We start from the raw sequence: 57,671 nt of genomic DNA, 5'->3' as shown, positions 1-57,671 counted from the left end.
CATGTACATCTACTCAGTACAAAATCCGGAAAATCCGGTTCAGTTGTCATCAGTGCAACATTTTACAGCATGTGATCCCGTTGTGGCGAATGATACTCACTCTTTCGTAACGCTACATTCAAACACGCAATGTGGAAATAATATAAATGTTTTAGAAATTTATAACACCGCTGATCCATCAAATCCGGTATTGGTACACCAAAGAAATCTTACCCATCCAAAAGGTTTGGGCTTGTACCATAACTATCTGGTAGTTTGCGATGATGACATAAAAATATTTGATATTCAAAACCCAAATGAACCGACTTTAGTCAAATCAATCGACAAAAATTGTTTCGATGTAATTATTAAAGGAGATGATTTATATGCAATTGGTGAGAATGGATTGTATAGATATCTTATAAATCAAAATGATATCACAAACGTAATTTTAAAAAGTGAAATTATTTTTTAGCTTCTATATCTTCAAAATACCGTGCTTCAATCCGTTTAATATCTTTTATAGAATTCTTGGCCCAAGCCAATCGTTTTTCCAAAATTACTTCTTCAGATAAATGCCAGTTAATATCAGAATGTCGCAAACGTGTAGATAAATTTTGAAGAATAATCGCTGCCGAAACCGAAATATTCAAACTTTCGGTAAAACCAACCATCGGAATTTTCAAAAAACCATCGGCTTGCTGCAGAATTTCTTCCGATAACCCGTCTCTTTCAGTTCCAAAAAACAAGGCACTGGGTTTTGATATATCGAAATCTTCCAACAAACAATCGTTGTCATGTGGTGTGGTAGCAATAATTTGATAGCCTTTACTCTTTAAACTGGCAATGCATCCGGAAACACTATCAAAAGCATTGATATCTACCCATTTTTGGGCACCCATCGCGATTTCTTTATCGATACTTTTACCATAACGTTCTTCAATCACATTCAATTCCTGAATTCCAAAAATCTCACAACTACGCATTACTGCGCTTGCATTGTGCATCTGAAAAACATCTTCTATGGCTACCGTAAAATGATTGGTTCTATTCTCTAAAACTTTCAGAAATTTCTCTTTTCGATTATCCGTCAGAATATTTTCTAAAAAAGCTAAGTACGCTAAGTCGACCATTATTGATTAATTTTCGGTAAATTTAAAAACAATTTTGAGTATAATATATTTTTAAAAATGAAAAGAAAATTAGTAGTCTTAACCGGTGCAGGAATTAGTGCCGAAAGCGGTATCAAAACCTTTCGGGATTCCGATGGACTTTGGGAAGGACATAACGTGATGGATGTTGCTTCGCCCGAAGGCTGGCATAGAAATCCGGAATTAGTACTTGATTTCTACAACAAAAGAAGACAACAACTCAAAGAAGTACTTCCCAACTTAGGGCATCAGATTCTGGCTGAATTAGAAAATGATTTTGATGTTTTTATTATCACTCAAAACGTAGATAATCTGCATGAAAAAGCGGGAAGTTCCAATGTGTTGCATTTGCATGGCGAACTTTTGAAAGTGAGAAGCACTAAAAATGAAAACTACATTCTGGATTGGAATGACGATTTAAATTCAACTGATCTGGATGATAAAGGAAATCCATTGCGCCCGCATATCGTTTGGTTTGGAGAAGAAGTTCCGGCTTTGGAAGAAGCTTTAAAACTTACCCAACAAGCTGATTTATTTGCAGTCATCGGCACTTCATTGCAAGTTTATCCAGCCGCAGGATTGATAGCATTTACCAATCCTGAAATTCCTGTTTTTTATATTGATCCAAAACCAATCAAGATTCCGAATCTTCGTAATCCACTCGAGGTGATTCCGGAAGTGGCTTCCAAAGGAATGAAAATACTAAAAAAGAAGCTTTTGGATTTTATTTAAAAAGTAATCCTTTTCAGAATTGTTTCTAAAGGTTTATATTTGTGCCTTTCGAACAAACAACACAACAATGACTACTTTAAACGAATTAAACGCCATATCACCAATTGATGGACGATATAGAAGCAAGACTATTTCATTAGCTCCTTATTTCTCTGAAGAAGCTTTAATCAAATACCGCGTTCTCGTGGAAATTGAATATTTTATCGCCCTCTGCCAAGTTCCTTTACCACAATTAAAAGGGATAGATTCCGATTTGTTTGAGGACTTGAGAAATATTTATGCTGAATTTTCTACCGAAGATGCACAGGCCATAAAAGAAATCGAAAAAACGACCAATCACGACGTGAAAGCGGTTGAATATTTCATAAAAACAGCTTTTGACAAATTAGGGTTATCAGAATATAAAGAGTTTATCCATTTCGGACTGACTTCTCAGGATATCAACAATACGGCGATTCCACTTTCTACCAAAGAAGCTTTTCAGGAAGTTTATTTAAAATCTCTAATCCAATTGGTTTCAAAACTGAAAGATTTGAGCATCGAATGGAAAGATATTCCTATGTTGGCCCGTACACATGGTCAACCGGCTTCTCCTACGCGTTTGGGCAAAGAAATCGGTGTTTTTGTAGAACGCCTCGAAGAGCAAATGCGATTCTTATTCAATATCCCATTTGCAGCTAAATTTGGCGGAGCAACCGGAAATTACAATGCGCATCACGTGGCTTATCCACAAATTGACTGGCGTAAATTTGGAAAAGATTTTGTAGAAGGAACTTTAGGATTACACCACTCCTTCCCGACTACACAAATAGAACATTACGACCATTTTGCTGCATTTTTTGATGCGTTAAAAAGAATCAATACCATCATTATAGATTTAGACAGAGACATTTGGACTTATGTTTCAATGGAATATTTCAAACAAAAAATCAAAGAAGGCGAAATTGGTTCCTCGGCAATGCCGCACAAAGTTAACCCGATTGATTTTGAAAATTCGGAAGGAAATTTAGGGATTGCGAATGCTATTTTCGAACATCTTTCGGCTAAATTGCCATTATCAAGATTGCAAAGAGATTTAACCGACAGTACGGTGTTGAGAAATATTGGTGTTCCAATGGGACATACTTTAATCGCTTTTGAAGCTACTTTAAAAGGATTGAACAAATTGCTTTTGAACGAGCCAAAATTTGCTGAGGATTTAGAAAAAAACTGGGCGGTTGTTGCGGAAGCAATTCAAACTATTTTACGACGTGAAGCGTATCCAAATCCATACGAAGCATTAAAAGGCTTGACTAGAACCAATACAACTATTGATAAAAAAGCCATTCATGGTTTTATCGCCACATTAGAAGTTTCTGATGAAATTAAAGCTGAGTTGATGCAAATTACTCCTAGTAACTATTTGGGGATTAGCTAAATAATTAAATTTATATCTTTTTAAAAGTCCCGTTAAAACAAAATCATAACCATATTGTTTTAACGGGATTTTCCACTTATTTTATAATATTATCATAAAATTGAATTTTGAGTGGTGTCTCATTTTTAAAATTGAGCATTATTTCATATCTTGACGGAAGTATTTATATGTTATAAATTTGTTTAGAATTAGAGTACTATGCCCTCAAATTCAATTCTAAATATTTTCGCGTTTTTTATACCTAAAAAGGGTAAAATTCCATTAGCAAGTAGAGATTGAATATTCAGTATAGCTAAATAATTACAAAAAATAATCAATGTCAAAAAACAAAATCTTAATCCTGTTCGCCCATCCGTTATTTGAAAAATCGCATGCGAATAAGGCTATGGTGAAAAATATTCCCGATTCGGAAAACATTACTTTTCATGATTTATATGAGGAATACCCTGATTTTGATATTGATGTGAAACATGAGCAATGGTTGTTAAGCCAACATGATATTATTATTTGGCATCATCCGATGTATTGGTACAGTTGTCCGCCATTGATGAAGCAATGGATTGACATGGTACTCGAACACGGCTGGGCCTATGGTAAAAGAGGAAAAGCGTTGCAGGATAAAATTATTTTTCAGGTGATTACAACTGGCGGTGATAAGGAAAATTATTGTGAAACTGGCTGCGATCGATATAGTATTCCTGAATTATTAGAACCTTTTAATCAAACTGCAAAAGTGTGTAATATGGAATATTTACCGCCGTTTGTCGTACATGGAACACATAATATGACTCCGGAGGATTACAAGAAAAACGGTTTGATCTATGGTTATTTTCTTGAGTATTTAGAAAATAATGATTTAAATACAACCGAAATTTTGCAATACCATTATTTGAATGAATGGTTTGCAACAATACAAATATAAATGGATACTAACTTTTTACTTCAGGCAATTATTTATTTAGCAGCGGCAGTTGTTTGTGTACCTATTGCCAAAAAACTAGGTTTAAGTTCTATCTTGGGCTACTTGTTTGCGGGAATTGTAATCGGCCCATTTGTTTTAGGTTTTATAGGTCAGGAAGGCCAGGATATTATGCATTTTGCCGAATTTGGTGTAGTCATGATGTTGTTCCTAATTGGTTTAGAACTGGAGCCCAGTAAGTTTTGGAAGATGCGAAAATTCATTCTCGGAATGGGTTCGATGCAATTGGTCGGTACTACATTGGTTTTATTTATAGGCTGTCTGTTTTTTATGGATTGGAAGTGGGAAACTGCATTAGCCATTTCTTTGGCATTAGCCTTATCTTCAACTGCCATTGTATTACAAACCTTAAAAGAAAAAGGATTATTAAACACTTCTGTCGGGCGATCATCGTTTGCAGTTTTGCTTTTTCAGGATATTGCAGTAATCCCAATTTTAGCTTTTTTACCACTTTTGTCAACGGTTAATCTTGAGACAACAAATGAAATTCAACAATCATTGATTTCTGGTTATTCGAGTTGGCTTCAAACGCTGATTGTAATAGGAATCATCGCGATAATTTACTTTGCCGGCCGCTTTTTATTTGTTCCGTTATTGCATATTATTGCAAAAACACGTTTGCAGGAATTGTTCACCGCTTCGGCATTATTATTAGTGGTCGGCGTTTCTTATGTGATGCAATTGATTGGATTAAGCCCTGCCCTTGGAGCTTTTATGGCAGGAGTCGTACTGGCGAATTCTGAATTTCGCCATGAACTGGAAGGCGATATCGCTCCGTTTAAAGGATTGCTTTTGGGGTTGTTTTTTATTGGCGTTGGCGCCTCGATAAACTTCCAATTGATTATAGACAATCCGTTATTTATTTTTGCTTTTGGAGCGATTTTAACTTTAGTGAAATTCTTAGTTTTATTTGCGACCAGCCGATTTTATAAAAAAAATACCGACCAGAATTTATTGCTCGCTTTTAGTTTAAGCCAAGCTGGAGAATTTGGTTTTGTGATTATGAGTTTCTGTATGCAATTGAACATTATTCCGAATATGTTAGCCAATCAGATTATGGCGGTCATAGCGATGAGTATGGTGGCCACTCCTTTTTTACTGCTGATAAATGAAAGATTCATTTATCCAAATTCAAAACTAAAAGGAAAGGAAAGTAAAAAAGAAAGCGATTTTATCGATGAACATAATCCGGTAATCATTGCTGGTTTTGGACACTTCGGAAGCACTGTTGGTCGCCTTTTGAAAGCCAATAACGTAAAATCGACTATTTTGGATTATGATTCAGACAGAGTAGATGTCCTGCGAAAAATGGGATTCAAAGTGTATTATGGTGATGCCACTCGTTTGGAATTATTAAAAGCGGCAGGTTGCGAAAATGCCAAACTCTTTATTGCCGCGATAGACAATCCTACGGTGAATTTACAGGTAATTGAAACCTTAAAAAAACATTTTCCACATTTGAAAATCCTCACTCGTGCCAGAAACCGGAATGATGCCTACGAATTAATCGATCATAATGTAAAACATATTTATCGTGAAACCTTATATAGTGCGGTAACTATGGGTGTTGATGCTTTGGTGGAATTAGGGCACCGAAAATATACAGCAACACGACAAGGACAGCAATTTATAAAATATGATGAAATCACCACGCGAAAATTAGCCGAAAAGCGACATGATAAAATGGCCTATCTTGTTACTATAAAAGAAGAAATAGAGATGCAGGAACAATTGCTAAAAAATGATATTCTATCGCAGGTTGCCGCAACCAATCACAGTTGGGATAGTGAGCATTTGAAGAAAGATTTATTGGAATAATTAATAAATTCAATAGAAAAAAGGCATAATAGACACCGAAAAAGTGATTATTATGCCTTTTAAATTTACCTTTTAGCTAAATTATCTTGAATAATTCGGAGCTTCTTTTGTAATAGTCACATTATGAGGATGACTTTCATTGATTCCACTGGCGGTAATGCGAACAAAACGCCCCGTTTCCTGCAAAGTCTGAATGTCTTTTGAACCACAATAACCCATTCCGGCACGAAGTCCGCCAATGAATTGTTGCATACTTTCATTTAATTCCCCTTTATATGGAACACGTCCAACAATTCCTTCCGGAACCAGTTTTTTCACATCGTCTTCTACATCTTGGAAATAACGGTCTTTCGAACCTTCCTGCATTGCTTCTACGGAACCCATTCCGCGGTAGGATTTGAATTTTCTTCCTTCAAAAATAATGGTTTCTCCAGGAGATTCTTTGGTTCCAGCTAGAAGTGAACCTAACATCACACAGTCGGCACCCGCAGCAATTGCTTTTGGAATATCCCCAGTGTAACGAATTCCACCATCTGCAATAACGGGAACTCCAGTTCCTTTTATGGCCGCAGCCACTTCGAGAACAGCTGAGAATTGAGGAAACCCAACACCTGCAACAATACGGGTAGTACAAATAGAACCTGGTCCGATTCCTACTTTTACACCATCAGCACCATTTTCTACAAGAAATTTAGCTGCTTCAGGAGTAGCTATATTTCCAACAATTACATCGATTTGAGGGAATTTGGCTTTTACTTCTTTCAATACATTGACAACACCTTGGGTATGTCCGTGAGCTGTATCGATAATAATAGCATCAACACCTGCATTAACCAATGCTTCTGCTCTTTGAACCGCATCACCCGTAACGCCGATAGCCGCTGCAACGCGCAAGCGTCCGAAAACATCTTTGTTGGCAATTGGTTTTTGGGTTAATTTGGTAATATCTCTAAAAGTGATTAGTCCGACTAATTTATAATCGGCATTCACAACCGGTAATTTTTCGATTTTATGTCCTTGCAACACCACTTCAGCTTGTTCCAGTGAAGTTCCTTCTGCAACGGTAACCAGGTTTTCGCTGGTCATCACCTCTATAATTGGTCTTGCATTATTTTTCTCAAAACGCAAATCACGATTGGTAACGATTCCTTTCAATGTTTTATTTTCATCGACAATTGGAATACCACCAATTCCGTATTCTTTCATTGCATTTTTAGCATCGGCAACGGTTGAAGTCAATGGCAAAGTTACCGGATCGATAATCATTCCGGATTCGGCACGTTTAACTTTTCGGACTTTCGCTGCTTGTTGCTCGATGGTCATGTTTTTATGCAAAACACCTATTCCACCTTCCTGTGCCATCGCAATAGCCATAGCACTTTCGGTAACGGTATCCATAGCGGCGGATACAATTGGAACGTTAAGGGTTATATTTCTTGAAAATTTGGATTGAATACTCACTTCGCGAGGAAGCACATTCGAGTAGTTTGGAACTAATAATACGTCATCGTAAGTTAGACCTTCGCCGATAATCTTGGAGTTGTGTGCGATCATTGCAATTTGTAGTTAAATTGCGTGCAAATATAGTGAAATTTTGATTAAAAGATTGAAAAATTCAATGATTTAAAAATTAGTTCAAGTATAACTTTGATTTTGGGGTCAATGGGGAACTTATATGAAAATGTAATTTTATATGTTGAATTTATAAACCAATGCCCTAGCCCAGATGGGAGCAAGTATCCTTTTTATTCTTTCTTTAAGAATAAAAAGATACTTCGGACAGCGGGAAACAGCTCCTAATGAAACTCCCCAAATAATTTAGTGGCTTCGTTATAACTGCTTTCAAAACTCATCGGACTGGTGTTCGTATTTTCTTTTTGTGTAGTGAAATAAGACAATAATTTTTCGGTAGGCATATTTCCGGTCAAATCATCTTTGGCCATCGGACAACCGCCAAAACCTTGAATCGCTCCGTCAAATCTTCGGCAACCTGCTTTGTAAGCGGCATCTACTTTTTCGAACCATTTTTCGGGTATCGTATGTAAATGAGCTCCGAATTCTATTTCGGGATATTTTGGAATTAAATTCGAAAATAAATAACTGATTACATCAGGGGTTGAACTTCCAACGGTATCGGAAAGGGATAAAATTTTCACGCCCATATTCGATAATTTCTCTGTCCACTCGCCTACTATTTCCACATTCCAGGGATCTCCATACGGATTTCCGAATCCCATCGAAAGATAAGCCACTACTTCTTTATTGGTTTTATCGGCAATTTCTAAAATCTCCTGTAATGTGATTAAAGATTCCGCAATGGTTTTATGGGTATTTCGCATCTGAAAATTTTCAGAAATCGAAAATGGATAGCCTAAATATTGGATTTTAGGATGTTGTGAAGCGGAAACCGCACCTTGTGTATTGGCAATAATCGCTAACAATTTGCTTCGGGTTTGCGACAAATCGAGTCGTGCCAAAACCTCAGCAGTATCCTGCATTTGCGGAATGGCTTTTGGCGAAACAAAACTGCCAAAATCGATGCTGTCGAAACCCACACGCAATAAGGATTGGATGTAAGCGACTTTTTTTTCGGTAGGAATAAAGGTCTTGATGCCTTGCATTGCATCACGCGGGCATTCGATAATTTTTATTGGCTCCATAGAAATTCAAAGATAGAAAAACAATTGTGAATTTTTAATTATGAATTATGAATTTCGAAAAAATGATATTATTAACCATTTTTGGAATTATTAAAAATCTATAAATCACTTAAAATCTTTTAATTAATTGTTTTGGTACAGCGGAATCTTTATAAATAAAACTGAGATAAAGCTTAATTAGACTCTCTTCGAACTCGAGTTTTTCTATAATATCTTAATATAATAATTTGTATTATGGTTCTATAAAAAAGGGTTTAACTTTAGAAATAGTCAAACCCCGATTTTTAAACTTAAGTCCTTTTTAAGATAGTTCCTTATTGATTTCAGATGATTATAAATACTGTTAATTGGGGACAGTTATTGTTCCACTTAAATACATATTTACTTCACCCGTAACAAAATCAACACCATATCCTGACAAGCCGCTATTAATAACTTCCAATGTACCTGTAGCACCTAAAAATTTACCAACGCCTGAATTAATGGTTGCCGTCCCTATAAAATCTCCTGTAGTATCCCAAGGATAAAGGTTTGTATTTATAGTGAAATATAAACGATCCGAAGTACTTATTACAATTTGCCCCTCAGATTTGAGTACATACATATTAGTTTCGCCTTGATTAGGTGGATTAATGCGCTTAACTGAACAAGCCGTAAATTCATAAGGACTCAGGTTCGTTTTTATTGTCCCAAAGCCTTTTATGTATCCGCTAAATTGTCCGTTTTTTAATAATTTTCTTTCACTAGGTAAACAATCAGTAACAAAAATGGCATCATTAATAGAAGTCCCTTTGAAAGCTATTTTAACGGCTCTAACTCTAGAAGGCTTCGCTAATTCTTGTTGATTATTTTTATCTTTAGGAAGTTGTTGTTCAGTTTTCGACATATCATCCGTTGAACAGCCAAACAAAAACACCAACACCATTACAAACATAAAATCTAATTTTTTCATGATTTTTAATTTTATTGTTAATAATACTATTCGCAATACAAAATATTCATGTTAGAATACAATGGGAAGTTCACAAAAACTTTTTTATAAAATTTTTATTCTTTTGAGTAACGAAAAGATCTTTTACATTTTTTAGTATAAATTTCTAAAAAAGTAATTTTGGAATTGTTTTTCACTGTAAAATCTCAAGTAGTCTATCTTTATTTGATAAATATCGTTAGACTTAACCAATGACTTTACTTAGTTTTTTTTTCAATTATACACATCCTAAGATGTTATAAACCAGATTAATGTAACTCCTATAATCAAACAGAATAATACACAAATTTACAAATTAATCTTCGTTTAAATATCTGAAAATCAGTATTTTAAAATCATATTAATGGTTAAATTTAAAAATATGGGAAACATAAAATATATGAGTAAATACTAAAAAAAACTTAGGCACAAAACACCATCCGAGTTTAGGTCTTTTCTTCCAAAACAAGATCAGATCTAAAAAAGATTTAAAAAAAACAAGAATAAACCAGTAATTTATACTCGAATCATATTATTTTATTGTGTGAGTTTGTAGAATCTTCTTATTGATTGCTTTTACTAATGCCGGACCTTCATAAATAAATCCTGTGTACAATTGGATTAAACTCGCTCCGGCATCAAGTTTTTCTATTGCGTCTTCGGCGGAATGAATGCCTCCTACTCCAATGATTGGGAAGGCTTTATTGCTTTTTTCGGAAAGAAAACGAATTACTTCGGTGGAACGTTTTGTTAATGGTTTTCCGGATAACCCACCCATTTCAGTTTTGTTTTCGGATTGCAAGCCTTCACGGGAAATCGTCGTATTGGTGGCAATTACTCCAGCAATTTTGGTTTCCTTAATGATATCGATAATGTCTAATAATTGCTCATCGGTTAAATCTGGGGCGATTTTCAGCAAAATTAGTTTTTGCTTTGGCTTTGCCAAATTCTTATTTTGTAGTGTTTGCAACAATTGAGTTAACGGTTCTTTGTCCTGCAGCGCACGAAGATTGGGCGTGTTAGGCGAACTCACATTGACTACAAAATAATCGACATAATCGTATAAAGCATCGAAGCAGATTTCGTAATCGGAAGTTGCTTCTTCGTTTGGCGTTAATTTATTTTTACCGATGTTACCACCAATTAAAACACCTTTATTTTTCTTTAATCTTTCAACAGCTTCTTGCACTCCGCCATTATTGAAACCCATTCTGTTGATGATAGCGCTGTCTTCTTTGAGACGAAACAAACGTTTTTTAGGGTTACCTTCCTGTCCTTTTGGTGTAAGCGTTCCGATTTCGATAAAACCAAATCCAAAATTAGATAATTCCTTATACAACCTGGCATCCTTATCAAAACCCGCTGCTAATCCCACTGGGTTTTTGAATTTCAGACCAAAAACTTCCCGTTCCAAACGCTTGTCATTGACTTCGTAAAGGGATTTGAAAAGGGATGGGATTCCAGGGATTTTAGATAAAAATCGAATAAGCGAAAAGGTAAAATAATGAACTTTTTCCGGATCAAACCAAAAAAGTATCGGACGAATAATTTGTTTGTACATTATTGTTGTTGTGTTGTGTTTTGCAAAAATAGAATTATCCATTCAATTATTAAATGCTTAAAGTGATTTTTTAATTCAAACAGTTGCATACAAAGACTAATTTTTATTTCATCGTTGATTTAGGCCTAAAAGCTGAAAGCTATATTTTGCGTAATTTGATTATTTGCATTAGATCTATAAATTTAACAAATTGTATAAAAAATATGCATATTAAAAATATTTTTGTAAATTCGAGTGTTTGTGGCAAGCATTTTGCCAATAGTGACAACTATCATTGCAAATTTTATTTTTTGAAATAGACGCAAAACGACAAAAAAATATTCACTATATCCAAAGTTAAAATGAAACTTTACATCAAATACATGGTCAGTTCGCGGTGCAAAATGATGGTAAAAGAAGAACTGAAGCGTTTGAAACTACATTATATAGTTGTTGATCTCGGTATTGTTGAAATTTTGGAAGACCTAATGCCAGAACAGCGGGAACAGTTGAAAATTGCTTTATTGAAATCCGGACTTGAACTTATGGACGACAAAAAGGCCATATTGATTGAAAAAATAAAAGACGTGATTATTAAAATGGTTCGTTACTCTGATGAAATGCCTAAAATAAATTTTTCTGATTTTATCAGTGAAAAATTAGGCTATGATTACACCTACTTGGCCAATACTTTTTCAGATGTGAAAGGCGTCACTATTGAACATTTCATCATTGCTCAAAAAATTGAACGGGTAAAGGAATTACTTCTGTACGATGAACTTAATCTTACACAAATATCATATATGCTGAATTATAGCAGCGTAGCACATTTATCACAACAGTTTAAAAAAGTAACTGGATTAACGCCAACTTTCTTCAAGGAACTAAAGAACAAAAAAAACATTCTGGATGATAATTGTGAATGATTTATCTTTTTCGGATTGTGCATGGCTTTTTAAGCCAAAATTATATAAATTTGCCGAGCTTGATTTTAAAATGTCACTACCCAGGAAATATCCTGATTTAGCAAGTGGCAAAAGAAATGTATTGATTAATAAAAATATAAAGATTAAAATTAAATAAAGATTTTAAATAATTATTCAATTTAAATGAAAAACGAACAAGACAATTCTAAAGTTCTTAAAAATCAATACGTACCTACCGCTGAATTTTATAGTCAGGTAATAGACAGCTTGCAGGATTATTCCATTTTTACTTTGGATAACGATTTACTAATCAACAGTTGGAATTCAGGCGCAACAAAAATATTTCAATACGAAACAGACGAAATTATTGGACAACCCTTTGATACCATTTTCACAAAGGAAGATAAAAAGAACGGTATTCCCAATAAAGAAATAAAAACAGCATTAAAAGAGGGTAGAGCTACAGATAACAGGTGGCATACTTGCAAAGACGACAGCTTATTTTATGCTAATGGTTTGGTTTTCCCCCTTAAAGGTAAAGATGGTGAAATGCTAGGATATGTTAAAATTCTAAAGGACATTACCGATAAAAAGAAAGCCGAAGACGCCATAAAAAATTACATAAAAGAACTCGAAGAACTTAATACCCACAAAGAGAGCGTACTTGCCATAGTTTCTCATGATTTAAGAAGTCCATTAGCCGGAATCATTACAGCCGCAGAATATCTGAAATCAAATTTTGAGAGAATGAGTAACGTTGATGTAATAGGAATGCTTGAACTGGTTCATAAATCATCTATTGATGAGTTGGATATGTTAGACAATTTAGTGGAATGGGCAAGAATAAAATATGCATCAGAAGCATTTACTCCAAAAAAAATAGATCTTGTTCAATTCGTGAATAAAGTTTTTGATACTTTAAATGAAAGTGCAGCGATAAACACTATAAATCTTCATAACGAAATTGAAGAAAACACAACTGTTTTTGCAGATGGAAAAATGTTGCTTTCGATACTTCAGAATATAGTTTCAAATGCTATAAAACATTCTAATCCAGGAGGAAAAATCACTGCCACTGCGAAAAGAAAAGAGAACAAAATTATCATTGAAATAAAGGATAATGGTGTTGGAATGACTAAAGAAATACAAGATAAACTTTTCACTCCACAAGTAAATTCTCTGACAAAAGCAAGGAAAGAAAATAAAGGAGCCGGAATAGGATTATTATTGGTAAAAGGATTTTTAGAAAAAAATAATGGAGAAATATGGGTTGAAAGTACCGAAGGTGTCGGTTCTTCTTTTTATTTCACATTACCCGTTAAAAAACCTGTAGACATCGCAGACAATACCGTATTTGATTAAATCTACTTTTTAAAATAAAAAAACAGCCGGAATATCTATGATACTTTCCCTGTTATTCCCTATCCGAAAGTGAGTATTATCACTATTGAACACTCCATCAACTTTGAGCAATTCAAAAAAATAAAAAAACACACATTGTGCTGATAATATGATTATTAAGTATGTATTTTTTTGAAATCGCATACCCTTTATATGATTAAAAATTCTTAACTTTGATAGGTTCGGTTTTAAAATAGAAATTATTTTTAAACCATAGGCAGCCTCAAGTTTTGTATGATTAAAATATAAACATTATGCAAAATAATAACCAATCTGATACAACTCATTTAACATTCCCGAAATCCATCACCGGAATTCAGGGTTTAGATGTTATTACAAATGGAGGTCTTCCTAAAAACCGTCCTACTCTTTTGTTGGGTAACACAGGATGCGGAAAAACAATTATGGGTATGCAATTTTTGGTAAATGGAGCCGTCATATTTGATGAGCCCGGCGTATTTATATCTTTTGAAGAAAAAACAGACGAATTAATTACGAATGTAAGCTCTCTGGGTTATGACTTGAATAAGCATATTGCGGACAATAAATTGTATCTGGAATATATAAAAATTAGTCAGGAGGAAATTCAGCAAACGGGAAGATATGATATTGAAGGCTTATTTGTAAGATTGGAACAGGCAATTAATAAGATAAATGCCAAACGCTTAGTTCTTGATTCTCTGGATACCCTTTTTTACGGTTTCGATCCAAAAGTACTGCGTTTAGAATTTAAAAGACTCCTTTCCTGGTTAAAAGAAAAAGAAGTAACCGCAATAATTACCGGAGAAATTGGCAACACCTTTCTCACCCGACATGGTGTTGAAGAATATGTAGCCGATTGCGTTATAGTATTAGACAATCGGTCCGTTAATCAAGTTACCACCCGAAGATTAAGAATCGCAAAATACCGTGGCTCCGTTCACGGCAACAATGAATATCCTTTTATAATTGATGAAAATGGAATAACCGTTTTACCTCTTATAGGCGTTTCGCTCAAACAAGAATCAAGTTCAAAAAGAATCTCTTCAGGTCTTGACCAATTAGACATCATGCTGGATAAAAAAGGTTTTTTTGTCGGAAGCAGTATTCTGATATCCGGAACGGCAGGAACAGGAAAAACCAGTATTGCTGCTGCATTTGCCTATAATGTTTGCAATATGAAGCAGAGTTGTCTTTTTTGTGCTTTTGAAGAAACTCCAAACCAAATTATTAGGAATATGAAATCTGCAGGGCTCGATTTGAATCCGATGATTAAATCAGCCCTTTTGCATTTTTATTATGCAAGACCAACTTTACAGAATCTGGAATTGCATTTTATCGCTATTAAGAAAATGATTAAAGAACTAAAACCATCAGCCATCGTTCTTGATCCTATAACCAATTTAATGACCGAAGGCCCTAATAGCGATACCAGATCAATGCTCATTACATTTATAGATTTTTTAAAAAGTGAACAAATAACCGTAATGTTTACAGCAGCAATAACTGTGGGCTCAATAGAACGAAATCCAAGTGATGAAGGAATTTCATCAATGGTGGATACCTGGATGTTGGTTCAGGATATCGAAAAAGAGGCAACCCGAACTCAAACCTTTTGTATTATGAAATCGAGAGGAATGGCTCACTCAAACGAGGTGAAAAAGTTTATTATTTCATCAAACGGAATCGAATTACAGCCGATTCTAAAAAAAGAGAACTAGACTTTATTGGTTCCGAAAGAAAAGGTTGAAAATACACCGACTTCTTCAGAATCTATTGGATTGTATGGAATAGTAAGTTATTTAAAAAGTTAAAAAAAAAAAAAAAAATGACTGGCTATTTATTTGAAATATAAGCTGATTATTATGTCAACAGAAACATCCATAAAAACAACATTTAAGAGCGATACTGAAAGTTCCGCAAAGGAAAAGTATTTTCTCAAATTATATGTTACAGGCATGTTACCCAACTCTGCTCATGCAATTGTAAATATTAAGGCAATTTGTGAAAGATATTTAAAAGACAGGTATGAATTAGAGATAATTGACATTTACCAGCAACCCCTACTTGCCCTTACAGAGGAAATAATTGCAATACCTCTTTTGATAAAGAAACTTCCCTTACCGGAAGAAAGACTGATTGGAGACATGTCGGATATTGAAAAAGTTCTCAAAGGACTTCATCTTATTATTTAATTAATTCGATTCTTAAACTGATGGAAAAAAATATTAAAGAATTACTGGAAGAAATCGAAAAATTGAACAAAGGAAAAGCAAAGCTTCAACAACAACTGTTGAAAGCAAGGGAAACTATTGACCTAATTAAAACCGCAAATATTGATGCATTAGTCGTTACCGATAAAGAAAAGCAAAAGGTTTTTACAGAAATAACATCCGATAAAACATACCGGATTTTAATTGAAAAAATGCATGAAGGTGCAGTTACTCTCGACAAAGAGGGAATCATTTTATATTGCAATTCCTGTTTTGCAAATATGGTAAATATGCCTTTACAGAAAGTTATTGGAACAAAATTCAAAAATTATATTGTTGCCTCTTCACAAAAGCAGTATGCCATTTTATTTGAACAAGGCTGGTCAGTTAACTCAAAGGATGAAATATTTTTAGACACAAACAATGGTAAAGTTATGCCGGTACTGATGTCTGCAAATAGCATGAAATTGGATGACATTTATGTTTTGAGCGTTATAGTTACAGATGTTACCATTCGAAATGAAAATCAGGAAGAATTAAAAAACAGAACCGAACAATTACAAAAAAAAAATCTGGAACTCGAAAATGTAAATAAGGCACTTGCCATTCAAAACGAAGAGAAAAAGAAACGGACTGTTGAACTAAGCTGTGCCAACAAAGGTATAATAGAACTCGAAAAACTAATTGCCCACAAAGAAAGCATACTCACCATACTTTCCCATGATTTAAGAAGTCCGCTTTCGGGAATTATTGGAACCACAGAATTTCTGAAAACTAATTTTGAGGAAATGGAACACAGTGAAGTAAAAACCATGTTAGACCTGCTTTATGAATCATCAAAAGACGAGTTAAACATGTTAGATTACCTAGTGGAATGGGCCAGAATAAAATATGCATCGGAAGCATTTACCCCGTCAAAAATTGAGTTAGCCAAATATGTAAATAAAGTTTTTGAGATTTTAAGCGACATCGCAGCGGTAAATACCATTAATCTTCACCATGAAATTGAAGAAAACACAAAAGTTTTTGCAGATAAAAAAATGTTAATCTCCGTACTTCAAAACATAGTTTCAAATGCAATAAAACATTCCATTCCAGGAGGAACAATCACCGTTTCTACGAAAAGAAAGGACGATAAAATTATCGTTGAGATCAAGGATACCGGAACTGGCATGACCAAAGAAATACAGGAAAAACTTTTTACTCCGCAAATGGAGGCGCTTTCAAAAGAAAGAGAAGACAGCAAAGGAGCCGGAATAGGATTATTATTGGTAAAGGGTTTATTAGAAAAAAATAGCGGCGAAATTTGGGTTGAAAGCACCCTGGGTTTCGGTTCTTCGTTTTATTTTACATTACCGATTGAAAAACCATTACAGAATAAATTAAGCAAACAAATCCCGGTTTAATTAAAACGACTTAACGCTTTGAAATAGATTTAGACCACGCAAAATTTGTTGCTCTAACAAATTTGATTTTTAGTGAATATCTATGCCCTATAAACTAGCCTTTCGTATCTTCGTAAAAAAAATACCAAAATTTAACTTAAAGAAGAAGACCGTTATAAATTCATCTATAAAAAGAGTGAATTATGTAACTTTTAACAAAAATTGCATAACACTTTCGTGGTCATAAATTTCCAACTTTGACAAAATCCGATTAAAAAAAAATATTTGAAACTATATATTAAATACATGGTTAGTAACCGCTGTAAAATGGCGGTGAAAGAAGAGTTGAAAAAACTTGGTCTGCATTTCATCGTTGTCGATTTAGGCGAAGTTGAGATCATGGAAGACATTACCGAAGATCAGCGAAAGCGAATGAAAATTGGCTTGCTCAACTCAGGTCTTGAATTAATGGACGACAAGAAGTCCGTATTAATTGAAAAAATAAAACACGTAATTATAGAAATGGTTCATCATTCAGATGAAGTGATTAAAATAAACTTTTCTGATTTTTTAAGTGAGAAACTAAATCATGATTATACTTATATGTCCAATTTATTTTCAGAAGTACAGGGGACCACGATCGAACAATACATTATTTCCCATAAAATTGAAAGGATAAAAGAATTGATCATTTATGGCGAACTCAACATTACAGAAATTGCCTGGAAAATGAATTACAGCAGTGTGGCACATTTATCAAATCAATTTAAAAAAGTCACAGGATTATCTCCTTCGCATTTTAAACAATTGAAGGAAAAAAGAAGAAGCCCAATAGAAGAAATCGGAGTTTCAATTGGCTCAAATAATTAAAATGGAAAATGTAAAAACGAAAGAGTCTCACTACGCCAGAAGTTTGGTAGAAGCCAGTTTAGATCCGTTGGTTACCATTAATACAGATGGTAAGATTACGGATATGAATGAGGCATTAGCAAACATCACAGGTATGTCACGCGAAAAACTTATTGGCTCAGATTTCTTCGATTATTTTACTGAACCCCTAAAAGCACGTGAAGTTTATCAGAGAGTGTTTGCAATAGGATTTGTTTTTGATTTCCCGCTTACCTTTCACCACAAACAAACCGAAGTATTATTCAACGGATCTGCTTATAACGATAATAGTGGAAATGCTACAGGCGCCGTTCTGGTAGCACGAAATATTGCCGAACAAAAATGGGCAACAGAGTTGCGAATTGCAAACAAAGAACTTGCTTTTCAAAACGATGAAAAAGAAAAAAGGGCAGCAGAGTTAGGCATTGCCAACAAAGAGCTTGCCTTTCAAAATAATGAAAAAGAAAAAAGAGCCTCTGAATTAAACATTGCCAATAAAGAGCTTGCCTTTCAAAACGATGAAAAGGAAAAAAGAGCCTCTGAATTAAACATTGCCAATAAAGAATTAGCTTTTCAAAACGATGAAAAGGAAAAAAGATCTGGAGAATTAATAATTGCTAATAAAGAATTAGCTTTTCAAAACGACGAAAAAGAAAAAAGGGCCTCTGAATTAATCGTTGCTAATAAAGAATTGGCTTTTCAAAACGATGAAAAAGAAAAAAGAGCCTCTGAATTAATCATTGCTAATAAAGAACTAGCTTTTCAAAATGATGAAAAAGAAAAAAGAGCCTCTGAATTAATCGTTGCTAATAATGAACTGGCTTTTCAAAACGATGAAAAAGAAAAAAGAGCCTCTGAATTAATCATTGCCAACAAAGAATTAGCTTTTCAAAATGATGAAAAAGAAAAACGGGCAGCAGAGTTAATCATTGCAAATTATGCCCGCGGTCTTATTGAAGCCAGTCTTGATCCATTGGTTACTATAAGTCCAAAAGGTAAGATTACAGGTATGAATGAGGCATTAGTAAGCATTACAGGTGTTAAACGAAAAAAACTTACAGGATCCGACTTCTTTGATTATTTTACCGAACCTCAAAAAGCACGTGAAGTATATCAGGAAGTGTTTGCAAAAGGGTCAGTAGCCGATTCACCACTTACTATTCGCCATAAAGACGGTAAGCTGACCGATGTATTATTCAATGGATCAGTTTATAAAGATGACAGAGGAAATGTACTCGGAGTGGTAATTGTTGCCCGAGATGTAACAGTCCAACAATTGGCTTCTCAATATGTAAGGAGTCTCATAGAGGCCAGCCTTGATCCACTATTTACCATTAGCCCTGCCGGAAAAATTACCGATATGAATGATGCTTCGGTAAACATAACCGGAATATCACGTGAAAAATTAATTGGCACCGATTTTTTTGATTATTTCACCGAACCCGATAAAGCACAAGAAGTTTACCAACGAGTTTTTGCTAAAGGTTTTGTATCTGACTATCCGTTAACCATAAAAGATCATGGTTTAACCGATGTTTTATTTAATGGTTCCGTTTATAAAGACCAACGAGGAAATGTACTTGGTATTGTTGTAGTGGCCAGAGATATAACCGAGCAAAAAAGAATCGAAAAAGAATTGATAGAAGCAAAAGTGTTTGCCGAGCTGGCTACCTTAATTGCTGAAGAAGCAAAAAGCAAAGCCGAAAGCGCCACTGGAATTGCAGAAGATGCAATGAAGTCAAAACAACAATTTTTGTCAAATATGAGTCATGAAATTCGCACGCCAATGAATGCGATTATCGGATTTACAAAAGTGGTGTTGAAAACTGACTTATCAGCTAAACAAAAAGAATATTTAACCGCAATAAAAATAAGCGGTGATGCCTTAATCGTTCTGATTAACGACATTCTCGACCTAGCAAAAGTAGATGCAGGAAAAATGACATTTGAGCAATTACCTTTTAAAATGTCAGCCTCCATATCATCCATGCTTCATTTGTTTGAAACAAAAATTCAGGAAAAAAATCTAAAACTGGTTAAAAATTACGACAACAATATTCCAGAGATGTTAGTTGGTGACGCGGTGCGTTTACACCAAATCATTTTAAATCTGGTGAGTAATGCGGTAAAGTTTACAACAAAAGGAAAAATTACTGTAAGTGTCCTACTGCTTCATGAAGATGACGAAAAAGTAACCATTGAATTTGCTGTTACAGATACCGGAATTGGGATTCCAAATAAAAAAATAGAAACCATTTTTGAAAACTTCCAGCAGGCATCCAACGGTACTTCAAGATTATATGGAGGAACTGGATTAGGACTTGCCATCGTAAAACAACTAGTTGAAGCGCAGGATGGAACCATTAATGTAAAAAGTAAAATTAATGAGGGCTCTACTTTTAGTTTTACTTTAAATTTTCGAAAAACGGAAGCGGAACCTGAATCAGAAGTAAATATAGTAGAATTGGACTCAGAAATTAAAAACATAAAAGTATTGGTGGTCGAAGATATGGCACTCAATCAATTACTGATGAAAACACTATTGGATGATTTCGGTTTTGAACGCGATATTGCAGAGAACGGAAAAATTGCCATAGAAAAATTAAAAACCAACCCTTACGATATTATTTTGATGGACTTGCAAATGCCTGAAATGAATGGTTTTGAAGCTACTGAATACATTCGGAAAACAATGAAATCTAAAATACCCATCGTGGCTTTAACAGCTGATGTAACTACAGCGGATTTAGCAAAATGCAAAGCTGTTGGTATGAACGATTATATAGCAAAGCCAGTGGACGAACTATTATTATATAGTAAAATTACCAGTCTGGTGAAAAAAAACATCCTTGAAAAAGCAATTCAGGCAAAAGAAGATTGTAATAATCTGGAGGTAAATTTAAAATGCATCGACCTGACCTATTTAAACCAACGTACAAAATCCAATCCAGCATTGATGATGGAAATGATTTCGATTTATTTAGAACAAACCCCGCCTTTAATCTACACCATGAAACAAAGTTTTTTAGCTAGGGATTGGGATTTACTGTATGCAACAGTGCATAAAATGATTCCTTCTTTTTCAATAGTGGGTATTAATGCCGATTTTGAAAACATGGCAAAAAAAATTCAGGAATTTACAAAAGCACAAGATTTGACAGATGAGATACAAGACTTAGTTTTACAGTTGGAAAACATTTGTACACAGGCATGCGAAGAATTAACAGAAGAATTAAATACGTTTAAAAAACAATAAGTAATGAAAAATGAAAAAAAAATAAAATTATTCCTTGTAGATGATGATGCCTTATTTCTAAAATCACTGGAAATTGAATTCCTGGAACATGCTGATTTTATAATTGAAACATTTCCAACCGGAGAACTTTGCATAGCAAATCTAGCAAATAACCCAGACATTATCGTGCTGGATTTTCATCTTGATGGTATTGATAAAAACGCAATGAACGGACTTGCAACACTTGACAAAATAAAAGCTTTTAATGCTGATATTCCGGTTATAATGCTATCATCCCAAGATAAAATTGAAGTAGCAGTAAGCTGTTTGCACCATAAAGCTTTTGATTATATAGTAAAAAGTGAAACTGCCTTTATGCGCTTACAAAAAACCATAAATGCTATTTTCGAATTTAAAAAAATGAAAAAAGAATTGAACTGGTACATGGACAGAATGTAATCTCTAATTCATAATAACTTTTCTTGAGTTTTAAACTAATAAATTTATCACTTTTAATTTGGTCAAAACCAGCGCCAAATTTATTCTGAAAAAATGCAATATAAAGACACATCGGAAATAGAAATTTCATTGCTACTGGAAGCAATTTATCGTAAATATGGGTATGATTTCAGGCAATATTCCCAAGCCCATATCCAGCGCAGAATTATGAGCAGAATGGCGATGTCAGGATTTGAGGATATTTCTCAGATGCAGTCCAAGGTATTAAATGATGAAACGTTTGCTTCCACTCTACTACAGGATTTATCAATAACTGTTACCGAAATGTTTCGCGACAGGGAATTTTATAAGTCCTTACGGGAAAATGTCATCCCAATTCTGAAAACTTATCCATTTATAAAAATATGGCATGCTGGCTGTTCCACCGGTCAGGAAGCTTATTCGATGGCGATTCTCCTACAGGAAGAAGGTTTATACGACCGGACTACCATTTATGCCACCGATTTTAATCAGCAGGCACTCAATCATGCAAAAGAAGGCATTTATTCTGCCAGCCTGATAAAAGAATACACCGCTAATTATCATTTGTCGGGAGGAAAAGAATCTTTTTCGAATTATTATTCTTCTCATTATGATCATGTCATCATGAATCAGTCACTCAAAAGCAACATTGTCTGGGCCAATCATAATCTGGTTACGGATAGTGTTTTTGCAGAAGTAAATCTAATCTTATGTCGAAATGTACTTATTTACTTCGACCGTGATTTACAAAATAAAGTACAGCATCTTTTTTATAACAGCCTGATTAATGGGGGTATCTTATGCCTTGGTTCCAAAGAAACTTTACAGTTTTCGGATTTGTATGACCATTATTCAGAGTTGGATAAGAAACATAGAATATTTAAAAAGAAATATTAAGAATAATGGACTATGAAGCAATTGTAATTGGAGTTTCCTCGGGTGGAATGCATGCGTTAAACCTCATCTTTTCTCATTTACCAAAGGATTTCAAGATTCCAATTATTATCGTCCAGCATATCGGGGCACATTCCGACAGTGAATGGATCAAAATTTTAGACCATAGAAGCCAACTCCACATCAAAGAAGCCGATGAAAAGGAGAAAATTGAAAAAGGAAACGTATATTTCGCTCCTCCTAATTATCATTTGTTGATTGAAAAGGACAAAACCCTTTCACTAAGCATTGAAGGACGCGTCAATTTTGCCCGGCCTGCCATTGACGTACTCTTTGAAACCGCAGCCGATGCCTATAAAAATAAATTGATTGGCATAATCCTTACCGGTTCCAATCATGATGGAACTAAAGGAATGAAAAGGATAAAAGAATTAGGAGGATTAACCATTGCACAGGATCCCGAAACGGCTGCATCGCCTTTTATGCCTGCTTCAGCAATCGCAGCGATGCAACCGGATTATATTTTGTCGCTGGAGGATATCATTAAGTTGCTAAAAAAAATAGCCTGAATTTGAATTTCGGTATAATAAAAACGATACAACATAATTTTACAAATAATAAAATATAAATGACACTTGGACGAAAAATAATAACCGGTTTTGCTGCTTGTGCCTTAGTACTTATTGCTGTGGCCATTTTTACTTTTAAAAACAGTGAAAAATATATCGCTTCCAATGCCATGGTTGACCATACCCACCAGATATTGTCAGAATTTGAACAATTACAAACTTCCAGCATTGATGCCGAAAGCGGCACGCGCGGTTTCGCTATTACGGGAGATCCTCATTTTCTGGAAACTTATTCAGAAGCGAATTCAGCAGTTTTCGAACACCTCAATAAGGTACGTGAACTCACAAAAGATAATCCAGCCCAGCAAAATAACATTGATGAATTGGAACTACAAATCAAATCGCGGATCAATCATCTGAACCAGGTTATTGATCTTAGAAAAAATGATTTTGAACAAGCCAGAGCATTAGTTGCTTCGGGCGAAGGAAAACAAATACAGGATAACATAGGCAAATTAATCGATCAGGCAAAAGGATTAGAACAGGCGCTGCTTGCTGAAAGAAAACAAACCAGTGTCAATGACGCCGAAAATTTTAATCTTGTGTTCCTCTTTTTTTTGGTGATTATTATCAGCATCCTTATCATCGTATACAAAATAATAACCAGCAATATAGCTGCGCTTAAAGCTTCCGAAGCAGAAAACCTGAGTAAAAACTGGCTGCTTAGCGGTAATTCAAAACTTAACGAAAAATTAATAGGAGACAAAAGTGTGGAACAGCTTGCAAACAGTACCATTAGTTTTTTATGCAGTTATTTGAATGCTAATATTGGGGCCGTCTATTTATTTGATGAAAAAGATAGTACGCTCGTACTTGGTGGACAATATGCTTTCTCTTCACCTAAAGATATTAAGGAAAAATTTACGCTTAACGAAGGATTGATTGGCCAGGCTGCCTGGGAACAGAAACAAATTTCATTGACCGATGTCAGCGAAAACCAAATTCGGATTACCTCATCTGTAATGGACGCCAAACCCAAACATCTGCTGATTACTCCCTTTTTACTTGACGGCAAAACGGTTGGCGTAGTAGAAATAGGAAAGCTTACTGAATTTAATGAAACAGAAAAAGAATTCATCAATGTTTCGATGAACAGTATTGCCATCAGCGTTAATACGGTTCAACAAGTCGAAGAAAAAGAAAAACGTGCCGCCGAACTGATTATTGCAAACAAAGAACTTGTCTTTCAAAGTGATGAAAAAGAAAAACGGGAAGCAGAATTGGTTATTGCCAATGAAGAACTTGTTTTTCAAAGTGATGAAAAAGAAAAACGGGCAGCAGAATTGGCTATTGCCAATAAAGAACTTGTCTTTCAAAGTGATGAAAAAGAAAAACGGGCAGCTGAGTTAGTCATTGCCAACGAAGAACTTGTTTTTCAAAACGATGAGAAAGAAAAACGGGCTGCAGAACTGGTGCTTACCAACCAGGAACTTGCCTATCAGGCCGAAGAATTACAGGCACAGCAGGAAGAGCTGCGACAAATGAACGAAGAACTCGAAGAGCAAACCCAAAACCTGAAACAACAACAGGAAGAACTGCAGATGACCAATGAGGAACTCGAAGAGCAAACCCAATCCCTGGAAGTAAAAAATGCAGAAGTCGAGGCTGCAAAAAATGATATTGAACAAAAAACAAAACAACTCGAAATCAGCAGCAAATATAAGTCGGAATTTTTGGCCAATATGTCGCATGAATTGAGAACACCGTTGAACAGTCTTTTGATTTTGTCCAAAGATTTATCGGAAAACAAACGAAAAAACCTTGACTCCATTCAGGTTGAAAGTGCTGAAATTATATATAAAAGCGGTCATGATCTTTTAATTTTGATTAATGAGGTGCTGGATCTTTCCAAGATTGAGGCGGGAAAAATGGGAATCGATATCGAAAAGGTATCGTTGAAAAATTTGGTAGACAACCTGATTCGTAATTTCAAGCATCATACAGATCAAAAAGGACTCGAATTAATTGCAAAACTGGATCCTGCCCTGCCGGAATCAATCCGTACCGATTCACAGCGACTCAACCAGATATTGAAAAACCTGTTATCGAATGCAATAAAATTCACCGACCAAGGTAGTGTGAGCCTGACTATTAATCGTTATACAGAAACTACGGTGATTATTTCCGTGACGGATACCGGAATTGGTATTCAGGACGACAAACTAATGGCCATATTTGAAGCTTTTCAACAGGCAGACGGCGGAACGGCAAGAAAATACGGAGGTACAGGTTTAGGCCTTTCTATTTCACGCGAACTTGCCAAATTATTGGGTGGTGAAATTAATGTGAGCAGTAAAGTAAATCAGGGTTCCACTTTTTCGCTTATTATTCCGGTGGAAATCCATAATGAAAACGAACCTTTCAAAACCAACACTGTAAAAGAAGTGGTTTCGCTTCAGCCTCATTCAGAAAAAGGCAGCCGTTTCTTGGATTATCCGACCATAGATGACGACCGAAATTCAATAAATCCTGATGATAAATTGGTACTTCTTATCGAAGATGACCTGAAATTTGCTTCTATACTTATGAATCAGGCCAACCAAAAAGGATTCAAATGTTTATCGGCAGCCACAGGAGAAGATGGTTTATTTCTTGCTTCAAAATACAATCCGCAGGCTATTATACTCGATATGGATTTGCCGGGAATCAATGGACATCAGGTATTGGTGGAGTTAAAAGCAAATCCTTCCATAAGACATATACCCGTTCATATTATTTCGGCAAATGAACGCACGCTGGGGCCAATCAAAGAAGGAGCTGTCGAATATTTGATGAAACCGATCGAGAAAAAAGATCTTGAAGAAGCCTTCAACAGAATCGAAAATTTCGTTAACAGAAAAATAAAAAACCTGCTGATTATTGAAGATAATGAGAATTCAAGAAAGGCAATGAAAATACTTATCGGCGATGGTGATGTAAAATGTTTTGAAGCCGGAACCGGAAAAGAAGCCCTTGCTTTGTACGAGAAAAATGAGATTGACTGTATCATATTAGACCTTGGGTTACCGGATATCAGCGGGTTTGATCTTATCCATCATTTCAAGGATTTAAGAAAACATCACCTTCCTCCTATCATTGTTTATACCGGCAAGGAACTTACCAAAGAAGAAAACGACGAGCTTCAGAAATATGCAGAAAGCATTATTATAAAAGGCGTAAAATCCGAGGAACGCCTGCTTGACGAAACGGCTTTGTTTCTTCATCGAACAATCAGGAATCTGCCTGAATCCAAACAAATGATGATTAACAGTTTACATGACAAGGAAGCGGTATTTCATGGAAAGAAAATATTGCTCGTTGATGATGATTCCCGAAACGTATTTGCTCTATCCAAAATACTGGTGGAGCGCGGCATGGAAATCATAAAAGCAGAGAACGGAAAAATTGCATTGGAAATGTTGGACTCCCACCCGGAAATCAATCTGGTATTGATGGACATCATGATGCCCGAAATGGATGGCTATGAAGCCATGAAACGAATCCGGTCCCAACAAAAATTCCGGACTTTACCTGTAATTGCGCTCACGGCAAAAGCTATGAAAGACGATAAACAAAAATGTATTGATGCCGGGGCCAACGATTACATCACTAAACCTATTGATGTCGAACGCCTGCTCTCCTTGATGCGTGTATGGCTAAGTAAATAAAAAACGAAGTGACTAATTTTTGATTGAAATAAAATGAATAGTGCTGTTAAAATTTTATCGGTAGACGATCGTCCAGAAAATCTGTTTGCTCTGGAAATCATTCTTCGTGATGAAGACTATGAATGTGTAAGGGCAAATTCGGGCTCGGAAGCATTAGAAATTCTTCAGCACGAACAGGATTTTGCTATCATATTAATGGATGTGCAAATGCCGATGATGGATGGTTTTGAAACGGTGGAATTAATTCGTCAGATTGAAAAACTGAAACATGTCCCAATTATTTTCCTTACTGCCAGTATGGATTCATCCGTACATATTTTTAAAGGCTATCAGGCTGGTGCCGTTGATTATATGATTAAACCGCTTTCACCAGAAATCTTAAGAGCAAAAGTATCCGTTTTTGTAGATTTATATAAAAAAAATTATGAATTATTAGTTCAAAAGGAACAAATGGTTCTGCTGAACAGCGATGTTACAGCCCAGAAATTAATTTCTGAATATTCCCTTAGTCTTATCGAAGCCAGTCTAGATCCGCTGTTTGCCATCAGTATTGAAGGAAAAATTACCGACACGAATAATGCGTCGGTAAAAGTTACAGGCATCTCACGAGAGCAATTATTGAACACCGATTTCATTAATTATTTCACAGAGCCGCAAAAAGCGCGCGAAGTTTATCAGGAAGTGTTCGCAAAAGGATCTGTTGCCGATTCGCCATTAAGATTCCGCCACAAGGACGGCAAGCTGACCGATGTGCTATTCAACGGATCGGTTTATAAAAATGATAAGGGAAAAGTCCTTGGAATTGTTATCGTTGCACGGGATGTCACCGCCCAAAAAAGATTTGAAAATGAGTTGATAGAAGCCAAAAGCAATGCGGAAGAAGAAAGACAAATAGCGGTGGCGGCAGTAAAATCGAAGCAGCAATTTTTATCCAACATGAGTCATGAAATCCGCACACCGATGAATGCCATTATCGGATTTACCAAGGTGGTTTTGAAAACTGATTTAAATAAAAAACAAGAAGAATACATAAATGCCATTAAAGTGTCAGGAGATACCTTGATTGTTTTGATTAATGATATCCTTGATCTGGCAAAAGTAGATTCGGGCAAAATGACATTCGAGCAGACTCCTTTCAAAATGTCAGAATCGATATCGGCAATGCTTCAATTATTCGAAACAAAAATTCAGGAAAAAAATTTACAATTAATACGGGAATACGACAGCAGAATATCTGAAGTATTGCTTGGTGACCCAGTGCGTTTACATCAAATTATTTTAAATCTGGTGAGTAATGCCGTAAAGTTTACCAATAAAGGAAAAATTACGGTAAGCGTAAATTTACTCCATGAAAATGATGATAAAGTAACCATCGAATTTGCGGTTGCCGATACCGGAATTGGAATTGGAGATAATGAACTGGAAAATATTTTTGAAAACTTTCAGCAGGCAACCACCGATACTTCCAGATTATACGGAGGAACTGGATTAGGGCTTGCCATTGTAAAACAATTAGTGGAACCTCAGGGCGGAAGCATCAGCGTAAAAAGCAAAGTGGATGAGGGCTCTGTTTTTAGTTTTATATTGAGTTTTCAAAAAACAAATGCCCTTCCTGAATTAGAAACAGAACAGGTAAAATTAGATTCTGAAATTGAAAACATAAAAGTATTGGTGGTGGAAGACATTCCCCTCAATCAATTGCTGATGGAAACGCTATTGGATGATTTCGGATTTGAACGCGATATTGCCGCGAATGGAAAAATAGCCATCGAAAAACTAAAAAACAACGCTTACGATATTATTTTGATGGACTTGCAGATGCCCGAAATGAATGGGTTTGAAGCTACGGAATACATTCGTAACACCATGAATTCAAATATTCCCATTGTTGCCCTGACTGCCGATGTCACCACGGTAGATTTAGCAAAATGCAAAGCAGTCGGCATGAATGATTATATTTCGAAACCTGTGGATGAAAGATTATTGTACAATAAAATAGTTAGTCTGGTAAATAAACCGATACTTATCAGTCAAACAGCATATGAAGGCAATCCTATTAAAAAGCCTAAATGCACTGACCTCACCTACCTTAATCAGCGTACCAAATCAAATCCAAAATTAATGATGGAAATGATTTCGCTTTATCTTGATCAAACATCCTCTCTAGTTAACACGATGAAACAAAGTTTGGAAGATAAAACTTGGGATTTGTTGCAAGCAGCAGCACACAAAATAATTCCTTCATTTTCAATAGTGGGAATAAGCAAAGATTATGAAGACATGGCAAAAAAAATTCAGGAATATGCAAAAACAGGCCATCAAAGAGATGAAATACCCGGTTTGGTTTTAGCAATTGAAACCATATGTATACAAGCATGCCAAGAATTAGAAGAGGAGCTGAACACCCTCAAAAATAATAAATAGATAAAAGAGGGATCAAATATTTTCCACTTTCAGCCCTTTGTATGTTATAAATATTATAAAAAATTGAGTTAATATAAGTCCAAAATGGAATCCATTCAATCTTATTCCTGTGTCAAATTACAATATACAGTGGGCCTAAGCAGTAAAACTATCAATTATTTGAAGAAAGATTGAAACAAAACATGATGTCTATATGAATAGTTTATATTTTTAGCCATCTTTGTAATATAAAGTGCCATTAGATAACCCTTAATTTTCAATAAATTAAGGCTCTTATTACCTTATCGGGGAGAAGAAAAATTATACTATTTTTTATGATAATTTCAGGATGATGATGGAGGAGAATCGGTAAGAAATAGGTTTGTATTCAATACCATTGAAGTATAAACACACAATTCATTTACAATAGATAAACTATTATGGGATCAGATCTTACCTTACTAAATAAGAAAGCAAACCTTCCGAAAAAAGGCAAGGAGAAATCATTCACCATAGTAGCTATTGGTGCTTCAGCCGGAGGGTTGGAAGCCATGAGTACTTTATTGAAAAAATTACCCCCCGATACAGGCATGGCTTATATTTATGTGCAACACCTGAGTCCTGACCATAAAAGTTTACTTACTTCTATTTTATCCAAGATCACTAAAATGAAAGTGCAGGAAATTGATAACATGGAAAAAATGGAACCTAATAATGTATATGTGATTCCGCCCAATAAAGTAATTGAGGTAGTTAATGGGCATATTCAATTGCTTCCCCGAATTAAAAAAAATATACCTAACCTCACCATTGATCTTCTATTTGAGTCCCTCGCCGAAACACATAAAGAAAATGTAATTGGCGTTGTTCTTTCGGGTTATGCCAATGATGGCATGATTGGGTTAAAAGCAATAAAAGATGCAGGAGGAATTACCTTTGCCCAGGATGAAACCGCTCAGGCAAGCAGCATGCCTAAATCGGCTATTGCATCAGGCGTGGTTGACTTTATTTTATCCCCTGAAGAAATTGCTGTCGAATTAGTCCGTCTTGGTAAAAGTGGTATTTTGAAACCTGATATCAAAGAAAAAGAGACCGAGACCTACACAGAATTAGATATTGAAAACAATAACTACGATCTGAATACTATTTTAGAACTTTTGCTTAAAGAAACTGGTGTAGATTTTAGTCATTATAAAATGCCTACCATAAAAAGACGCATCAGTCATAAAATGCAGCAGTATGGCATAAAAACAGTAAAAGAATATGTAAAGCTTTTGCTGAAAAAAAATAATGAGATAGAGATCCTTTATACCGATTTGCTTATTAATGTGACGAGTTTTTTTAGAGAAACGGAAACATTCCATTATTTAAAAACCAATCTCCTCCCTAAGTTACTTAAGGGCAAAACAACGGAGGAAACACTCAGAATTTGGGTACCTGCCTGCTCTACAGGTGAGGAAGCCTATTCCATCGCCATGATAATTACAGAATTACAGGAAAATAAAACCAATAAAATACCTGTTCAAATTTTTGCAACTGACCTTAGCGAAAAAGTAATACATGAGGCACGCATTGGAGAATATTCCCAAAGCGATGTGAAAACAATTCCCAAAAAGTATTTGGATCGCTTTTTTACTAAAATGGGTGACAATTATCGTATCGTTAAAGAACTACGGGATATGATTGTTTTTGCACCTCACAATATTTTACGTGATCCTCCTTTTTCTCGTATGGATTTTGTCAGTTGCTGTAATCTGCTTATCTATTTTGATGCTGCAGCCCAGAAAAAAGTCTTTTCAAGCCTTCATTTTGCTTTAAATGAAAGCGGCTATTTAATGCTTGGCAAAGCAGAAAGTATTGGAGCCTCATCCCTTCTTTTTGCACTGGCAAATAATAAATTTAAAATCTATTCCCGGAAAAATAATTTGGGAGTACGTAAAATCCTTGAATTAACGCCCCGTTTTACGCGCACAAATATGGCTACTAAAAAAATAGTATCCTCCTCTAAAAATACAAGTGTAAATCCGGCGGGTATAGAAAACGCTATCGATTCTGTACTGCTGTCCAATTATATGCCTGCATGTGCAGTAGTCAACAAAGACATGGAAATCCTCCAGTTCAGGGGACCGGTTTCCTCCTACCTTGAGCATCCTTCCGGCAGAGCCAGTCTAAATATTTTAAAGATGGCGCGACCTGAATTTGCTTTTGAACTCCGTAATGCAATCAATAAGGCAATAGAAACAAAACAATCCGTATATAAATCGGGTATTGAAATAGAAATTGATTCGGTTTTACGAATGATGTCTTTCGAAGTTTCCCCCCTTAAAATTGAATGGGATGAACCTTTACTGCTTATTGTTTTTAAACCTCAGGAGCAAATAGAAAAATATATTGAAACCGATAAAGACGGGAAAAATAATTCGACACTGAAAGACTTAAAAATAAAAAAGCTGACAGAGGAATTGAATAATACGCGTGCAGAAATGATTTCCATCATTGAAACGCAGGAAACTATTTATGAGGAATTACAAGCCGCTAACGAAGAGATTGTATCTTCTAATGAAGAATTTCAGACCTTAAACGAAGAGCTTGAAACCTCAAAAGAAGAAATTGAAGCTACTAATGAAGAGCTCATTTCAACCAATCAGGAATTGCAAATGCGCCATGATCTTCTGACAGAATCTTATGAATATTCAGAAGCCATTATTGCAACCATTCATGAGCCTATGCTTGTATTGAATAAAAATTTCCATGTAAAATCTGCAAACAAATCTTTTTATAAAAAATTTCTTGTCGAAAAGGAAGATACTGAAGGAAAGCTATTGTTTGATTTAGGTAACAAGCAATGGAATATCATTAAACTGCGGGAGGTATTAAATGATATTATTTCTAATAATAGCAGTTTCGAAAATTTTGAAGTTACCCATACTTTTTCCGGTATAGGCGAAAAAATAATGCTTCTAAATGCCCATCTTATTATTCAAAAAGTGAATAGTGAGCAATTAATTCTCCTTGCCATTGAAGACATTACAGATCGTTCACGTTATTATCTTAAAGAAAAATATTCTCTTAGCCTAATTGAAGCAAGTCTTGATCCGCTAGTTACCATAAGTACCGAAGGTAAGATTACAGACATGAATCAGGCCACAGTAAATATAACTGGAATCACACGTGCAAAGCTGAAAGACACTGACTTTTTCAATTATTTTACCGAACCACAAAAGGCCAGAGAAGTATATCAGGAAGTTTTTGCTAAAGGTTCTGTTGCCGATTCTCCACTTACACTTCGCCATAAAAAAGGAAAATTAACCGATGTATTGTTCAACGGTTCCGTTTACAAGGATGATAAAGGAAAGGTAATGGGAGTGGTTATTGTTGCCAGAGATGTTACAGAACAAAAAAGAATTGAAAAAGAATTAATAGAGGCAAAAGTATTTGCCGAACTGGCCACATTAATTGCTGAAGAAGCAAAAAACAAAGCCCAATCCGCCACTAGAATAGCAGAAAGTGCCGTAAAAGCAAAACAGCAGTTTTTATCTAACATGAGTCATGAAATTCGTACCCCTATGAATGCGATTATAGGATTCACTAAAGTGGTTTTGAAAACCGATTTGACCGACAAACAAAAAGAATATCTGTCTGCCATAAAAATGAGTGGAGACGCATTAATTGTACTCATTAACGACATTCTAGATCTGGCAAAAGTAGATGCCGGCAAAATGTCATTTGAACAAATCCCTTTTAAAATGGATGCGTCTATTTCTGCCATGCTTCATATATTTGAAACAAAAATTCAGGAAAAAAATTTAAAGCTGGTTAGAGATTATGACAAGAAAATACCTCACATTTTGGTGGGAGATCCAGTTCGTTTGCATCAGATTATTTTAAATTTGGTAAGTAATGCCGTAAAATTTACAACAAAAGGAAAAATTACCGTTAGCGTTCATTTGTTGAATGAAGACCAGGATAAAGTAACTATTGAGTTTAAAATTACCGATACCGGAATTGGAATACCAGAAGAAAAAATAAAAACCATTTTCGAAAATTTTCAGCAAGCTACCAGCGGAACTTCCAGATTATATGGAGGAACAGGATTAGGATTGGCCATTGTAAAACAATTAGTAGAATCACAAGGCGGTACTATAAATGTAAAAAGTAAAATTGACGAAGGATCAACATTTAGTTTTAAATTACCTTTTCAAAAAACTGAAGCCGAAACTGAAGCCGAAACTGAAGCCGAAACTGAAACAATACAAGTTAAGCCCATAAAAGTGTTGGTGGTCGAAGATATGGCACTGAATCAATTACTGATGAAAACATTACTGGATGATTTCGGATTTGAACGCGATATTGCCGAGAACGGAAAAATAGCCATAGAAAAACTACAAACAAATACTTACGATATTATTTTGATGGACTTGCAGATGCCCGAAATGAACGGATTTGAAGCTACAGAATACATTCGGAAAACAATGAATTCTAAAATTCCCATTATGGCTTTAACTGCAGATGTGACTACGGTTGATTTAGCAAAATGCAAAGCCGTAGGAATGAATGATTACATTGCAAAACCCATTGACGAAAAATTATTGCACTCTAAAATAGTTGGGTTAATTAAAAAAAGTTCAAAATCTAATGAACTCAAAGAGAATGGAAAAGGATCAAAGTAAAAAGTCAAAATGTATTGATTTAGCTTATCTAAAACACCGCACAAAATCCAATCCAAAATTAATGATTGAAATGATTTCATTATATCTGGACCAAACCACACCTTTAATCCGGGCAATGAAACAAGGTTTGCAAGATAAAGATTGTGATTTATTGAATTCGGCAGTACATAAAATGATTCCCTCATTTTCAATAATGGGTATTAGTCCTGATTTTGAAAACATGGCAAAAAAAGTTCAGGATCTTACCAGCCAAAAAGAATTTACAGATGAAATACAGGACTTGGTGATACAGCTTGAAGACATTTGTACACAAGCCTGCGAAGAATCAGAAGAAGAACTTAAGATTATTAAAAAACTTTAATTTAATTTTTTTATCCATGATTCAGCTTTCTATTTGAATGATTGATTTATAAATTCAAAATAAATATAACTCACTTTAATTAAGATACTTATCTTTTTATTGTGAGTTTTTTTTCGTAAATTTAAATTTCAAAAAACAGAAGTAAAAGTAAACTGGAATAAGTAAAAGGGTAAATTCAATCAAGGATTTGAAGTCCATCCAAACGGACCATAACCACATATTTGAAAAAGACGAGAAAGAAAGCGGTTTGAAAAACTTCAAATCAAGCTTCTTAAAGAGAATTATATAATAGTACCATTGCACATTAATCATCCCTTTTTGATAGCGGTCCCCTTAGAGATTGATTCTTTAAAATTATTTTTTAGCATTACAGAAAATTAAACCAGATAAATCTTTACAAAATGAAAAAAGCAATGACATTATTTTCTGCAATCATATTGATGGCGGCAGTACTCATTTCCAATTCTTCATTCGGACAAATGAAAATGGAAAGTAAAAAAACAGTTTCGGTATCGAGTGCCACTATGCTCAAAACAAACATGCGCAAACTTTGGGAAGACCATGTTACATGGACTCGCAATGTTATATTTTGTCTTGTGGATGAACTTCCGGGAACGGATCAAGCTGTAAATCGCCTTCTTCAAAATCAGGTTGATATCGGTAATGCCATTAAGCCTTATTATGGTGAAGCTGCAGGAAATAAATTAACAGAATTGCTAAAGCCTCACATTACCATTGCCGCGGAAGTAGTTAATGCCGCAGAAGCCGGAAATGCCAGTGCACTCGATGATGCAAATAAAAGATGGTATGCCAATGCTAATGAGATATCTGAATTTCTCTGCAAAGCAAATCCCAAATGGAATTTAGCAGATATGAAAATGATGATGAATGACCATCTCAAACTAACCACCGATGAAGCAGTACAACGCATCAAAAAAGATTATGATGCTGATGTTATTGCTTATGATAAAGTACATGATGAAATTTTAGAAATGTCCGATATGCTTGCCAACGGCATCATTCAACAATTTCCGGAAAAATTTAAAAAACAAGCCGCTACAATGTCTTCAAAATAAAAGTTGAATAACATTCGCAGTTATTACAATAAATCCTTAACGCAGTTTTATCGTCTTCTTAAAGATGTAAGAATAATGTAATATTTTTAAATAATTGTGTAAAATGTCACTGGATTATAAAACCCACCTTTGTATAAGCAAAAATAAATCAACAAACTAAAATAGAAAAAAATGAAAACAGAGAAAACAATTGACGTATTAAATTCGCTTATTGAAATCAACAATGATAGAATTTACGGCTACGAAACTGCTTCACAAGAGGCGGAAGAAACAGATTTAAAAATGATGTTTTTGCATTCAACAGAAACAAGTATAAAATGCAAAGCACAACTTATTGCGGAAGTCAAAAGATTGGGTGGAAAACCTACAGAATCAACCACTACAAGCGGTAAAATTTACAGACTTTGGATGGATGTTAAAGCTTCGGTTACAGGCAAAGACAGAAAAGTAATTCTGGATTCATGCGTGTTCGGAGAGGATGCTGCAATTGAAACTTACAAAGAAGCATTAAGTAAAGATGAAGACTTAACATCAGACCAACAAATGATGATAGAAGAACAATTATTACTAATAAAAGCGGATCACGATAAAGTAAAAAAAGTACGTGATTTGATTGAATTAAGTAAATAATCTTCTTCATAAAAATAATATGCGGTTAAAATCTATATGTTTTTATCCGCATATTTTTTTTCCAAATGATGAGCAATACATTAACCCCAAACGTCCTTTTTGAAATTTATAAAAACAAGATCTCGTTCAAAATAGTAAAGATTAAAAGTTGCTTTTCTATCAACAATAAATCCACTTCTATCATAACTCCCTTAAGATTTTTTAGATTCCATTGGCCTGTCTTACAGGTCATCTTCCTTTTAAAACAGTATAAATCCATCCTAAAAAAAGACCAGTAAAATATTTAAAAGCAACATGGGAATAATGTAACTTTTTTTCAAAATTATACAACACTGCAGGAAACAAGTGAATTACCTTTGAAAAGAACTTGTAAATAAATGTTTATGTCAACATTCACTGTCTTAATCGTATTAATTGTTTCCGCTATAATTTTATTTCTTATCAATAAATTCATAGCTATGGACGGCACCATCAGAAAAATATTTAACACTATAGTTGTAGTGGCTATTTTTATTGAAATTCTAAAATAATTTTGAATTTCAATTGATTTACAAAAACAAAAACATAACTGAATATTTAAAAAAAAATATTTTTTCGGTTAATTGTCATAAAAATTATCGAAATTTATTGAAATAATCTTTTTATATTAACAAATCTTTAAAAATAAAAATTATGAATCTTAAAAGAATCTTTGGAGCTTTACTTACTGCTCTCGGAATAGGTGGTCTTATTTATGCTGCAGTTGTTTTCGCCAGCACATCAGGTGACAATCGTGATATTAAAGCACTTATCATTTACGGAGTACTTGGTATTATATTTTTCATTTCAGGTATTAGTTTGGTTCGTACAACAAAAGACGAATCATAAATTCCATTACTTTACTATTCTGTTATTTGAATATGTTTAAACGAAAAATGGAAATCCTGAATTAAGCCAATATTATATCATTATAAACTGGCTAAAATAAAATCTCTCTGAATCTTTTTAGCATTCAGAGAGATTTTTTCATAGAGAACAATAACACATTATTTGATATTACGAATTTCAAGATTGCAATCATCTTAAAATTTTAAATACAGAAACTGCCTTTAGAATAAAAATGTGGGAATAATGTAATTCATTCCTAAAATTCTACAATAAATTTGGAAACAAATTTTGTAAATTTATACTTAGAAAATATTTTTAATTTTTTAACTATAAATATGAAAAACACTGATAACCAATTTGATGAAAACTCCAATCAAAAAATTGGCGGATGGAATTCAGAGAAAATAACATTTGATCTGAAGAAAGGTTTTCACAACGTATTTTTAGACGAACTTAAAGATATTTATCTCTCAGAAAAAGCAATTCTTAAAGCAATGCCAGCGCTTATTGAAAATGCGGATTCTGAAGATATGTCAGAAGCGCTGAATAAGCAACTCGAATTTACCCAAAAGCACATCATCCGATTGGAAGATATTTTTTATTCGTTAGGAGAATCAGAAATAATTCCAAAACAGGAAACATAGTATTTGGAAATTATACAACTTATTAAAAATCATATTTAAACATAAATACATAAAATTATGAAACCAGAAATCGGGATTACAGAAAAAAATTTACAAAACAGCATTAGTTTGCTTTCAGTTGTTTTAGCAGATGAAATGACTTTATACATCAAATTAAGAAAATTTCACTGGAATGTATCCGGCGAGAGTTTTATGGAGCTTCACAAATTATTTCAAGCCCAATACACAGAACTCGAAGAGGCAATTGATGAAGTAGCAGAACGCATCGGAAAGCTTGGTGGTAAAGCAATTGGTACCATGAAAGAATTCTCTGAACTTACAACACTTAAAGAATCTCCAAATAAATATCCATCACAAAAAGAAATGCTGAGCGAATTATTAAGCGATCATGAAACTGTTATTGTTGAATTGCGTAAAGATGTTGATCTTTCCGCTGATGTAAATAAAGATGCCGGAACAGCTGATTTCCTTACTGGTCTGATGGAAAAACATGAAACAATGTCATGGGTTTTAAGAAGGTATTTGAGTTAATTATTTGAAAAATTATACATTAGTTACATAATATTAATTCAATGGAGCGTATAATACTGTTATGCTCTCCATGCTATAAACAAGTGAATAATGTAAGTTTTTTTAGTAATTATATAAGCCTCAGAATCTTAAAATTATTACTTTTATTTCAATAAAGAAGCAACTATTATTTTGTCTTTTAAAGAAATAAAAAATCTCAATTACAAAAAACACATTTAAACCATTACGTTTACAATAACAAAAACTAATGATTTAACCATTTAAAGAATACTAAACAGGAATAAATAAAATTATTATGACAACAGGAAAAAAATTAGGGATTTGGATGGATCATTCAAATGCACATTTAATTGAATTTGCAGCCGATTCTAATGAAACAAAATCAGTCGCGGGTAAATTTTCGAATGACACAAAAGAGCATGGTTCAGGTAAAAATGAAAACCAGATGAACAATAAAGTACAACAACATCAATCAGAATATTACAAAAAATTAGGTGAAGTGATTAAAAATTATGAAGAGGTAATTCTTTTTGGTCCTACTGATGCAAAAGCAGAACTTTTTAATGTTTTGAAAGCAGATAATAATTTCGAAAAAATAAAAATTGAAGTGGAACAAGGTGATAAAATGTCAGAAAATCAACAACACGCCTTTGTAAGAGACCATTTTTCTAAAAATTAATTTCAAACTAAGTAAGCACTTCTCATAGAAAATTACTTCTAAAAATTAAAAATATGCAAACAAAAACTTTAGGAATCATAGTCATTGTAGTTGGGGTAATTATGATGATATATACAGGTTTCAATTACGTAACTACTGAAAAAGTGGTTGACATTGGACCTATTGAAATTAACCAACAAAAAAGTCACCCGGTGCAATGGTCGCCCATCGTTGGAGGAATCCTAATCGTTGGAGGAATTTTGCTAGTTGCCTTTGATAAAAAAGGCCGCTCTTAAAACCAGTTTTAACAGCCTGAATTCTAATAATCTGTGAATAATGTAACTCTCTTATGTAATTGTGTAAAACATTTCCTGATAAATGGACGCACCTTTGTGGTATGAATACACTTTTACAATTTAAAATTCCAAAAATGAACTCAACTGAACTAAAAGGAAACTGGAATGAACAGAAAGGCAAACTAAAACAAAAATTTGCGGCATTAACTGACAATGATTTGATGCTTATAGAAGGTAAAAGAGAAGAAATGTTAGGAAAGCTTCAAATTAAACTTGGTAAAACAAGAGAAGAATTACTTAAAATTATTACAGAACTTTAACCAGTTGCTTTTAAAAAGAAATGCCGTTTAACGATTTATTCGTTAAACGGCATTTCTTTTTTAGATTAATTTCTGAAAATTAAAATCAAAATAGTTCATACCCAAACCTGCCATATAATCGGAATAATATATTGGAATCCTACAAAACACAATTATTCCATTTTAAAAAATAAAAAATTACTCGGAAATGTGTGAATAATGCAACTTTTAGCTAAAGTTGTGTAACTCTTTATTAGGTATAGCGCCTCACCTTTGTAGTATATTTCCGTAACGAATACAAATAAAAAAATTAATGAAAACAAATCTACTTAAAACAATAACAGCTGTTATTCTACTTTTAGTGCCAAATGTAAATTTCGGACAGGCTCCTACCCTCGGTACTGCCGCCAATTTTGTACTTTTTACAACTAGTGGTGCGGTAAGCAACACAGGAATTACACACCTTACGGGTGATGTGGGTACGAATAGCGGCTCAATCACAGGTTTCGGAAATGTAAATGGTATAATGCAAAACAGTAATGGCGCAACCGCACAATGTGCCGCAGATTTGCTGATTGCTTACAATCAACTGAACAGTGCCATTCCTACGTTCTTTCCAGCTCCTTTGCTTGGAAACGGACAAATTCTTACACCAGGAGTTCACGCAATATCAGCTCCTACGACACTAAATTTAGACCTTACTCTAAATGCAGGAGGGAACTCCAATGCTGTATTTATTATACAGATACAAGGAGCATTTTCTGCAGGAGCCAATTCAGAAGTTAAATTAATAAACGGAGCCAGAGCATCTAATGTGTTTTGGAAAGTGGAGGGCTTGGTAAGCATGGCTTCAGGATGTACCATGAAAGGAACTATTATTGCAAACAACGCTGCAATTAATATGAATAATGGAGATTCGTTAGAAGGAAGAGCGCTTTCTACAGCTGGTGCTATCACCGTTGACGGAGTGCTTGGCTATATACCTGTTGTTTTAGGCAGTCCAATGCTTACAGGACCAGCAGCTCCCGTACTTGCTGCTACTGAGTGCTATGCTTTATTTTCTGCAAACGGACCGGTTACAAACGCTGGAATAACTTATGCTACTGGCGATATTGGAACGAATGTAGGTTTAACTACCGGATACGATCCATTACTAGTAAATGGTAATATTCATCCGATTCCTGATGTTTCTACTGGACAAGCTGCAGCTTCTTTGCTTAATGTTTATTCTTATCTGAATACGGTGCCTCATGATATTGAATTGCTTTATCCTGCACAGTTCGGAAGAAATTTGGTTCTTACACCACATACTTATTTATTGAATGCTGCTACAGTATTTACCGATTCACTTTATCTTGACGGAAGAAATAATGCGAATGCCGTTTTTATTATCAAGATCAATGGCGCTTTAACAACAAGTACGTATGCAAAAGTCCTGTTGATTAACGGAACTCAGGCAAAAAATGTATTTTGGAAAGTAGAAGGTGCAGTAAACATCAATGACTATTCAGAATTCAAAGGAACGATTGTTGCCAATAATGGTGCAATCGACTTAAAAACTGGAGTTACACTTGCCGGAAGAGCCTTATCAACTGCAGGAGCTTTAAATACTTTTGCAATGACAGCTACAGCCATCATGCCTACTGCAGGATGCGCCGCTTTGGGTACAGCTTCATATAATGAAAATAAAATTTCAATTTATCCAAATCCATTCACTACTTCTATAAACATTATGATAAATGATGCTTCACAGATAAATAATGCTGAATTGAGTATCTATGATGTCTTTGGTAGAGAAATAATGAAAACAACAATCACAAAAGAAATAACTACACTTGAGACAAGTACTCTTTCTTCAGGTATTTATTTATACAAAGTGACCAGTGAAAACAAAACTATTCAATCTGGTAAACTGATTTCAAAATAGTAAATAATTTAAAAAGTAAAAGGGACTGTTTGCAAAGACAGTCCCTTTTTTTTTACGTCTAATTTCATAAAATATGATTAATAATATTCAAAAAAACAAAATATTTAATATTAATTTCAAAAAATTACAAAATATTTTCATATTTTTACAATAGCTGAATGATGATGAAGTATTTTTTGTGCAGATAAGTTAGTCACTTTTTTAATGATTCCTTATTTCAATAAATTTGATATTGTTCTTTAAAAATGTGTGAATAATGTAACCTTTTATTAAAGTTTTGTAACATTTCTAATTGCAATTATTTTGATATTTGTAGTATATTATTTCGTTTATGAAGAATGTTCAAACAAAATGAAATATTATAAAATTGAAGTTTATAGCTTGTAAATAACAACAAATTTGCAATTAAAGCTTTAATTATATTCAAAAATTAAACCCTTAAAAAACAATTAAACCCTTTAAAAACAATTATCATGAGCAATCTTCTTTACACAATCGCAGTAATTCTAGTCATTTTTTGGGCAATCGGATTCTTTGCATACAGCGCAGGCGGACTTATTCACATACTGCTTGTTATTGCAGTAATTGCCATAATTTTAAGACTTATCCAAGGAAGAAGATTGTAAAAACAAATCTTTTCTGAAATCTTAGAAATAAGTGGACCTTTTAATAACTATCCCGATTGCTTTAAGCTGTCGGGATTTTTTTTTTTAAAAAACAGGAGAACTTTTTTCAGTTTAAAATAAAAACAAAAAATTGATAGTTCTTTAATAGCGCTGCTCGAAAATCGTCTCGAATTCACTTTGCTTCAACCTACGTATAATGAATTCACATTTAATAAGTTATGCAAATAAAATTTGATAATTTAAAGTATTTACGTAAATTTGAATATCTGTGTTGAGTGTTTTTTCTATTCCGATAACTAACGGAAAGAACTTGGTTTTTTTTTTATTTTCATAATAACCAAAATGACTTTACATGATAATCAAATTATATTACCATTCTTCCTCAGACATTATCAGTTTTGATATAAAATGATGCTAAAGAAGAACTAAATATATAGTTGTTGACCTTGGTGTAGTTGGAATTCTTAAAAAACAACACAAGTAAGGCGCGAACAAATGAAAATCACTTTATTGAAATTCAGGCATGAATCCAAAGGCAACTGAAGGCCATGCTAATTGAAAAAATAAAATGTGATTACCGTAATTATTCATTATTAATAATGAATTCCTAAAATGAATTATTCTGATTACATCAGTTATAAATTAGGCTCTATTAACAACACCTACTTCGCTAACACTTTTTCGGAAGTGAGTGGCATTATCATTAAAGATTTCAATATCGTCTATAACGTTTAGGCACCAAAAGAATAGTTATATTTCGATAAAAATTACCTCCCAAAAAAACCTACAAACTGTATTACAGTAATGTTATGTATTTATTCAATTTCTAAAAAAGCGAGAGGCAAACTTCTGCCTTTTCTTTTTCAAGTAAATTAAAAATATAAAAACGTAACACTAATGATAATTTGCAAATGATAAAAATGCTTTCTATAGATGAAGTTCCACTTTCTCCGTAGTAAATATTTAACCTTTTGCTTCCCTGAAATTAATTCAATTACCCAACGTATTTGATATTTTATTGATTTTTTTAAAAGAAGCTTTTAAACAATTAATTATGATAACGGTAAAAAAAGAAGGTATCCTGCTAAATAAAACATCGCACAGTTTTGAAAATGAAGGTGTCTTAAATCCTGCGGTAATAAGGGAAGGCAATAGTGTTCATGTTTTCTACAGGGCAGTACGAAAAGGCAATTACTCTACCATCGGGTATTGCCAATTAGATGGTCCGTTAACTATCAGGGAGCGATACACAACACCTGTTCTGGTTCCACAATTCGACTATGAATCCCAAGGGGTTGAGGATCCCCGTATCGTAAAGATTGATGACCTTTATTATATGACCTACACATCATATGATGGCGTAAATGCGCTAGGAACCTTAGCCACATCTACAGATTTAAAAAATTTTGAAAGAAAAGGAATAATTGTGGCAAAGGTCGTTTCTGATGAATTCGAACGCCTTGCGAAATTTTCCGGAGAGGTAAATCCAAAATATTTCCGTCATGCACGACATTTCAAACCAGAGGAAAAAATTTTCTTATGGGATAAAAATGTCATTTTCTTCCCACGAAGAATCAATGACAAATTATTTTTTTTGCATCGGATACGCCCTGGAATTCAAATTGTTAGTATAAATGATTTAAAAGAACTCACAAAAGAATTCTGGGTAGAATATTATCTGAATCTGCATGAATATATTGTATTAGATCCCATACATGATGGCCATGAAGCCAGTTATATAGGAGGTGGCTGTCCGCCGATTGAGACAGAACATGGCTGGTTACTGATTTATCATGGCGTTCATGACACAATAAATGGATATGTCTATTCCGCTTGTGCAGCGTTACTTGATCTGGATAATCCACAGAAAGAAATTGCCCGGCTGCCTTATGCTTTATTTCAACCGGAATATGAATGGGAAATACATGGTGTGGTAGACAATGTGGTGTTTCCAACCGGTACAGCCCTGTTTGACGATACCTTATATATTTATTATGGCGCCGCAGATAAACACATTGCCTGTGCGTCTGTAAGCCTGTCTGAATTGCTAAAAGAATTAATGCTAAATACTAAAAAAGATGAGAAATAAAATTAAGGTAAACCATATTAATAACTTGTCAGTATTCGAACAAAGAAAAGGCTATCCGCTTGAGTTGGATGAAATGCAAATTCCGGAAACTGACAATATGCTTCCTGAAATTCTATTCATTACGTCCTACCCTCCCCGTGAATGTGGCATTGCAACATACTCGCAGGATTTGATAATGGCTTTGAATAACAAATTCAACCACTCATTCAGAATTCAAATCTGCCCTTTGGAAACGGAAAACGAAAAGCATAATTACTCGGATGAAATCAAATATATCCTTAATACTGATTCTCCGAATGCATTTAGCAAATTGGCAAAAACCATTAATGACAATACCAGTATTGAGATAGTAATGATTCAGCATGAATTTGGATTATTTAAAAAAAATGAAGATTACTTCAACCTGTTTTTAAATCTGCTAACTAAACCCGTTGTTATAGTTTTTCATACGGTATTACCAAACCCGAGTGAATCTTTAAAATTACAGGTGCAAGAAATAAATGAGGCTTCTGAATCCATTATTGTAATGACCAATTCTTCTGCTCAGCTATTAATAAATGACTATGGCGTAACACCGGAAAAAATTACGGTTATTTCACATGGAACCCATCTGGTAACGCATTCTGACAAGGAAATCTTAAAAAACAAACATGGATTATCCGGAAAAAAAATTCTCTCTACATTTGGATTATTAAGTTCGGGAAAAAGTATAGAAACCACATTGGAAGCGATGCCAGCTATCATAAAAAAAAATCCTGATGTACTTTTTCTCATTATCGGCAAAACACACCCGACAGTCAAAAGGCAGGAAGGGGAGATTTACCGAGAAATGCTTAAAGCAAAAGTTGCAGAATTACAACTGGAACAATACGTGAGATTTATGAATATTTATTTAGCGCTACCCGACTTATTGGAATATTTACAGCTTACCGATATTTATTTATTCACCTCAAAAGACCCTAATCAAACCGTAAGCGGAACATTTTCTTATGCTATCAGCTGTGGTTGTCCTATTATCTGTACTCCTATTCCCCATGCAAGCGAAGTATTACGAAATGATGCTGGAATTACCATTGGTTTTGGAAATTCACAACAATTAGAGGAAGCAGTAATCAACTTATTAAATGATGAACAGCTCAGAAAAAATTTCAGCTCAAACGGATTGCACCGAATGGCATCCACTGCTTGGGAAAATGCCGCCATTGCTCACGCCATGTTATTTGAAAAATTAGGAAACAATCAGATTTCATTGCTCTATACCATCCCTCCCATTAACCTTGATCATATAAAAAAACTCACAACATCTTTCGGAATGATTCAATTTTCTAAAATAAATCAGCCTGATATTGATTCCGGTTATACATTAGATGATAATGCGCGGGCAATGATCGCGATGTGCCAGCATTTTGAATTGACAAAAGACCAAGACGATTTAAAGTATATTCATATTTACTTCAATTTCATTAAGCATTGTCTGCAATCCGAAGGGTATTTTTTAAATTATGTAAATGAAGACAGAAAATTTACAAAACAAAATAATTCAACCAACCTTGCTGATGCGAATGGAAGAGCCATTTGGGCATTAGGTTATTTGATTTCAATGAGTGATTTATTATCCGAAGAGTTAACAGAAGCTGCAGAGTCAACATTGCAAAGCGTTTTATCAAATGTAAATAAAATTCATTCAACGCGTGCCATGGCATTTGTTATAAAAGGACTGTATTATCGCAACACAAAAAATAAATCATCCAAAGATCTTTTGTTAATCAAAGAACTAGCTAACAGATTAGTCCAAATGTACAGACATGAGGCTGACGAAGAATGGCATTGGTTCGAAAGCTATCTCACTTACGCAAACAGCATTTTATCCGAAGCCATGTTGTGCGCCTGGTTAGCCACCGGGGAATTAATTTATAAAGAAATTGCAAAATCCTCTTTTGATTTTCTTTTATCCCAGACCTTTAGAGAAAATGGCATCAAAGTAATTTCTAATAAAACCTGGCTACACAAAGGAACCAATTCAATCCAGGCAGCATCCAATAACTATCCGATTGGGGGTGAACAGCCGATTGATGTTGCCTATACCATAATTGCTTTGAGCAAATTTCATGATGTCTTTGAAGATGAGGGATACCTGTACAAAATGGAAATGTCATTTAATTGGTTTTTAGGAAACAATCATTTAAATCAAATTATTTACAATCCCTGTACTGGCGGATGCTATGATGGACTGGAAGAAAATTATGTCAATCTTAATCAGGGTGCCGAGTCAACTATCAGCTATCTCATGGCAAGATTGGCCATTGAAAAATCATTCCCAAGCGAGCAGAAAATATTTCAGATTCCAATAACACTTCGGGCAAATACAAACAAAAAGAAACACTTTTTAGAATTAAACGAATAAAATCTCAAAATGACGAATAAAACCTGAAACTTATTTGTTATTATAGAATGCGGAAGAAAGAACTATTCAACACTGATTTTCCGTAAAATGTTAAATCTAAATTCGATAGCATGAAAAAGATCTTCTTTCTATTATTTTATTATTTAGCATTTACCTTTTCTGCTTTCGCTCAGGAGGCAAAAGACATCGTGAAAAAAGCAGATGAAAAAGCCAAAGGAAAAACCTCAATTGCCAATATCACCATTCAAACCATAAGACCCAGCTGGACTCGTGAGATGAAAGTAAAAGGTTGGACGAAAGGCAATGATTTGACTTTGATTTTAGTTTTGGCTCCAGCCAAAGAAAAAGGCGTGGTATTTTTGAAACGCAAAAAAGAAGTCTGGAACTGGATTCCCTCGATAGAAAGAAACATCAAAATGCCTCCTTCAATGATGAACCAAAGTTGGATGGGAACGGATTTCACCAATGATGATTTGGTAAAAGAAGCCTCCATTCTGGAAGATTACAATCATTCCTGTTTGACAGAAGTAGTAATTGATGGAAGAGATTGCTATAAAATTCAATTGCTGCCCAAACCCGAATCGGCAGTAGTTTGGGGAAAAGTCGTCATGGCCATTGATAAAAAAGATTTCATGATGCTACATGTCGAATATTATGATGAAGATGGTGCGCTGATAAACACGATGCATTGTACCGACATAAAAATGTTAGGCGGTCGCTTATTACCCGCAAAAATGGAAATGGTCCCGGCGAACAAAAAAGGAAACAAAACCGTGTTGCTTTATAATTCCCTGGTTTTTGACACGCCTTTGGAAGATTCTTTCTTTACCACCCAAAACATAACCAAAGTAAAATGATTCTGAAATTAATTTGGAGAAATCTTTGGCGCAACAGCCGACGCACTTTAATCACGGTGGCTTCGATAGCTTTTGCGGTCTTATTTGCGGTTTTGATGAAATCGTTCCAAGATGGGGTTTTCAATAATTTAATTAAAAATGTGGTAGGTTATTATTCCGGTTACATCCAAATTCACCAAAACGGGTATTGGGATGAACAGGTGTTAGATAACAGTTTTGCTTTAAAAAATTCATTAACAACTCAATTGCAACAAAATCCTCAAATACAGGAAATCGTTCCCCGATTGGAAACTTTTGTTTTGGCTTCCAAAGGAAATACCACTAAAGGATGTATGCTTGTAGGTACCGATGCGGTGAAAGAAAATAATTTAACCCAATTAAAAAATAAAATAATCAGCGGAAGCTATTTCGAAAACAACGAAGAAGCGGTCCTCCTTGCCGAAGGTTTGGCTAAAAGATTGGATGTAACCGTCAATGATACTATTGTGCTTTTTGGACAAGGCTTTCATGGCGTTATGGCAGCCGGAAAATATAAAATAAAAGGAATCGTACATTTAGCTTCGCCAGCAATGAACGACGCTTTTGTGTATTTGCCATTGGCTGTAACCCAATATTTTTTGAGTGCCGAGAACAGACTTACATCGATCTCATTGGGAATTGACAATCCTGACAATACTGATGCCATTACGCAAAATCTAAAAGCAAGTATTGGACAACAATACGAAGTCATGTCTTGGGAGGAGTTAATACCGGAAATCTCCAATCACATCAAAGCAGATGCCATCAGTTTTTACATATTTTCAGGAATACTTTATCTCATAATAGGATTTGGACTATTTGGAACCGTTTTGATGATGACTGCCGAGCGCAAATACGAATTCGGAATGCTTATCGCCATCGGAATGAAAAAATCAAAACTGGAACTGGTTTTAATAGGAGAAATTTTACTGATTACCTTTTTCGGTGTGCTTTTGGGAATTTTTCTCAGTATGCCTCTGGTAATTTACTTAAAGGAAAGGCCCATCCGATTTGGAGGCGAAACAGCCAAAGCCTATGAGCAATTTGGTTTTGAACCGCTATTCCCTACTAATTTCGACCCAAACATATTTATAAACCAATCGCTGATTGTCTTGGCAATGGCGTTAATTATAGGCTTGTACCCGCTTTGGCATGTGAAAGTCTTGAATCCGGTAAAAGCCATGAAAAAATAAAACATCATGTTGACAAAAATCGCCAGCAGAAACATTTGGAGGAGCAAAAAAAGAAGCCTCATCATCATTGCAGCTGTAAGCTTTGGTTTATGGGCCGGCATTTTTATGACGGCATTTTATAATGGTGTAATCGAGCAACGCATTAATACCGCCATTTCAAGCGAATTGTCACATCTTCAGTTACATCATCCGGAATTCAGAAAGGATTACGAAATAAAATACTATTTGCCGCAAGGCAGAAAAATACTTCAAAAAATTGGTGAAGACAGCAAAACAAAGGCCATTGCAGGTCGCGTCATTATAAAAGGAATGATTGCTTCAGCGTCCGGAAGCAGTGGCATCACTATAAACGGCGTAATGCCTGTTGAGGAACAAAATCTGACCAATCTTTCTAAAAAAATAATAAAAGGAAATTATTTTAATCCCAATAAATCAAACGAAATTATACTAAGCGAAAGGCTTCGCAAAAAACTGAAACTAAACCATAATAAAAAGGCCATACTCACATTTCAGGATTCGGAAGGCAATCTGGCATCTGGCGCTTTTCGGATTACGGCCATTTATAAAACAGTAAACTCACCTTATGACGACAGCAATGTTTTTGTAAAAATCAACGATATTGATTCATTGAGTGGTATTCCTAAAGAAATTAACGAAATCGCAGTTTTACTAAAATCCAGCAAAACGCTGGAAGAAAGCCAAAACAGTCTTAAGCTGGAATTCCCCAAATTAGAAATACAAAACTGGAAAGAAATTGCTCCCGAACTGGGCTATACTGTTTCCGTAGGCGATAAGATGATGTTCATTTTCATGGGAATTATCCTTTTGGCGCTTGGCTTCGGGATTGTCAATACTATGATGATGGCTGTCTTAGAAAGAACAAGGGAACTTGGTATGCTAATGGCTTTGGGCATGAACAAGTTCAAAATATTTATGATGATTGTACTGGAAACTTTTTTCCTGATAATAGCAGGTTGTCCTTTCGGGATATTGCTTGCACTTATAACTATCGGAATTACCCAGCGAACCGGAATAGACTTTAGCCAATACTCCGATGCGTATTCCAGTTTTGGCTACAGTTCGGTATTTTATCCGAGTTTATCAGCCAGGCAGTTCTTCATTATGATTATTTTGGTGTTGATTACGGCCTTTGTTTCAGCTTTATTTCCAGCAAGAAGAGCGTTACGATTAAATCCTGCAGAATCCTTAAAAAAATAATCACCATGAAAGAAACAGTAATAGATGCGCACAATTTATCGAAAATATACGATGAGAAAACCATTCCGGTTTATGCGTTGAACAAAGTCCATCTTCATATTTCACGTGGTGAATTTACGGCTATTAAAGGACCTTCAGGGTCCGGAAAAACTACTTTGCTGAACATGATTGGCGGTTTGGATATTCCTTCTGAAGGTTTTGTTGAAATCAACGGAACCAATATTACAGAATTGAAAGGCAATGAATTAATTGATTTTCGATTGAATAATATCGGGTTTGTATTCCAATCCTATAATTTGATTCCGGTACTTACCGCCAAAGAAAACATAGAATTTATTATGCTTTTGCAAAAGCGTCCCAAAAAAGAAACCGAGGAACGCGTTTTGGAATTACTGAAACAAATAGGATTAGAAGACAAAATCAACAAACGTCCTCGAGAATTATCCGGCGGACAACAACAGCGCGTGGCCGTAGCGAGAGCATTGGCACCAAAACCGCAATTTATTTTGGCAGATGAACCCACAGCAAATCTCGATTCGGTTTCAGCGGAAAATTTATTGGATATGATGCTAAAACTCAATCAGGAAGAGAATATGACTTTTGTTTTTTCAACCCACGATCAAAGAGTCATCAACAGAGCCCAAAGAGTCATCACGCTGGAAGACGGAAAAATTGTTGCCGATACGGCACCAACTACCATTGTTCACGAACAAACAGAAATAAAATAAGCTGCTGTGAAATTTTGCAACTACATATTTGCCATAACCTTATACTTATTTTGCAGTTCAATTGTTGCACAAACAGATAGTACAAAAACACCTTGGATAGAACTGAACGGCTATATCAAAGACATACAAAACACTTATTTTATCCAAAAAATTGATTCGAATGCTTCGGTAAATCTGATTCATAACCGGTTAAATTTTAAATTTAATATTTCCTCAAAAATAAGCGGAAGACTGGAAATTCGGAATCGTATTTTTTATGGGGAACAAATCAAACTTACTCCTGATTTTGGTAAAACCATTAACCAATACAATGGTTTATTGAATCTTTCCCATTTATGGATAGATAAAAAATCATTCGTCGCCCATTCCGTAATCGATAGGATACTGATTCAATACGGGGACGAAAAATGGGATATCAAAATAGGGAGACAGCGCATCAATTGGGGAATAAATAACATTTGGAATCCCAATGATATTTTCAACGCGTATAACTTTCTGGATTTTGACTATGAAGAACGGCCTGGCAATGATGCGGTACGAATCCAGCGCAATTTGAAGAACAATTCGGTTTTAGAATTCGCTTATAGACCCGGAAAAAATAAAGACGAACACACCACTGCTTTTTTATATAAATTCAACAAATGGAAATATGATTTTCAGTTTTTAGGCGGGATATATCAAACTGATTATGTCGTTGGTGGCGGTTGGGCTGGAAATATCAAAGAAGCCGGTTTTAAAGGGGAATTGAGTTATTTTATTCCAAAAAGAAATACTTTGGATGCATCCGAAACCTTCAGCTTCTCCATCATGGCGGATCAAACTTTTAAAAATGACTGGTATATTTCGCTTGCCGGTTTATACAATAGCAATCCAACAAATGTTTTTGCCGCCAACGGAAGTTTTTATAATACTAATTTATCAGCGAAATCTTTGTTTCCGTTTCGATATAATTTATATACCTCAATTATGAAGACGATTTCCCCTATTGCGTCTTTCAACTTTTCGTTTATTTATTCCCCCGAAAAAAATACGGTGATTATAGTTCCTGTTTATGCATGGAATGTAGCTACCAATTTCGATTTGGATTTCACAGCGCAGTCATTTTTTGCGAATCAAAACAACTCCTATAAAAATTTAATAACGGAGATTTACATTAGAGGCAGATGGAGTTTTTAGGGTCAAAAATGTAATTTTTTAAATCAGTAGCAGAGCCAAAAACAGTTCGATATTTCGATGAACTTCAATATCCTTAAAAAGAAATTTAGACATCTATTACATTTATTTAAATCTGATAACCAGTATTTTATAATCATAAAAATCTTAACTTCTTTAACAAAAAACAGAAGATTATCCTATGGCTTTCATTCTTTTTTTGTAAATTTATGTATTGTAAATTTTCTTCGTCAAAAGAATTTAAAAATGAAGGCATCTGATAAAACAATGACACATTTCTACCAACAATTAGGTAAACTATTTTATAGCATTGCTGCAATTGATAAAAGGGTTCGGGATGAAGAAATTTCTCAATTAAAACAAATACTAAAAAAAGAATGGCTTCCTTTTGAAAATAGTATTGATGAATTTGGAACCGATTCCGCCTACCAAATCGAAATTGTTTTTGATTGGCTTGTAGAAAATGATTGGGATATAGAACAGGTTCTTCCAGATTTTAAAAATTTCCGAAAAGAACATGAAAGCCTGTTTACAAAAAAAATCAATAAATTAATTCTGAAAACAGCAAGAGCTATTGCAGACTCTGTTTTTGGGAAAAATAAATCAGAACAAATTTTAATTAATCAATTGGATAGCATTTTGTCGTAATTATAATTTAAATCAATACTATTAAATCTCAAACTAAACTTTTTCAAAATAATTCATCTTAACACAAAAAACATGGAAACGAAAAGACAAACTGGTATTTGGATAGACACCTCAAAGGCAATAATCATTTCTCTCGATGGCAAAAAAGAAGAAAAAATTACCGAAATAGATTCTGATGTTGAAAATAGCGTTTATCATAACAAGGAAGGCAATAAAGGAGTCTTTAATGGTAATAATCATGGAAGCAGCGAAACTAAATTTGACGAACGAAAAAAGCAACAGCTTGATTATTTTCTAAAATCAGTCCTGTCTTATGTTCATGGATCTGATGAACTCTATGTCTTTGGTCCAGCCGGAACAAAAACAAAACTGGAACAAAAAATACTCGATGGAAAATTGATTGATGCCGGCAAACTAAAGGCGGTTGAAACATCGGACAAGATGACCGTAAATCAAATAGTGGCTAAGGTGAAGGAATTTTATAAACAGTAATATCATATTCTTTTCGTGCTAACTAAAATAGTATATTTTCCCAAAACCAAAGCCTTCAGTTTTGGTTTTGGTTTTTTATGTATTCCTAAATAAACTGTATATTTGTGTTTCATTAAAAAATACACATTTATGCAACATATTATTGACCGTTTCATCAGCTACGTAACTATTGACACGGAATCAGACCCAAACTCTACAACTACGCCAAGTACTGCAAAACAATGGGATTTAGCCAATAAATTGGTTGATGAACTGAAAGCCATCGGAATGGAAGATGTTACTATTGACGAAAATGCCTATATCATGGCGACTTTGCCAAGTAATGTGAAACATGAAGTTCCTACTATCGGTTTTGTATCGCATTTTGACACTACTCCGGATTTTACCGGTGCCAATGTGAAACCGCAAATTATCCCGAATTATAATGGTGAAGATATTGTGCTGAATGCAGAACATAATATTATTTTATCTCCAAAATATTTCAAAGATTTATTACAATACAAAGGCCAGACTTTGATTACCACCAATGGATTAACTTTACTTGGTGCTGATGATAAAGCCGGAATTACCGAAATTGTTACGGCAATGGAATTCCTTATAAAAAATCCTGAAATCAAACATGGAAAAATCAGAGTAGGTTTTACGCCTGATGAAGAAATTGGTCGTGGTGCACATAAATTCGATGTAAAGAAATTCGCTGCTGACTGGGCTTATACCATGGACGGAAGCCAAATTGGCGAATTAGAATATGAAAATTTTAATGCGGCTGGTGTCAAAATTACTTTCAAAGGAAAAAGCGTTCACCCGGGTTATGCCAAAGGAAAAATGATTAACTCGATGTTAATTGCCAATGAATTTATCAACGAATTGCCAAAAGGCGAAATTCCACAAGAAACAAAAGGTTACGAAGGATTTTTTCATGTAACTCACTTAACCGGAAGTATTGAAAAAACCGATTTAGAATTGATTATTCGTGATCATAATGCCAAAAAATTCAAGAAACGTAAAGAGGTCATTCAGGGAATCGTCAAAAAAATAAATAAGAAATTCAAAAAGCAATTTGGAGAAGACATCTGTATTGCCGAAATAAAAGACCAATACTATAACATGAAAGAAAAGGTTGAGCCTGTTTTTCATATTATAGAGATTGCCGAAAAAGCAATGAAAGATTTAGGTATCAAACCATTGATAAAACCGATTCGTGGCGGAACCGATGGTTGTCAATTATCCTACATGGGATTACCTTGTCCTAATATTTTTGCAGGTGGGCATAATTTCCACGGAAAATACGAATATGTTCCTGTAGAAAGTATGCAAAAGGCAGTAGAAGTTATCGTGAAAATTGCCGAATTGACTGCCACCACTGATTTTGCTAAAGAAAAATCAAAAAAGAAAAAATAATTGAAACCAGAGCAAACCAAAACAAATTCTTGGAATAAAGAAAATAGTTGGGCAGAAGAAATCGAATTACTGAATTCAATTGTCGCAAAAACCGAACTCATTGAAACTACAAAATGGGGCGGAACTGTTTTTACCGTTAATGGAAAAAATGTTTTGGGAATTGGTGGTTTTAAAAATTATTTTACAATTTGGTTCTTTAACGGTGTTTTCCTAAAAGACGAAAAACAGGTTTTGGTCAATGCGCAAGAAGGTGTTACTAAATCTTTGAGACAATGGCGTTTTACTTCTAAAGATGAAGTGAACGAAACATTAATCTTATCCTACATTAAAGAAGCAATTGAAAATGAAAACGCAGGAAAAGTAAGTCAGCCTATAAAAAAAGAAGCCTTGGTTTCGGAATTTTTACAAAAAGAATTGGACAACAATCCAACTTTAGCGGAAGCATTTCTACTGTTCTCTCCTTATAAACAAAGAGAATTTTTAGAATATGTCGAAAGTGCCAAACGAGATGAAACAAAAATTTCCAGAATTGAAAAAATCATACCAATGATTCTGGAAAATATTGGTTTGAATGACAAATACAGGTAAAACAGCATAAAAAATTCACGAAAAAAGTTTTAATAAAAACCTAAAAATAAAAGCTTAACATTGGTGCATCCTTTTAATACTTATATTTGATAATATCGTTGTAATAATTAATTAACAATACAAAATGATGTCATGATAAAAAAACAGGAAAAAATTGTAAGCAAAGATACCACCTCCGAAGTGAATAAACTAGTTGTCCCTATTAAAAAAAGAACTGCTAGGGTTAAACCAACTGAGGCAGTAGTTGAAATTATTGAACATCCGAAAGAAGTAATTCATGAGGAAATTGTAGCAGAAAATCTTGTCCTAAGCGAAGAAAAAAATACAAAAAAGAAGAAAAATAAAGTAAAACTGAGCGGAAAAGAGAAAAATAGGGTTAAAAAGGCCATTGCAAAAGAAATAGCTAAACTAAAAGCTAAATTTAAAAAGGCAAAGGCGAAAAAAGCCAAAAAAGATAAGGCGAAAAAGGCTAAAGTGAAAGCGAAAATTAAGGCTAAGAAAGCTAAAGTAAAAGCTAAAAAAGCCAAGAAAAATAAAAAAAATAAAAAATAATCGGTTTATTTTTTATTAAAAAGTCCCAACTCGAAATATCGGTTGGGACTTTTTTAATTGGTTATAAAAAAATTATTTGTTCATCGTTGCGCTCATTTCCATTGAAATAGCAGAACGTTCCATTTTTAATTTTCCAGACATGGTCTCAATTACAATAGTAGTTTCTCCCAATTCGGCAATTTTCCCGTGAATACCGCTTTTCGTAACTATTTTATCGCCTACTTTAAGGGCACTTTCGAATTGTTTTTCGTTTTTGGCTCTTTTTTGTTGCGGTCTAATCATAAAGAAATAGATTACCACGAACATTAAAATAAAAGGGGCGAATTGTTGTATTTGTTCCATAATTAATTTTTGTTTTTATTTTATTAGAAATTCAATTGCGTTTATGCTTTGATTGATGCTTTAATCAGTAAGGATTCAATTCCTTTTTCAGTATTGGTTGTAATGGTAACTGATTTTTGTTGCTGACCATGCTTACCTTTAGAATCGAAAGAAACTTTCATTTTTGCAGATTCACCAGGTTTAATAGCCTCTTTTGGATATTCCGGAACGGTACAGCCGCAAGAACCAACCGCTCTTGTAATTATCAAATCGGCTTCTCCAGTATTTTTAAAATTAAATGAATATTCCACTTTATCTCCGGTATTAATAGTCCCGAAATCGTGCTCGGTTTTATCAAAAGTCATCTCTGGATATTTTCCATCAGCAGGAACCTGTTTTTTTGATGAATCACGTTTTTCCATTGGATCCAAATTGGTGGCCACAGGTACCATCTCTGGAGTTTTCGTAACCTTTTCAACCTTTTTTTCACAAGAAGCTGTCAATACGAATGATGCGATGACAAATAAATAAACAGTTTTTTTAATCATAATATTAAATATTATAGTTCTACATTAAACCTCTTCCGGTTTTATTTAATTTTTTATCGGTTTCAAATTCTTTAACCAGATTATCTAAAATTCCGTTGATAAAAATACTACTTTTTGGGGTAGAATATTCTTTCGCGATTTCTAAATATTCATTAATTGTTACTTTTACCGGAATAGACGGGAATTTTAAAAACTCGCAAATAGCCATTTTTAATACAATCGTATCGATTTCGGCAATACGTTCTGTGTCCCAATTAGGAGTTTTATCAATGTATTCCTTTGCTAATTCGGTTTCGTTTAGAACTGTTTTTCTAAACAAATTAGTTACAAATTCTTTGTCTTCCTGATCTTTATACAATTTTGGCACTCTGAAAGACTCATCACTTATGGACTTCAATTGCTTTAATTGTTTAATGATTTGCGTATTTACAACCGGAATATCATCAACCCAAGTCAATTTATTGTCTTCCAAATAATCGTATAACTTTTCGTTTGGCGCAATCAACTCCATGAACATGTCAGCTACAAATTCACGGTCTTCCTCAAAAGTATTGATACCGCTGTTCATGTATTTTTGATACAATTCGCTTTGTTTGATTTCATTCAAAAGAATAATAATATAATCATCATTCAATGACCAATTATCAATTTTTCTGTTTTCTAAAGCAATGCTTAATGAATTATTTTCGGAAAGGATTTGAAAAATACTGTTGTTGATGAACTTTTTGTTCGGATTGCGTTCTTCTGGAGTTGCAAGATGCTTCTGACTTGATTTTTCTATAAAAATTGCTTCTTTTTTACTGATTTCAATCAGCGAAGAAACCATAATAAGGTATAAATCTAATATATTGTCGATACTATATAGCAAGAATTTTTCTTCCTTTTCAATACTATCGGAACCATTTTGATGCATCGCATAGATGGATTGCATCACTTTAACACGGATATGTCTTCTGTTTAACACCTTGTAAGAACTTTTAAAAATTAAGAGAGCGAAAGAAAATCTTTCGCTCTGCAAAAATAGTAATAATATTGAAACCCACATCAAAAAATGTCTTTCTTCCGATGAAATTAAAAAGTGGGTTCTTGACAACCAAAATTTAAATAATTTTTCAAAAAAAAATGACTCTTATTTAGCTGCGTTTTCTTTTTTTCTTTGATCAATTCGATTTTGAGCAATTGACATTGCAGCCTGTTGTGTCGTGATTTTATTAGCATCTGCATGACTGAAAATCTCCAACGTAGTGTTGTAGATATTTTCTGTTCTTTTCATTGCTTCAGCACTATCGTAACCAACAATTTCAGCATAAACATTGATGATTCCACCTGCGTTAATCAAGAAATCAGGAGCATATGCAATGCCTCTGTCTCTAAGGATTTGACCGTGAATGATATCATTTGCCAATTGGTTGTTTGCAGCTCCTGCAATAACTTTAGCTCTGATTTTATTTACTGTATCGTCATTGATTGTTGCTCCAAGTGCACATGGGGCATAAATATCAACATCCGCAGTGTATAAATCTGCGCCAG

General features: G+C 34.3%; 52 protein-coding genes (2 of these 52 cut by a window edge). 43 read left to right on the top strand and 9 right to left on the bottom strand.

What is annotated here, in order from left to right; genetic code table 11:
- Window positions 1–454 carry the 3' portion of a hypothetical protein gene (locus VI621_RS12610; protein ID WP_324218753.1) on the top strand. 278 nt of this gene lie to the left of the window's left edge, so 454 of the gene's 732 nt are visible here — the last part of the coding sequence; its start codon lies beyond the left edge, outside the window; the stop codon is at window positions 452–454.
- On the opposite strand, the gene VI621_RS12605 is transcribed toward VI621_RS12610, so the two are convergent.
- Window positions 444–1,112, bottom strand: coding sequence for an RNA methyltransferase (locus VI621_RS12605; RefSeq protein ID WP_324218752.1), 669 nt, complete (start codon window positions 1,110–1,112; stop codon window positions 444–446). The genes VI621_RS12610 and VI621_RS12605 overlap by 11 nt on opposite strands.
- 57 nt (window positions 1,113–1,169) lie before the next feature.
- Here VI621_RS12605 and VI621_RS12600 point away from each other — a divergent pair, with 57 nt between their 5' ends.
- From VI621_RS12600 to VI621_RS12585, 4 genes are all read left to right on the top strand, one after another.
- Window positions 1,170–1,862 carry an NAD-dependent deacylase gene (locus VI621_RS12600; protein WP_324218751.1) on the top strand — a complete coding sequence of 231 codons (693 nt, stop codon included), beginning with the start codon at window positions 1,170–1,172 and terminating at the stop codon, window positions 1,860–1,862.
- 67 nt (window positions 1,863–1,929) lie between these two features.
- Window positions 1,930–3,279: an adenylosuccinate lyase gene (purB, locus tag VI621_RS12595; RefSeq protein WP_324218750.1), complete on the top strand. Its 1,350-nt coding sequence runs from the start codon at window positions 1,930–1,932 to the stop codon at window positions 3,277–3,279.
- Window positions 3,280–3,595: 316 nt separating this feature from the next.
- Window positions 3,596–4,201: an NAD(P)H-dependent oxidoreductase gene (locus VI621_RS12590; RefSeq protein WP_324218749.1), complete on the top strand. Its 606-nt coding sequence runs from the start codon at window positions 3,596–3,598 to the stop codon at window positions 4,199–4,201.
- Window positions 4,202–6,076: a monovalent cation:proton antiporter-2 (CPA2) family protein gene (locus VI621_RS12585; RefSeq protein ID WP_324218748.1), complete on the top strand. Its 1,875-nt coding sequence runs from the start codon at window positions 4,202–4,204 to the stop codon at window positions 6,074–6,076.
- 81 nt (window positions 6,077–6,157) lie between these two features.
- Here VI621_RS12585 and guaB read toward each other — a convergent pair whose 3' ends face one another.
- The 4 genes from guaB to VI621_RS12565 all read right to left on the bottom strand — a co-directional run bounded on the left by guaB (window position 6,158) and on the right by VI621_RS12565 (window position 11,267).
- Entirely contained in the window at window positions 6,158–7,630 is a 1,473-nt protein-coding gene (gene guaB / locus VI621_RS12580; RefSeq protein WP_324218747.1) for an IMP dehydrogenase, read from the bottom strand.
- 242 nt (window positions 7,631–7,872) lie between these two features.
- Complete coding sequence (locus VI621_RS12575; protein ID WP_324218746.1) at window positions 7,873–8,736, bottom strand: hydroxymethylglutaryl-CoA lyase; 864 nt, start codon at window positions 8,734–8,736, stop codon at window positions 7,873–7,875.
- A gap of 343 nt (window positions 8,737–9,079) precedes the next feature.
- Window positions 9,080–9,688, bottom strand: coding sequence for a hypothetical protein (locus VI621_RS12570; protein WP_324218745.1), 609 nt, complete (start codon window positions 9,686–9,688; stop codon window positions 9,080–9,082).
- Between the two features lie 550 nt (window positions 9,689–10,238).
- Entirely contained in the window at window positions 10,239–11,267 is a 1,029-nt protein-coding gene (locus VI621_RS12565) for a quinone-dependent dihydroorotate dehydrogenase (RefSeq protein ID WP_324218844.1), read from the bottom strand.
- Window positions 11,268–11,608: 341 nt separating this feature from the next.
- Here VI621_RS12565 and VI621_RS12560 point away from each other — a divergent pair, with 341 nt between their 5' ends.
- The 38 genes from VI621_RS12560 (at window position 11,609) to VI621_RS12375 (ending at window position 55,272) form a co-directional block, all read left to right on the top strand.
- Entirely contained in the window at window positions 11,609–12,172 is a 564-nt protein-coding gene (locus tag VI621_RS12560; RefSeq protein ID WP_324218744.1) for an AraC family transcriptional regulator, read from the top strand.
- Window positions 12,173–12,355: 183 nt separating this feature from the next.
- A complete protein-coding gene (locus tag VI621_RS12555; RefSeq protein WP_324218743.1) occupies window positions 12,356–13,534 on the top strand; it encodes a PAS domain-containing sensor histidine kinase in 1,179 nt (392 codons plus the stop codon).
- 293 nt (window positions 13,535–13,827) lie between these two features.
- The gene (gene kaiC, locus VI621_RS12550; protein ID WP_324218742.1) at window positions 13,828–15,273 is read left to right on the top strand and encodes a circadian clock protein KaiC; all 1,446 of its coding nucleotides are present in this window, start codon (window positions 13,828–13,830) and stop codon (window positions 15,271–15,273) included.
- Between the two features lie 144 nt (window positions 15,274–15,417).
- Entirely contained in the window at window positions 15,418–15,747 is a 330-nt protein-coding gene (locus VI621_RS12545) for a circadian clock KaiB family protein (RefSeq protein ID WP_324218741.1), read from the top strand.
- 20 nt (window positions 15,748–15,767) lie between these two features.
- Entirely contained in the window at window positions 15,768–17,171 is a 1,404-nt protein-coding gene (locus tag VI621_RS12540; protein ID WP_324218740.1) for a PAS domain-containing sensor histidine kinase, read from the top strand.
- Window positions 17,172–17,456: 285 nt separating this feature from the next.
- Window positions 17,457–18,020, top strand: a complete 564-nt coding sequence (locus VI621_RS12535) for an AraC family transcriptional regulator (protein ID WP_324218843.1) — start codon at window positions 17,457–17,459, stop codon at window positions 18,018–18,020.
- Between the two features lies 1 nt (window position 18,021).
- Complete coding sequence (locus VI621_RS12530; RefSeq protein WP_324218739.1) at window positions 18,022–21,294, top strand: PAS domain S-box protein; 3,273 nt, start codon at window positions 18,022–18,024, stop codon at window positions 21,292–21,294.
- A gap of 3 nt (window positions 21,295–21,297) precedes the next feature.
- Window positions 21,298–21,732: a response regulator gene (locus tag VI621_RS12525; RefSeq protein ID WP_324218738.1), complete on the top strand. Its 435-nt coding sequence runs from the start codon at window positions 21,298–21,300 to the stop codon at window positions 21,730–21,732.
- Window positions 21,733–21,825: 93 nt separating this feature from the next.
- Window positions 21,826–22,650, top strand: coding sequence for a protein-glutamate O-methyltransferase CheR (locus tag VI621_RS12520; protein WP_324218737.1), 825 nt, complete (start codon window positions 21,826–21,828; stop codon window positions 22,648–22,650).
- 5 nt (window positions 22,651–22,655) lie between these two features.
- The gene (locus VI621_RS12515) at window positions 22,656–23,216 is read left to right on the top strand and encodes a chemotaxis protein CheB (protein ID WP_324218736.1); all 561 of its coding nucleotides are present in this window, start codon (window positions 22,656–22,658) and stop codon (window positions 23,214–23,216) included.
- A gap of 59 nt (window positions 23,217–23,275) precedes the next feature.
- Window positions 23,276–26,923 carry a response regulator gene (locus VI621_RS12510; RefSeq protein WP_324218735.1) on the top strand — a complete coding sequence of 1,216 codons (3,648 nt, stop codon included), beginning with the start codon at window positions 23,276–23,278 and terminating at the stop codon, window positions 26,921–26,923.
- Window positions 26,924–26,956: 33 nt separating this feature from the next.
- Window positions 26,957–29,347 (top strand): response regulator, encoded by a 2,391-nt coding sequence (locus tag VI621_RS12505; protein ID WP_324218734.1) that lies wholly within the window; start codon window positions 26,957–26,959, stop codon window positions 29,345–29,347.
- Window positions 29,348–29,766: 419 nt separating this feature from the next.
- Window positions 29,767–33,996: a chemotaxis protein CheB gene (locus VI621_RS12500; RefSeq protein ID WP_324218733.1), complete on the top strand. Its 4,230-nt coding sequence runs from the start codon at window positions 29,767–29,769 to the stop codon at window positions 33,994–33,996.
- Entirely contained in the window at window positions 33,977–34,357 is a 381-nt protein-coding gene (locus VI621_RS12495; RefSeq protein ID WP_324218732.1) for a hypothetical protein, read from the top strand. The genes VI621_RS12500 and VI621_RS12495 overlap by 20 nt, the downstream gene beginning before the upstream one ends.
- 401 nt (window positions 34,358–34,758) lie before the next feature.
- Entirely contained in the window at window positions 34,759–35,433 is a 675-nt protein-coding gene (locus VI621_RS12490) for a hypothetical protein (RefSeq protein ID WP_324218731.1), read from the top strand.
- A 171-nt stretch (window positions 35,434–35,604) separates the two neighbouring features.
- Window positions 35,605–36,063: a PA2169 family four-helix-bundle protein gene (locus tag VI621_RS12485; RefSeq protein WP_324218730.1), complete on the top strand. Its 459-nt coding sequence runs from the start codon at window positions 35,605–35,607 to the stop codon at window positions 36,061–36,063.
- Between the two features lie 383 nt (window positions 36,064–36,446).
- Window positions 36,447–36,593, top strand: coding sequence for a Thivi_2564 family membrane protein (locus VI621_RS12480; protein WP_324218729.1), 147 nt, complete (start codon window positions 36,447–36,449; stop codon window positions 36,591–36,593).
- A gap of 142 nt (window positions 36,594–36,735) precedes the next feature.
- Window positions 36,736–36,930 (top strand): hypothetical protein, encoded by a 195-nt coding sequence (locus VI621_RS12475; RefSeq protein WP_324218728.1) that lies wholly within the window; start codon window positions 36,736–36,738, stop codon window positions 36,928–36,930.
- Window positions 36,931–37,265: 335 nt separating this feature from the next.
- A complete protein-coding gene (locus VI621_RS12470) occupies window positions 37,266–37,574 on the top strand; it encodes a DUF892 family protein (protein WP_324218727.1) in 309 nt (102 codons plus the stop codon).
- A 57-nt stretch (window positions 37,575–37,631) separates the two neighbouring features.
- Entirely contained in the window at window positions 37,632–38,105 is a 474-nt protein-coding gene (locus VI621_RS12465) for a DNA starvation/stationary phase protection protein (RefSeq protein WP_324218726.1), read from the top strand.
- A gap of 295 nt (window positions 38,106–38,400) precedes the next feature.
- A complete protein-coding gene (locus VI621_RS12460) occupies window positions 38,401–38,784 on the top strand; it encodes a hypothetical protein (RefSeq protein WP_324218725.1) in 384 nt (127 codons plus the stop codon).
- Between the two features lie 53 nt (window positions 38,785–38,837).
- Window positions 38,838–39,059 carry a hypothetical protein gene (locus tag VI621_RS12455; RefSeq protein WP_324218724.1) on the top strand — a complete coding sequence of 74 codons (222 nt, stop codon included), beginning with the start codon at window positions 38,838–38,840 and terminating at the stop codon, window positions 39,057–39,059.
- Between the two features lie 134 nt (window positions 39,060–39,193).
- On the top strand, window positions 39,194–39,379 hold the full coding sequence (locus VI621_RS12450) for a CsbD family protein (protein WP_324218723.1): 186 nt from the start codon (window positions 39,194–39,196) through the stop codon (window positions 39,377–39,379).
- A 292-nt stretch (window positions 39,380–39,671) separates the two neighbouring features.
- Window positions 39,672–41,285, top strand: a complete 1,614-nt coding sequence (locus tag VI621_RS12445; protein ID WP_324218722.1) for an ice-binding family protein — start codon at window positions 39,672–39,674, stop codon at window positions 41,283–41,285.
- A gap of 473 nt (window positions 41,286–41,758) precedes the next feature.
- The gene (locus VI621_RS12440) at window positions 41,759–41,911 is read left to right on the top strand and encodes a lmo0937 family membrane protein (RefSeq protein WP_324218721.1); all 153 of its coding nucleotides are present in this window, start codon (window positions 41,759–41,761) and stop codon (window positions 41,909–41,911) included.
- Window positions 41,912–42,523: 612 nt separating this feature from the next.
- Window positions 42,524–42,646: a hypothetical protein gene (locus VI621_RS12435; protein WP_324218720.1), complete on the top strand. Its 123-nt coding sequence runs from the start codon at window positions 42,524–42,526 to the stop codon at window positions 42,644–42,646.
- 319 nt (window positions 42,647–42,965) lie between these two features.
- Window positions 42,966–44,000 carry a pesticidal protein Cry7Aa gene (locus VI621_RS12430; protein ID WP_324218719.1) on the top strand — a complete coding sequence of 345 codons (1,035 nt, stop codon included), beginning with the start codon at window positions 42,966–42,968 and terminating at the stop codon, window positions 43,998–44,000.
- On the top strand, window positions 43,990–46,404 hold the full coding sequence (locus VI621_RS12425; RefSeq protein ID WP_324218718.1) for a glycosyltransferase: 2,415 nt from the start codon (window positions 43,990–43,992) through the stop codon (window positions 46,402–46,404). Before VI621_RS12430 ends, VI621_RS12425 begins: the two co-directional genes overlap by 11 nt.
- Window positions 46,405–46,514: 110 nt before the next feature.
- Window positions 46,515–47,261 (top strand): outer membrane lipoprotein-sorting protein, encoded by a 747-nt coding sequence (locus VI621_RS12420; protein WP_324218717.1) that lies wholly within the window; start codon window positions 46,515–46,517, stop codon window positions 47,259–47,261.
- On the top strand, window positions 47,258–48,472 hold the full coding sequence (locus VI621_RS12415; RefSeq protein ID WP_324218716.1) for an ABC transporter permease: 1,215 nt from the start codon (window positions 47,258–47,260) through the stop codon (window positions 48,470–48,472). The genes VI621_RS12420 and VI621_RS12415 overlap by 4 nt, the downstream gene beginning before the upstream one ends.
- Window positions 48,473–48,478: 6 nt before the next feature.
- Window positions 48,479–49,690 carry an ABC transporter permease gene (locus VI621_RS12410; protein ID WP_324218715.1) on the top strand — a complete coding sequence of 404 codons (1,212 nt, stop codon included), beginning with the start codon at window positions 48,479–48,481 and terminating at the stop codon, window positions 49,688–49,690.
- Window positions 49,691–49,695: 5 nt separating this feature from the next.
- The gene (locus tag VI621_RS12405; protein ID WP_324218714.1) at window positions 49,696–50,418 is read left to right on the top strand and encodes an ABC transporter ATP-binding protein; all 723 of its coding nucleotides are present in this window, start codon (window positions 49,696–49,698) and stop codon (window positions 50,416–50,418) included.
- A gap of 6 nt (window positions 50,419–50,424) precedes the next feature.
- Entirely contained in the window at window positions 50,425–51,594 is a 1,170-nt protein-coding gene (locus tag VI621_RS12400; RefSeq protein WP_324218713.1) for a hypothetical protein, read from the top strand.
- 243 nt (window positions 51,595–51,837) lie between these two features.
- Entirely contained in the window at window positions 51,838–52,239 is a 402-nt protein-coding gene (locus tag VI621_RS12395) for a hypothetical protein (RefSeq protein WP_324218712.1), read from the top strand.
- A gap of 72 nt (window positions 52,240–52,311) precedes the next feature.
- Window positions 52,312–52,731 (top strand): hypothetical protein, encoded by a 420-nt coding sequence (locus VI621_RS12390; RefSeq protein ID WP_324218711.1) that lies wholly within the window; start codon window positions 52,312–52,314, stop codon window positions 52,729–52,731.
- Window positions 52,732–52,860: 129 nt separating this feature from the next.
- A complete protein-coding gene (gene pepT / locus VI621_RS12385; RefSeq protein ID WP_324218710.1) occupies window positions 52,861–54,132 on the top strand; it encodes a peptidase T in 1,272 nt (423 codons plus the stop codon).
- The gene (locus VI621_RS12380; RefSeq protein WP_324218709.1) at window positions 54,133–54,720 is read left to right on the top strand and encodes a YdeI/OmpD-associated family protein; all 588 of its coding nucleotides are present in this window, start codon (window positions 54,133–54,135) and stop codon (window positions 54,718–54,720) included.
- Window positions 54,721–54,852: 132 nt separating this feature from the next.
- Window positions 54,853–55,272, top strand: a complete 420-nt coding sequence (locus VI621_RS12375) for a hypothetical protein (protein WP_324218708.1) — start codon at window positions 54,853–54,855, stop codon at window positions 55,270–55,272.
- Between the two features lie 72 nt (window positions 55,273–55,344).
- Here the strand turns inward: VI621_RS12375 and yajC are convergent, their stop codons facing one another.
- The 4 genes from yajC to VI621_RS12355 all read right to left on the bottom strand — a co-directional run.
- Window positions 55,345–55,614, bottom strand: a complete 270-nt coding sequence (gene yajC / locus VI621_RS12370) for a preprotein translocase subunit YajC (RefSeq protein WP_324218707.1) — start codon at window positions 55,612–55,614, stop codon at window positions 55,345–55,347.
- A gap of 41 nt (window positions 55,615–55,655) precedes the next feature.
- Window positions 55,656–56,141, bottom strand: a complete 486-nt coding sequence (locus VI621_RS12365) for a DUF1573 domain-containing protein (protein ID WP_324218706.1) — start codon at window positions 56,139–56,141, stop codon at window positions 55,656–55,658.
- A 19-nt stretch (window positions 56,142–56,160) separates the two neighbouring features.
- Entirely contained in the window at window positions 56,161–57,072 is a 912-nt protein-coding gene (gene nusB / locus VI621_RS12360) for a transcription antitermination factor NusB (RefSeq protein ID WP_324218842.1), read from the bottom strand.
- Between the two features lie 198 nt (window positions 57,073–57,270).
- Window positions 57,271–57,671, bottom strand: partial view of a Glu/Leu/Phe/Val dehydrogenase gene (locus tag VI621_RS12355; RefSeq protein ID WP_324218705.1) — the end only. Its footprint extends 706 nt past the window's final position; the window shows 401 of its 1,107 coding nt (coding positions 707–1,107); the start codon falls outside the window, past its right edge; it ends in the stop codon at window positions 57,271–57,273.

The sequence above is a fragment of the Flavobacterium sp. genome (genome assembly GCF_035292545.1).
In the GTDB taxonomy this organism is placed as follows: Bacteria; Bacteroidota; Bacteroidia; order Flavobacteriales; family Flavobacteriaceae; genus Flavobacterium.
Note: the sequence above shows the minus strand (reverse complement) of the source record. Positions and strands in the feature narration are given on the sequence as shown.

Excerpts from the sequence above, each read along its gene's own strand:
- VI621_RS12605 (WP_324218752.1), bottom strand. The coding sequence starts at position 1,112 with ATGGTCGACTTAGCGTACTTAGCTTTTTTAGAAAATATTCTGACGGAT.
- VI621_RS12600 (WP_324218751.1), top strand. The coding sequence starts at position 1,170 with ATGAAAAGAAAATTAGTAGTCTTAACCGGTGCAGGAATTAGTGCCGAA.
- purB (WP_324218750.1), top strand. The coding sequence starts at position 1,930 with ATGACTACTTTAAACGAATTAAACGCCATATCACCAATTGATGGACGA.
- VI621_RS12590 (WP_324218749.1), top strand. The coding sequence starts at position 3,596 with ATGTCAAAAAACAAAATCTTAATCCTGTTCGCCCATCCGTTATTTGAA.
- VI621_RS12585 (WP_324218748.1), top strand. The coding sequence starts at position 4,202 with ATGGATACTAACTTTTTACTTCAGGCAATTATTTATTTAGCAGCGGCA.
- guaB (WP_324218747.1), bottom strand. The coding sequence starts at position 7,630 with ATGATCGCACACAACTCCAAGATTATCGGCGAAGGTCTAACTTACGAT.
- VI621_RS12575 (WP_324218746.1), bottom strand. The coding sequence starts at position 8,736 with ATGGAGCCAATAAAAATTATCGAATGCCCGCGTGATGCAATGCAAGGC.
- VI621_RS12570 (WP_324218745.1), bottom strand. The coding sequence starts at position 9,688 with ATGAAAAAATTAGATTTTATGTTTGTAATGGTGTTGGTGTTTTTGTTT.
- VI621_RS12565 (WP_324218844.1), bottom strand. The coding sequence starts at position 11,267 with ATGTACAAACAAATTATTCGTCCGATACTTTTTTGGTTTGATCCGGAA.
- VI621_RS12560 (WP_324218744.1), top strand. The coding sequence starts at position 11,609 with ATGAAACTTTACATCAAATACATGGTCAGTTCGCGGTGCAAAATGATG.
- VI621_RS12555 (WP_324218743.1), top strand. The coding sequence starts at position 12,356 with ATGAAAAACGAACAAGACAATTCTAAAGTTCTTAAAAATCAATACGTA.
- kaiC (WP_324218742.1), top strand. The coding sequence starts at position 13,828 with ATGCAAAATAATAACCAATCTGATACAACTCATTTAACATTCCCGAAA.
- VI621_RS12545 (WP_324218741.1), top strand. The coding sequence starts at position 15,418 with ATGTCAACAGAAACATCCATAAAAACAACATTTAAGAGCGATACTGAA.
- VI621_RS12540 (WP_324218740.1), top strand. The coding sequence starts at position 15,768 with ATGGAAAAAAATATTAAAGAATTACTGGAAGAAATCGAAAAATTGAAC.
- VI621_RS12535 (WP_324218843.1), top strand. The coding sequence starts at position 17,457 with ATGGTTAGTAACCGCTGTAAAATGGCGGTGAAAGAAGAGTTGAAAAAA.
- VI621_RS12530 (WP_324218739.1), top strand. The coding sequence starts at position 18,022 with ATGGAAAATGTAAAAACGAAAGAGTCTCACTACGCCAGAAGTTTGGTA.
- VI621_RS12525 (WP_324218738.1), top strand. The coding sequence starts at position 21,298 with ATGAAAAATGAAAAAAAAATAAAATTATTCCTTGTAGATGATGATGCC.
- VI621_RS12520 (WP_324218737.1), top strand. The coding sequence starts at position 21,826 with ATGCAATATAAAGACACATCGGAAATAGAAATTTCATTGCTACTGGAA.
- VI621_RS12515 (WP_324218736.1), top strand. The coding sequence starts at position 22,656 with ATGGACTATGAAGCAATTGTAATTGGAGTTTCCTCGGGTGGAATGCAT.
- VI621_RS12510 (WP_324218735.1), top strand. The coding sequence starts at position 23,276 with ATGACACTTGGACGAAAAATAATAACCGGTTTTGCTGCTTGTGCCTTA.
- VI621_RS12505 (WP_324218734.1), top strand. The coding sequence starts at position 26,957 with ATGAATAGTGCTGTTAAAATTTTATCGGTAGACGATCGTCCAGAAAAT.
- VI621_RS12500 (WP_324218733.1), top strand. The coding sequence starts at position 29,767 with ATGGGATCAGATCTTACCTTACTAAATAAGAAAGCAAACCTTCCGAAA.
- VI621_RS12495 (WP_324218732.1), top strand. The coding sequence starts at position 33,977 with ATGGAAAAGGATCAAAGTAAAAAGTCAAAATGTATTGATTTAGCTTAT.
- VI621_RS12490 (WP_324218731.1), top strand. The coding sequence starts at position 34,759 with ATGAAAAAAGCAATGACATTATTTTCTGCAATCATATTGATGGCGGCA.
- VI621_RS12485 (WP_324218730.1), top strand. The coding sequence starts at position 35,605 with ATGAAAACAGAGAAAACAATTGACGTATTAAATTCGCTTATTGAAATC.
- VI621_RS12480 (WP_324218729.1), top strand. The coding sequence starts at position 36,447 with ATGTCAACATTCACTGTCTTAATCGTATTAATTGTTTCCGCTATAATT.
- VI621_RS12475 (WP_324218728.1), top strand. The coding sequence starts at position 36,736 with ATGAATCTTAAAAGAATCTTTGGAGCTTTACTTACTGCTCTCGGAATA.
- VI621_RS12470 (WP_324218727.1), top strand. The coding sequence starts at position 37,266 with ATGAAAAACACTGATAACCAATTTGATGAAAACTCCAATCAAAAAATT.
- VI621_RS12465 (WP_324218726.1), top strand. The coding sequence starts at position 37,632 with ATGAAACCAGAAATCGGGATTACAGAAAAAAATTTACAAAACAGCATT.
- VI621_RS12460 (WP_324218725.1), top strand. The coding sequence starts at position 38,401 with ATGACAACAGGAAAAAAATTAGGGATTTGGATGGATCATTCAAATGCA.
- VI621_RS12455 (WP_324218724.1), top strand. The coding sequence starts at position 38,838 with ATGCAAACAAAAACTTTAGGAATCATAGTCATTGTAGTTGGGGTAATT.
- VI621_RS12450 (WP_324218723.1), top strand. The coding sequence starts at position 39,194 with ATGAACTCAACTGAACTAAAAGGAAACTGGAATGAACAGAAAGGCAAA.
- VI621_RS12445 (WP_324218722.1), top strand. The coding sequence starts at position 39,672 with ATGAAAACAAATCTACTTAAAACAATAACAGCTGTTATTCTACTTTTA.
- VI621_RS12440 (WP_324218721.1), top strand. The coding sequence starts at position 41,759 with ATGAGCAATCTTCTTTACACAATCGCAGTAATTCTAGTCATTTTTTGG.
- VI621_RS12435 (WP_324218720.1), top strand. The coding sequence starts at position 42,524 with ATGAATTATTCTGATTACATCAGTTATAAATTAGGCTCTATTAACAAC.
- VI621_RS12430 (WP_324218719.1), top strand. The coding sequence starts at position 42,966 with ATGATAACGGTAAAAAAAGAAGGTATCCTGCTAAATAAAACATCGCAC.
- VI621_RS12425 (WP_324218718.1), top strand. The coding sequence starts at position 43,990 with ATGAGAAATAAAATTAAGGTAAACCATATTAATAACTTGTCAGTATTC.
- VI621_RS12420 (WP_324218717.1), top strand. The coding sequence starts at position 46,515 with ATGAAAAAGATCTTCTTTCTATTATTTTATTATTTAGCATTTACCTTT.
- VI621_RS12415 (WP_324218716.1), top strand. The coding sequence starts at position 47,258 with ATGATTCTGAAATTAATTTGGAGAAATCTTTGGCGCAACAGCCGACGC.
- VI621_RS12410 (WP_324218715.1), top strand. The coding sequence starts at position 48,479 with ATGTTGACAAAAATCGCCAGCAGAAACATTTGGAGGAGCAAAAAAAGA.
- VI621_RS12405 (WP_324218714.1), top strand. The coding sequence starts at position 49,696 with ATGAAAGAAACAGTAATAGATGCGCACAATTTATCGAAAATATACGAT.
- VI621_RS12395 (WP_324218712.1), top strand. The coding sequence starts at position 51,838 with ATGAAGGCATCTGATAAAACAATGACACATTTCTACCAACAATTAGGT.
- VI621_RS12390 (WP_324218711.1), top strand. The coding sequence starts at position 52,312 with ATGGAAACGAAAAGACAAACTGGTATTTGGATAGACACCTCAAAGGCA.
- pepT (WP_324218710.1), top strand. The coding sequence starts at position 52,861 with ATGCAACATATTATTGACCGTTTCATCAGCTACGTAACTATTGACACG.
- VI621_RS12375 (WP_324218708.1), top strand. The coding sequence starts at position 54,853 with ATGATAAAAAAACAGGAAAAAATTGTAAGCAAAGATACCACCTCCGAA.
- yajC (WP_324218707.1), bottom strand. The coding sequence starts at position 55,614 with ATGGAACAAATACAACAATTCGCCCCTTTTATTTTAATGTTCGTGGTA.
- VI621_RS12365 (WP_324218706.1), bottom strand. The coding sequence starts at position 56,141 with ATGATTAAAAAAACTGTTTATTTATTTGTCATCGCATCATTCGTATTG.
- nusB (WP_324218842.1), bottom strand. The coding sequence starts at position 57,072 with ATGCAATCCATCTATGCGATGCATCAAAATGGTTCCGATAGTATTGAA.